The organism is Lysinibacillus pakistanensis, assembly GCF_030123245.1.
Classification (GTDB): Bacteria; Bacillota; Bacilli; order Bacillales_A; family Planococcaceae; genus Lysinibacillus; species Lysinibacillus pakistanensis.
Genome location: NZ_CP126101.1, coordinates 5,078,581 through 5,136,251 on the forward strand (window position 1 = coordinate 5,078,581; position 57,671 = coordinate 5,136,251).

Consider the following 57,671-nt stretch of genomic DNA (forward strand, 5'->3'; position numbering starts at 1 on the left):
GATCAATTTTACCTAATAGCTTTTTAATTGCTTCTGCACCCATAGATGCCTCGAATGTGTTACCGAATTTTTCGCGATATGCACGATATTCTTTTTCAGAAAGTAGTTGTTTGCTTTCTAAGTTAGTTGCACCAGGCTCAATAACAACATACGATGCAAAGTAAATTACCTCTTCTAATGCACGTGGGGACATATCTAAAATAAGACCCATACGGCTAGGAATACCTTTGAAGTACCAGATATGAGAAACTGGTGCCGCTAATTCGATGTGGCCCATACGTTCACGGCGTACTTTAGCACGTGTTACCTCAACACCACAACGATCACAAACTACGCCTTTATAGCGTACACGTTTGTACTTACCACAATGACATTCCCAGTCCTTTGTTGGACCGAAAATACGCTCACAGAATAAACCATCTTTTTCTGGTTTTAATGTACGATAGTTAATTGTTTCTGGTTTTTTTACTTCACCGTATGACCAAGAGCGAATCTTGTCAGGAGAAGCTAAACCAATTTTCATATATTCAAATTCATTAACGTCTATCAAGGAGCCTACCTCCCTCTAGTATAGGTCTTTATAAAGACTCTTTTACGCAGCTCGATAATCGTTTGCAAGATTCATGTCTCTTTGGCAAAAGATTAAAATAGAATAAATTATTGAAAAGAAAAGCCGGACAGGGCGTTAAATCCTGCCCGGCTAATTTGAAAAATAAGTTTGACCTATTCACAACTGTGAATTTGGTTTCCATTATTCAAAAGACTCTACTGGCTCTTCTTCTGTATCTGGCTGTGGAGCAATGTTAAGTGCGTCAGCTGGTTGAAGATCATCTTCCTCGTCTAAATCACGAAGCTCTACTTCTTCATCGTTGACTGTTAACATTTTTACATCCATACCAAGAGATTGAAGTTCTTTAATCAATACTTTGAATGATTCAGGAACACCTGGCTCTGGCACACTTTCACCCTTAACGATTGCTTCGTATGTCTTCACACGACCAACAACATCATCGGATTTAACTGTTAAGATTTCTTGAAGTGTGTAAGCAGCACCGTATGCTTCAAGTGCCCATACTTCCATCTCACCAAAGCGTTGTCCACCGAACTGTGCTTTACCACCAAGTGGTTGTTGCGTAACGAGTGAATAAGGACCTGTTGAACGTGCGTGAAGTTTATCATCAACCATGTGAGCAAGTTTAATCATATACATGATACCTACTGATACACGGTTATCGAACGGTTCCCCTGAACGTCCATCATACAGGATTGTTTTACCATCACGGTTCATGCCAGCTTCTTCCATTGTTTCCCAAACATCTTCCTCATTGGCACCATCAAATACTGGCGTTGCCATGTGAACACCTAGATAACGAGAAGCCATACCTAAGTGAAGCTCTAAAACTTGTCCGATATTCATACGAGATGGTACACCAAGTGGATTTAACATAATATCGACAGGCGTTCCGTCTGGCATGAATGGCATATCCTCTTCTGGTAAGATACGAGAGATAACCCCTTTGTTACCGTGACGTCCGGCCATTTTATCCCCAACACGTATTTTACGTTTTTGAACAATGTAAGCACGAACTAATTGGTTAACACCTGGTGGTAATTCATCGCCATCTTCACGATTAAATACCTTCACGTCAAGAATAATACCGCCTGCACCATGTGGCACACGTAATGAAGTATCACGAACTTCACGCGCTTTCTCACCGAAGATTGCATGTAATAAGCGTTCTTCTGCTGTTAATTCTGTAACCCCTTTAGGCGTTACTTTACCAACAAGAATATCACCATCACGTACCTCAGCACCGATGCGAATGATTCCACGTTCGTCTAAGTTACGAAGCGCATCTTCCCCAACGTTTGGAATATCACGTGTGATTTCTTCTGGCCCTAATTTTGTATCACGAGACTCTGATTCATATTCTTCAATATGAACAGATGTATAAACATCGTCTTTTACAAGGCGTTCGCTCATGATAACAGCATCCTCATAGTTAAAGCCATTCCATGTCATAAACGCAACAAGTACGTTACGACCAAGAGCAAGCTCACCTTTTTCCATCGATGGACCATCTGCTAAAATATCACGAGGTTTCACACGTTCGCCAACTTTTACAAGTGGACGTTGGTTGTATGAAGTACCTTGGTTTGAACGAATAAATTTTTGTAATTTATATTTTGTTAAGTCACCTTTAACTTCTTTACCGTCAATGACTTCGATTCGGCGTACATGGATAGATCGAGCTTCGACATGTTCAACGATACCGTCATATTTCGCTACGACAGCCGCACCTGAATCACGGGCATCAACATGCTCCATACCAGTACCAACAAATGGCGCCTCTGGATTTAACAGAGGTACAGCTTGACGTTGCATGTTGGCACCCATAAGTGCACGGTTCGAGTCATCATTCTCTAAGAACGGGATACATGCAGTCGCAGCTGAAACTACCTGTTTAGGAGATACGTCCATGTAGTCCATTTGTGATTTATTGAATACTGTATTATCTCCACGGAAACGTCCTACTACTTCGTCATTCGCAAAAGTACCATCAGGATTTAATGGTGAATTCGCTTGTGCTACATAGTAGTTATCTTCCTCATCAGCTGTTAAGTAATCAATTTGATCTGTCACTTTACCTGTTTCATGGTCAATACGACGATAAGGTGTTTCAATGAATCCAAATTTATTTACTTTAGCAAATGAAGATAATGAGTTGATTAAACCAATGTTTGGTCCCTCTGGCGTTTCAATTGGACACATACGACCATAGTGAGAATAGTGAACGTCACGTACTTCGAAACCTGCGCGCTCACGTGTTAAACCACCAGGCCCTAATGCTGAAAGACGGCGTTTATGTGTTAACTCTGCTAATGGGTTTGTTTGGTCCATAAATTGTGATAATTGAGAGCTACCGAAGAACTCTTTAATAGACGCAATTACTGGACGAATATTAATTAATTGCTGTGGCACAATAGCAGCTGTATCGTTAATGGACATACGTTCTCGTACTACACGCTCCATACGAGATAAACCGATTCGGAATTGATTTTGTAATAGCTCGCCAACTGAACGCAGACGACGGTTACCTAAGTGGTCAATATCGTCTGTAGCCCCTACATGATACAGTAAGTTAAAGAAATAACTTACAGAGGCTAATACATCAGCAGGCGTGATATTTTTCACTTCCTCATCAATATACGCATTACCAATAATATTGATTTCTTTTTGTGCTTCGTCTTTTGGTGCATAGATTTTAATAGATTGGATAGTTACATCATCTTCAAGCACTCCACCAACTTGTGATAAAGTACGGTAACCAATACCTTTAGATGAATCCTCAAGGAAAGGCAAGATTTTATCTAACGTACGACGATCAAGAACTGTACCCTTCTCTACTAAAATTTCGCCTGTTTCTGGGTCTACAAGCGTTTCAGCAATCGTTTGGTTAAATAAACGATTTTTGATATGAAGCTTTTTATTCATTTTATAGCGACCAACATTCGCTAAATCATAGCGTTTTGCATCAAAGAAGCGAGAGTATAATAAGCTCTTCGCACTTTCAACCGTTGGTGGCTCACCTGGACGTAAACGTTCATAGATTTCTAAAAGTGCTTTTTCAGTACTTTCAGAGTTATCCTTTTCTAACGTATTACGTAAATACTCGTTATCACCAATAATATCGATAATTTCTTGGTCTGAACCAAAGCCTAATGCACGAAGCAACACTGTTACTGGTAGCTTACGAGTACGATCTATACGTACATACACTACATCCTTTGCATCAGTTTCATATTCTAACCACGCACCGCGGTTCGGAATAACTGTAGCTCCAAAACCTTTTTTACCGTTTTTATCAGTTTTATCATGGAAATACACACTTGGTGAACGAACTAATTGTGAAACGATAACACGTTCAGCACCATTGATAATGAACGTACCTGTTTCAGTCATTAATGGGAAATCACCCATGAATACATCTTGCTCTTTCACTTCGTCTGTTTCTTTGTTGTAAAGACGTACCTTCACACGTAATGGAGCTGCGTAAGTAACATCTCGCTCTTTACACTCATCGACATCATACTTAGGATCACCTAATGAATAATCGATGAATTCTAATGAAAGATTGCCTGTAAAGTCCTCGATCGGCGAAATGTCACGGAACATTTCACGTAAACCTTCTTCAAGGAACCACTCGTAAGACGCCGTTTGAATCTCAATCAGATTTGGAAGCTCAAGCACCTCTTTAATACGCGCAAAGCTTCTACGCTGGCGGTGTTGTCCATACTGAACTAGTTGACCTGTCAACTCATTCACCCCTCAATAAAGCGATATTAGGTCTTTGCAAAATCATACAAATAGTGTATGATTTCGAAAGACAAAAAGAAAACGAGTCTTCAAAAAGATCTCATTTTCGGTTAACTAAACTTATCTTGGCAAGTATACCCATATTAAAACAAACATATACAAAAAGGGCACACGACCTCAAAATAATATTTTTGCATTGTATCATATTATCATAGCCGATTTGTCAAGTCAATATTTTATACATATTTCATTTATTTTTTTGCACGTACGATCCAGTAACCTTTTTTCTTTTCCACAACTTCGACTTCAGAAAATTTTTCTTCTAAGTAACTGACCGTTGATGGTGCACCTTGCTTTTTTTGAATTACTACCCACAGCTCGCCAGATGACACTAACTTATCATAAGCTCCATCGTAAAAACGGAAAATTGTTTCTTTTCCGGCGCGAATTGGAGGATTGGTTAAAATAGCTGCGGCTTTTACATCCTTGTCAACCATCGATAGTCCGTCACTCACAAATATCCGTACATTTTGAACTCCGTTTACTTGCGCATTTTTTTGCGAGAGTGCAACCGCACGTTCATTTATATCCATCATGAAAACAGTACGATCTGGATTTGTTTTGGCAATCGATAATCCGATTGGTCCATACCCACACCCCACATCAAAAATTGCACCATCAATATCAGGCATCTGAAAAGCATCTATTAACACACGGGATCCAAAATCTACTTCGCTTTTACTAAAAACACCCGCATCCGTCTCAAATGAAAACGAATGCCCCAATAATTTGAATGTCCAGTGACGAGGTTTACTCTCAGCTTGAGGCTTATTTGTATAATAGTGATCTGCCATTTTCACGCCTCCTCAGAATGAAGAAAAAAGCTCGCCAAAATGACGAGCTTTCCTTTTGTTAAAAAGTAACGCGAGATTACTTAACTTCTACAGATGCGCCAACTTCTTCAAGTTTAGCTTTGATTTCTTCAGCTTCATCTTTAGATACGCCTTCTTTAAGAGCTTTAGGAGCGTTATCTACTACTTCTTTAGCTTCTTTAAGACCTAAACCAGTGATTTCACGAACCACTTTGATTACTTTAATTTTTTCTGCACCAGCAGATGCTAATACTACGTCGAACTCTGTTTTTTCTTCAGCAGCGCCAGCAGCACCACCAGCAACTACTGCTACAGGAGCAGCAGCTGTTACACCGAATTCTTCTTCGATAGCTTTTACTAAATCGTTTAATTCAAGAACTGTCATAGCTTTGATAGCTTCTAAGATTTGCTCTTTATTCATTATAATTTCCTCCTAATTGGATAATGTTTTATTGTTTGCGATCAGGCCGCAGAAGTTATAGTGCGTATGAAATTACGCGCCTTGTTCTTCTTTTTGTTCTGCAACAGCTTTTGTTGCAAGTGCGAAGTTACGCACTGGAGCTTGAAGTACAGATAAAAGCATAGAAAGTAGACCTTCGCGTGATGGAAGTTCTGCAAGTGCTTTAACATCTTCAACTGAAGAAACAGTTCCTTCAATAATACCTGCTTTAATTTCTAAAGCTTCATTTTTCTTAGCGAACTCATTGATGATTTTAGCAGGCGCTACAACATCCTCATTTGAGAACGCAATTGCGTTAGGACCAACTAATACGTCATTGATTCCTCCAAGACCAGCAGCTTCAGTAGCACGACGAGTTAATGTATTTTTGTATACTTTGAACTCAACGCCAGCTTCACGAAGTTGTTTACGAAGCTCTGTCACTTGTGCAACATTAAGACCACGGTAATCCACAACTACTACAGAAGCAGCGTTTTGGAACTTTTCAGTAATCTCTTGAACTTGTACTTGTTTGTTTTCGATTGCTTTGCTCATTATGACACCTCCTATTAGAATGGGTCATTTATACCGACAAAAGAAAAGCCTCTGGGTCAAATAGACACAGAGGCTGAAAGTCATCATCTTTAAATAAGAATCTGAATTCCGATGTCCTCGGTAGGAACATTAAGTGACAAGTCACTCCTACTGTCTACGGTACAAATGGATAATTCACAACAGCAACCATAATATCATATATAATTACTGTTGTCAATATATATATAAATTATTTTACTACTACATTAGAAGCGTCAATTTTAACAGCTGGACCCATTGTAGTTGTAACGTTTACAGATTTCATATAAGTACCTTTAGCTGCTGCTGGTTTTGCTTTTTGCACTACATCAAAAACAGTTAAGAAGTTTTCTACTAATTTTTCTGCTGAGAAAGAAACTTTACCGATAGGAGCGTGAATGATACCAGCTTTATCTGCACGGTATTCTACTTTACCAGCTTTGATTTCTTCGATAGCTTTTGTTACATCAAAAGTAACTGTACCAGTTTTAGGGTTTGGCATTAAGCCTTTAGGTCCTAAAACACGACCAAGTTTACCAACTTCACCCATCATGTCAGGAGTTGCTACGATTACATCGAAATCAAACCAACCTTGTTGGATTTTTTGGATGTACTCTGCATCACCTACATAGTCAGCGCCAGCTGCTTCAGCTTCTTTAAGTTTTTCACCTTTCGCGAATACTAATACGCGTTGAGTTTTACCAGTACCGTTTGGAAGCACTACTGCACCGCGGATTTGTTGGTCGTTTTTACGAGTATCAATACCTAAACGGAAAGCAACTTCTACAGTAGCGTCGAAGTTTACTGTGCTAGTTTTTTGAGCAAGTTCAATTGCCTCTTGAGCGCTGTAAAGCGTGTTACGATCGATTAATTTTGCTGCATCTTGCAGTTTTTTACCTTTTTTAGCCATTATATAATTCCTCCTTGATTGTGGTTGTAGCGGATTTTACCTCCCACGAATAAAGGTTGCGCGTTCACAAAGAAACTTCGCAACCTTCCAAAAAACAAAACATCAAGTAACAGGGATTAGTCTTCGATAACAATTCCCATGCTTCGTGCAGTACCTTCAACCATTAACATAGCAGCTTCTACTGAAGCAGCGTTAAGGTCTGGCATTTTAGTTTCAGCGATTTCGCGAACTTTATCACGTTTAACCGTTGCCACTTTTTTACGGTTTGGTTCACCAGATCCAGATTGGATACCAGCTGCTACTTTAAGTAGAACTGCTGCAGGTGGAGTTTTTGTAATGAAAGTGAAAGAACGGTCTTCAAATACTGAAATTTCAACTGGAATAATAAGACCAGCTTGATCAGCCGTACGCGCATTGAATTCTTTACAGAACCCCATGATATTCACACCTGCTTGACCTAATGCAGGACCAACCGGTGGAGCTGGATTTGCTTTACCAGCAGGGATTTGAAGTTTTACAACTTTAATAACTTTTTTAGCCACGAGACACACCTCCTTAAGTCCGTGATGTGGTAATTGGGTTGCCCCTCCCACTCAATATCTGTCTGTCAGCTAAATGCCGATAACATTAAAATTATCATCGCAGACGCCAAACCAAAGTATGACAGTCTGACCTATGAAATGATACCACTTTTAGTTTTTTTAAGCAAGTAGTAATTTACAAAATCTGCGAAACATACATCTAAGCATTTATTTTACAATGCAGTTTCTCACATTTATATTTTCTGTATTTGTTCAAAGTTAAGTTCCATAATTGTTTCGCGACCAAACATATCAACAGACACTTTCACTTTTCCTTTTTCAGTGTCAATTTCTTCTACACGTCCTTGGAAGTGTGCAAAAGGCCCTTCCAATACTTCGACAGCCTCTCCCACTGAAATATCCACTTCTACAACTTTGTCAGACATACCCATTTGTTGTAGCAGGCGATCTGCTTCTTCTGGTAATAAAGGTGTTGGTTTTGCACCCCCACCTGATGAACCGATAAAGCCTGTTACACCTGGTGTGTTACGTACAACATACCAAGAGTCATCTGTCATAATTAGTTCTACTAATACATAACCAGGGAAGACTTTACGCATCATTGTACGTTTTTTTCCATCCTTCATTTCTGTTTCCTCGTGTTCAGGCACGATTACACGGAAAATCTTATCTTGCATCCCCATTGTTTCAACACGTTTTTCTAGGTTTGCTTTTACACGATTTTCATACCCTGAATACGTATGAACAACATACCAATTTTTCTCCATAATTACTAGGACTCCTCGTCCGTCCCTCCCTTACAAATAAAAGTGAAAATGAATCGCGATATGCTCAACGCATCCCTTACCCTTTTCACAAAGATCTCATGTAGACATAGTTTTACCTACTAAGAAAGCCCGATGCTATGTACAGAAACTAGCATAGTCATCTATCGCTACTAATATACTTATCAAAATGAGAATATCTTACTGCCATTTACTTCACTCAAATCACTCATTCATTAAGATGGAATTTTCTGCTGAATGAAGATAAAACAAACGAAAAAACCCGTTATTGCAAAGGACGGGCATTTTCAGAAGTATTAACATGCTATTTACTAAATTATAACTCTAAGTACCAGCGGAATAATGATGAAATACCTAAGTCTACTAACACAAAAAATAAAGCCATAATTACAACAGTTGAAATTACAACGACTGTATATTTCGTCAGTTCTTTACTTTTTGGCCAGCTTGTTTTGCGCATTTCCGACATTACATTGCTGAAAAAGTCTTTAATCTTGCCCATTCTAGCCTAACCTCCGAATCAATCATATCTGTCTATTTACAAATTACTTTATAGCGTTTGTTTATGCACTGTATGTTCATTGCAATGCGAGCAAAATTTCTTTAATTCGAGGCGTACAGTTGAGCCTTCTTTTGCTGGGAACGTGTAATTTCTCGACCCGCATTTTTCACAATTTAACACGACTTTTTTTGCCATATAATCACCTTTTCGGCACTTTGTCTTTTAAAGACTAACACCTAAAATTGTCAATGTCAATAAAGGTATGCAATCGTTAGGACATTTCCTCAAGGACTAAATGCCTCTCTAATTTACGCTTTACTCTTTGCAGTGCATTGTCAATCGACTTCACATGGCGATTTAATTTGGTCGAAATCTCATGATAAGATTGTCCATCTAAGTATAAGGCTAGTACTTGTAACTCTAGTTCACTTAAAATCTCACTCATCTTTTCTTCTAGATAGCCGAACTCTTCTCTATGAATCATCAATTCTTCCGGATCATCCATAATAGCGCCTGTTAACACATCCATTAACGTACGATCTGATTCTTCATCAAAAATTGGCTTGTCCAAGGATACATAAGAATTAAGTGGAATATGCTTTTGTCTAGTTGCAGTTTTAATAGCTGTAATAATTTGCCTTGTAATACACAGCTCAGCAAATGCTCTAAAAGAAGCTAGCTTGTCTCCTTTAAAGTCTCGTATCGCTTTATACAAGCCAATCATACCTTCTTGCACAATGTCTTCCTTATCTGCTCCAATTAAAAAATAAGATCTTGCCTTCGCTCTTACTAACAAACGGTATTTGGTAATTAAATAATCTAACGCATCTGTATTACCTTGATGCACCATTTCAATAAGTTCTTCATCATTGAATCGTTCAAAATCTTGTGTCACTTGTACAATGCTATTTTTAAACATGGTATCACCTCAGCCACAACAGATAATTAGGAACAGTATAACGGAATTGGAAAATATGCGTCAATCAATCATTTCAAGCCACGTCTCCATTTTTCAAAAGCTAACGCAACATCTGGCTTTAATTCTATACGAGAAGGCGGTTTGCTATCTTGTTTCCGCTTCACCTCATGTGAAATTTTTTGTTGGATTATACCCATATCAATCTCGAGCTCTCTTGCGGATTTTCGTAAAGCGCCATTACCAAAAATAACGCTTTGCTCCGCCATATCAGAAGTTGCTACATAGATTTGAACATTTCTAGCTTTTAGTTCATGTGTCATTTTTTCAATACGTTCATCTGCTGTTTCGTTTTTCCGTGTATAAATGATTTCGACATCATTTTCTAAATAAGATTGCTCCACACCTGGTACAAGATGTGCGTCAAAAACGATAATGACACGCCATCCCATTGCAGCCTTATATTCGGCCATTAACTCAATCAATCTTCTACGTGCATCTTCAAATTTCGCGTCACGTAATGGCCGCAGCTCTTTCCAAGCTCCAATCATATTATAGCCGTCAACAAGCAAAATGTTTTTCATGCCTACTCAATCGCTTCTTGACGTTTACGGTACACTTCGTACATTAAGAGTGCAGCAGCTACTGATGCATTTAGTGATGTGACATGCCCTACCATTGGTAAATGGTACAAAAAGTCACATTTCTCTTTTAGTAGACGGCCCATTCCTTTGCCCTCACTACCAATAATAATTGCAAGTGGTAATGTAGCATCCATTTTTCGATAGTCTGCAGAACCCTTTGCATCTGTACCAGCTATCCATACACCTCGTTCTTTAAGTTCATCCACTGTATGAGCAAGATTATTCACACGTACTACAGGTACATGCTCAATAGCTCCTGTTGAAGCCTTTGCCACTACTGCGGTTAAACTTACTGAACGACGCTTAGGTATTATGATTCCATGTGCTCCTATCGCATCTGCAGTTCGCATAATAGAACCTAGATTATGAGGATCCTCCAGCTCATCTAATATTAAGAAAAATGGATCCTCCTGTTTTTTCGCTGCTGCGGCAAATAAATCCTCTAACTCTGCATATTTATATGCTGCAACAGAGGCAACAATTCCTTGATGATTTGCATTTGATAATTGATCGACCTTTTTTTTCGGAACAAATTGAACAATGACACCACGTTCTCGTGCTAAATCAAGTAATTCATTTACACCTGATTTTTTCACACCTTCTGCAATCCATACTTTATTCATATCACGGCCTGAACGAAGTGCTTCTAACACTGGGTTTTTACCGGCAATTATTTCACCATTTTGCTCTACCATTATTGCGACACTCCTTTCGATTCCTCGATTATTTGAATAGCGTATGCAATGATTTCATAAACGCGTTCTAGTTCATTTAACAAATACAAACTTCCAAGCACTGCCTCAAAACCTGAGCTATTTCGATAAGTCTGCACATCTGTATTTTTTGGCACAGAGCCGGATTTGGCATTGCGCCCACGACGGAACACAGCCAATTCCTCCTCTGTTAAAAAGCTTTCCTCTATCATTCGATGAACAATCCTAGATTGCGCTTTTGCTGACACATAATGCGTCGCTTCCCTATGAAGCGTGTTTGGTTTGACACGGCCAGCACGTAATAAATGCTCTCGTACCTTTTGTTCTAAAACAGCATCTCCCATATAAGCTAACGCTAGCGCATTCAATTGTTTAACATCTTCTTTACGGAGTTTATCCAAGTTACTTACCCTCGTTTCCATCTAGTTCCTTGTCGCGTATCCTCTAAAATGATACCTTGCGCTTGCAAATGGTCACGAATTTCATCTGAACGAGCAAAATCACGGTTTTTACGTGCCTCTACACGCTCTTGTAAAAGGGCTTCTATTTCTTCATCCAATAGCTCTTCCTCTTTAGCAAATTCAATACCTAAGACGTCACCTAACGCCTCAAAAGTTTCCATAAAATGCGATAATACTTTCTCATTAGTGTTTGTTTCATTTAAATAAATATTAGCAATGCGAGCTAATTCAAACAATACTGAAATACCATTAGCTGTATTAAAATCATCGTCCATCGCTTCTTCAAAATGAGCTTTTTGTTCCTCAATTTTTTCAAGCCACTGTTCCGAGTGATCGCCTAAGCTAGCAGTAGCTGTTAAACGATGTTTGATATTATTGTAAGCAGTTAGGATTCGTTCTAATCCCGTTGCGGCTGCATCCACTAAATCTTTTGAAAAGTTGATTGGGTGACGATAATGCACAGAAAGCATAAAGAATCTTAAAATTTGAGGATCAATTTGTTTGCGGATATCATTGACAAGTATAAAATTCCCTAGAGATTTAGACATCTTTTCATTGTCAATATTAATATACCCATTGTGCATCCAATAACGCGCAAATGTTTTATCATTATGAGCTTCAGATTGTGCAATTTCATTTTCATGATGCGGGAATGTTAAATCTTGCCCACCAGCATGAATATCAATGGTATCTCCTAGATGCTCCCGCGCCATTACAGAGCATTCAATATGCCAACCAGGACGACCTTTTCCCCATGGACTCTCCCAGAAAATTTCACCCGGTTTAGCAGCTTTCCATAAAGCAAAATCTAATGCATCATCTTTCTTCTCACCAGCTTCAATACGAGCACCGATTTTTAAATCATCCACTGATTGATGCGATAATTTACCATACCCATTAAATTTACGCGTCCGATAGTAAACATCACCAGCAGATTCATAGGCATAACCCTTATCCATTAACACTTGAATGAATTCAATGATATCGTCCATATGCTCTGTAACACGTGGATGCACATCAGCTTTTTTACAGCCTAATGCTGTAACATCTTCAAAGTACGCGTTAATAAAGCGCTCTGTTAATTCATGAACTTCTTCACCAAGCTCGTTAGCTGCTTTTATAATTTTGTCATCTACATCTGTGAAATTTGAGACAAACTTCACATCATACCCTTTATACTGAAAATAACGGCGTACTGTATCATAAACAATTACAGGTCGTGAATTTCCAATATGAATATAGTTATAAACTGTAGGACCACAAACGTACATTTTCACTTTGCCTTCTTCTAGCGGTACGAAAGGTTCCTTTTGTCGTGTTAATGAGTTAAAGATTTGAATACTCATTGTGTTTCTCTCTCCTTTTGTAAGCGTTCGATCTTCTGTTGCAATGTAGCAATCTGCTTCTCGAAAACTTGACAACGTTCTTCTACTGGGTCAGGTATATTTTGATGGTCTAGTTTTTTCTCTAGACGAATTCCATCCTTAATCACTATTTTACCAGGTATACCGACAACTGTAGCATTTGGTGGCACTTCTTTTAAAACAACTGAGCCTGCGCCTATTTTGCTATTCTCACCAATTGTAATAGAGCCTAATACTTTTGCGCCAGTTGCTACAAGTACATTATCCTCTAATGTCGGATGGCGTTTTCCTTTTTCTTTACCTGTACCGCCTAAAGTTACACCTTGATATAAGGTTACATTATCACCAATTTCACATGTTTCACCGATCACAACGCCCATCCCATGATCAATAAAGAAACGTCGACCAATCTTCGCCCCAGGATGAATTTCAATTCCAGTAAAGAAGCGACTAATTTGTGAAATGGTACGAGCTATAAAATAAAAACGCTTTTTAAAGAACCAGTGAGCAACTCGATGTGCCCAAGTAGCGTGCAGTCCCGAATATGTTAGCACAACTTCAAGCACACTGCGCGCAGCTGGATCATTTTCAAAAATGGTTTCTACATCTTCCTTCATTCTTTTAAACACAAAAAACTCCCCCTTTTCTTTTTGATCTGCCTTGATCCTTTGAAATTTTCACAATAATCAACTGCATCCTTGGACTTTGAAATACTGTGCTGACGTTGATTGCTCTACAGAGTTGCTAGTAGAAGAACGAATTTTATATAAATAAAAAACGTCCCCATCATTCCCAAAAGGAATGACAGAGACGCTAAATTTAAAATGCGCGGTTCCACTCTGATTGAAGGCAAAGCCCTCCACTCTGGACGTCCTGTAACGGGAACGAATCGATAAAGCCTACTATTTGTTCAGCCTTATGCTCAAAGGTGCATTTCAGTTTTGCCTAGGCTCAGACCACTTTCAGCCGGTGATGGTCCTCTCTTTAGAGCATGCGCCACTTACTTCTCCTTATCAACGCTTTCTCAATGTAAATTCATTTTACAACGAACTAATAAATTGTCAATAAAATTCTATTTATTGTGCAAATTTTTCTACGCGGTCAATTGCTTTTTCTTTACCAATTAAACAAATCGCATTCGGAAGCTCTGGGCCATGTGTTTCACCAGTAGTGACAACACGGATTGGCATAAATAAATTTTTACCTTTATGACCTGTCGCTTTTTGCACGGCTTTAATAGCTGCTTTTACTGCATCTGGTGTAAATTCTTCTAACTCTTCAAGCTGTTTCTTAAATGCTGCCATGACCTCAGGTACTTGCTCACCTGCTAAAACAGCTTTTGCTTCTTCATCATATTCAATATGATCGTTAAAGAATAGGCTAGATAAATCTACTATTTCAGCACCAAAGCTCATTTGGTCATGATACAGTGCAATTAAATCTGTTGCCCATGCATGTTGTTCTGAAGTCAGCTCTTCTGGTAATAAGCCTGCTTTTTGTAAGTGTGGTAAAGATAATGCCACTACTTCTTCTAAAGGTAACTTTTTAATGTATTGGTTATTCATCCATGTAAGTTTTTGCTTATCAAACATAGACGGTGATTTTGATAGGCGTTTCTCATCAAAGATTTTAATAAATTCTTCCTTGGAGAAAATTTCTTCTTCCCCTTCTGGAGACCAGCCAAGTAATGCAAAGAAATTGAACATTGCCTCAGGAAGGTAGCCTAAATCTTTATATTGCGTTACGAATTGAATAATGGATTCATCGCGTTTTGATAATTTTTTGCGATTTTCATTAATGATTAATGTCATATGACCAAAGCGTGGATACTCCCAGCCAAATGCATCAAAAATCATCATTTGTTTTGGTGTGTTAGATAAATGCTCTTCACCACGGAAAACATGGGAGATTTCCATAAAGTGGTCATCAAGCACTACAGCATAGTTATAAGTTGGAATACCATTTGCTTTAACAATTACCCAGTCACCAATATCTTTTGATTCAAATGTAACTTGTCCACGCACTAAGTCCTCAAATTCATATGTTACATTTTCAGGTACGCGCATACGAATTGTATAGGATTCACCAGCAGCCTCTTTAGCAGCAACTTCCTCTGCTGATAAATGACGACAAGTCCCATCATACGTTGGAGCAGCTACTCCTCGTGCCTTTTGCTCTTCACGAGATGCTTCTAATTTCTCAGAAGAACAGAAACATTTATAGGCTACACCCTGCTCTAAAAGCTTTTCAGCATGCTCTTTATAAATATCAAGACGCTCCATTTGACGATAAGGCGCGTATGGTCCACCGATATCGATGGATTCATCGTATTCAATACCTAACCATTTTAGGTTATCCAGCTGAGATGCTTCTCCGCCCTCTACATTACGCTCAATATCTGTATCCTCAATACGTACGATGAATTTACCATTATGATGTTTTGCATATAAATAATTGAATAACGCTGTACGCGCTCCACCGATATGTAAGTAACCAGTAGGGGATGGCGCGTAACGAACACGAACTTCTTTCGCCATAATTAAAAGCCTCCTAAATTTTCGATCAAAAATTGACTTTGTTCATTTTACCACTCTGCTACAGGAAATAAAAGCGCTGATAGCCTGCTTTTACTTCTTAATCAATAGAATTGTTGCCATTGCGGCAATCCCTTCCTCACGACCAGTAAAACCTAATCGTTCAGTTGTTGTTGCCTTGACATTAACTTGTGATGGCGCTGCGTTCAACAATTCAGCAATACGATTTTGCATTTGCTCAATATACGGGGCCATTTTTGGTCGCTGTGCCATAATTGTACAATCAACATTACCTAGAACATACCCTTTATCCTCAACAATTTTCCAGATACGCTCTAATAATTTTGCTGAGTCTGCATCCTTAAATGCGGGGTCTGTGTCTGGAAAATGCCGACCGATATCTCCTTCTCCAATAGCCCCTAATGCTGCATCTGTGACAGTATGTAATAAAACATCTGCATCAGAATGCCCTACTAGCCCTTTTTCATGAGGAATTGTTATACCACCAATAATTAATGGACGTCCTTCTTCAAATGCATGTACGTCAAATCCTTGTCCAACTCGAAACATACCATACTACTACGTTCTTGCCGTAGCAGCATTCACCTACCTTTATGATTTTCTATTTATAGACAGTTTACCATATTTCCTAGGAAATGAGTGATTTCACAAAGCCATCAGATATTTAACTCTCACTACTCGCACATTCTTTGTTATCCTTACCTTAATCTAAAAAGATAAGGCGGTGCAGAAATGAATATCAATACTTTTGAAAGTCAGTTTAGCAAAGTAATAGTACAGCGTGGGTATGATTATTACGTGAATCATCACGTCATTGATATTATGCAAATTGACAATAGCAATTGGCAGGCAGAGGTTGAGGGAACTGAACCTTATACTGTAAATATTGTTATCAAAGCAAACGGAGATATTACAGATGCAACTTGTGATTGTCCTTACGATGATGATTGCAAACATATAGTAGCTGTACTATACGCTATTCAGGAGCAATTTAACAATTCTCCTATACCATTATCTAAATCATCTAAAGTACAAAAATCTACGTTACAGCAATTACTAGCAGCACAAACAAAGGAGAATTTAATAAATTTAATTTTAACAGTTGGGAAGAACTCACCTAATTTTCTGCAAGAATTAGAAATACGACTAATAGAGCCAATAGATATATTAAAGGCCTCCAAAAAAATGATTACTCAGCATCTAAAAGCCGGTCAGGAGGGGCGAAGCGGCTTTATCCCACGTCATCGGGCATTAAAAGCACTTAAAGGTGTCCAAGCTACCCTTCAACACGCTGAGGAGCACATCGACATGGAGGATAATCTTACAGCTATTGAGCTTAGTTTTCTGTGCCTCCAATATACATTAGAGGCACTACAATATGGGGATGACTCTGATGGCTATTTTGGCGATGCTATTCGTGAAAGTCTTGAATTAATAAGTCAGGCAATTGAAGAAGGGGTAAATCTTTGGTCAAAAAAGCAGTATAAATCTGTATTTGACCTAGTTATTCGAAAAGCAATGTTACCCGTATTAGGAGACTGGGTAGATTGTCGAATTCATTTGCTTCATGCCTGTATCCCTCTTTGTGAAGATGATGCAATTGAGGAGCAGTTTAAAGCCCTTATTCATTCACTTGAAAGTACATCAGATGATTGGCATGCACAATATCTAAATAAAGAGCTGAAGCTGATTGAACTTCACTTATTACAACACAAATACAGTAGCAATGAGGTAGAAGCATTTTTGGAGGGGCATATTGAGGACTACCATATGCGTGAACAAGTTATTCTATCTGCCATAAATCGCGGCGATTATGAAAAAGTATTACAATTAACAGCAGATGGGTTAGAGCAAGATCAAAAGCTTTCAGGAATCGTTAGCCTTTGGAGACGCTATGCCTTTAAGGCTCATCAGCATTTAGGACATACAGAGGATATGCGTCAGTTGGCTTTACAACTATTACTTGATGGGGAGTATGAATTTTATAAGAAATACAAAGCTCTACACTCCGTTGAACAATGGCCAGAAGTTTTAGAAGAATTATTAAATAATCTTACAAAATCTTATTTATACGAAAGGGTTATTGTTGAAGAACAGCAAACAAAACGTATTTTAGACTATTGCAAAGAATATCCAAAACGAATAGAAGACTATTATTCATTTATTAAAGAGCAATACTATGAAGAAGTCTGTGCACTATTCATTGAGGCTATCACTACAGATGCGCAATACGCCACTAATCGAAAAAAATATAAAGGCGTCTGTCGTTCTATCAATATCATGCGTAAGGCTGGTTATATGGTAGAAGCAGAACAGTTGATTGTTGATTTACTGCAAACTTATCCAAAACGTCCAGCTTTAATCGAGGAATTAACAACTATTATGAAATAGTGAATCCCGCCTCAAAAATACTAGCAAATTAAAATACCGTAGAGAAGTATCATTATCGATTTCTCTACGGTATTTTTCATAGCGGCTCTAATCGCCACCTATTCAACTATTTTGCATCCAAGGCACGTTTACGCAAGATCGCTTCTCCGAAAACTAGATCCTCTTTTGTCGTCATCTTTACATTTTCATAGCTACTCTCTACAATATGCACGGCATGTCCAAGACGTTCCACAAGCATGGCTTCATCAGTACCAAGAAAACCAATCTTCTCTGCGACATCCTCCGCCTCTACGATTAAATCAAACTGAAAAGCTTGCGGAGTTTGAATCATCCATAAGCTATCACGATCAATCGTCTCCTCAATCACACCATCACGTACCTTTTTCATCGTATCCTTTGCACGGACACCAGCGATTGCAGCACCATATTTATGAGCACTTTGCACAAGATTCGCAATAATATCATGAGAGATAAAGGGACGAGCAGCATCATGTACAAGCACAATATCGACCTGCTCCATCTCCTTCATACACGAATGAACTGAATGCTGTCGTTCAGCACCGCCATCAGGTAAGCCCTTCACCTTTAAAATCCTATACTTCTCTAACATAGCTTGAATATAGGAACGCTCCTCTGGTTTTACTGCAAGCCAAATCCCTGTACATTTTGAATCCTGTTCAAAAACCTCCAGGGTGTGTATGAGAATGGGTTTTCCTAATAAATTTAAAAATAACTTATTTTGCCCAGCTCCCATTCGCTTACCGCTACCCGCTGCAGGTAATACTACCTCGTATTGCACATTTTCCACTTCCTAGTCATCCTTTGGTTTAGCAAAAATCATACGGCCCGCTGATGTTTGCAGTACACTTGTTACCGTAACCGTTATTGCCTGTCCGATATAACTGCGTCCACCTTCAACCACAATCATTGTGCCATCGTCTAAATAAGCCACTCCTTGATTATGCTCTTTACCATCTTTAATAACCATCACTTGCATATCCTCACCAGGGATAACAACAGGCTTCACAGCATTAGCTAAATCATTGATGTTTAAGACTCTTACGTGGTGTAACTCGCATACTTTATTAAGATTGAAGTCATTCGTAACAATCTGTGTATCATTGCTCATTTTCTTTGCAAGACGCACTAATTTTAAGTCAACTTCCTGCACATCCTCAAAATCCTCTTCGGATATTTCCACCTTTGTCATTCGCTCATCTTGCAATTTTTTTAAAATATCTAAACCACGACGACCTCTTGTACGTTTTAAAGTATCAGAAGAATCTGCAATATGCTGAAGCTCTGTAAGAACAAATTGAGGAACCACTAATATACCTTCAATAAATCCTGTTTGAGAAATATCCGCAATACGCCCATCAATAATAACACTTGTATCCAGCAGCTTATAGCTCCCTTTTACTTCTTGGGCATCTACACCATCTATTAGTTTTTTCTTTGTATTGCTCCCACGTAATGTAAAGAGTTGGATTAATTCATCGCGCTTCTTAAAGCCTACACGGAACCCTAAATAGCCAAGTACAAAGGACATGATAATTGGTAAAATCTCCGAAACGAATCCTAGCTGGACACTTTCTATGGCAAAGCCTAAGAAGTAAGCTACAATCAGTCCGATGATAAGTCCAAGCGTACCAAATAATAAGTCGCCAACAGGTACCTTAAATAGCACCTCTTCCATCCAGCTAATGAGTCGCACAAAATAATCCGAAAACGCAAACGATAGTGTAAACAATAAAATTGCCCCTAAAGCTACTGATACATAGGGATTATCAAGCCAAGGATTAGAAGATAAATGAAGCAATTCGTATAATGGCGGTAAGAAAACAAAGCCTAACGCTCCCCCAATCAGTAAAAAGGCAATTTGAACAAATTTTTTCATAAGCTGTCACCTCCCATTCTTAACTATAATTATACATAGTTTACTGTAGAAAATCTTTCATGAGCCTAACAACCCCTGTTTCTTTTTAACGCCAGCAGCAACTCGATACAAAGGTGGAAATAAAGAGGTAATATTGCTAGCTATAACTTTGTTAAAAGAGTCATCTTATTAGGGTGTTATGTAGGACGCTTAAACCCCTTTTTTAGTTCCGATTTTTATGCCTAGCACCTAAAAAAATATTGAAAGAGAAAAATGCATGTCAGAACCTTGTCCAACATGCACACTCCCTTTATAGCTCTCTAAAGCAAGCATTCAGTGCATCTTTTATGGTTTCTACTCCAACAATCTCAATACCTTGTGGAAAATCCCAGCCGCCAATATTTGAAGCCGGAACGAATATCCGTTTAAACCCTAGCTTTGCCGCCTCTATTACACGTTGTTCAATACGGGAAACACGACGCACCTCTCCCGTCAACCCTACTTCTCCAACAAAACAATCTGTAGCTCTAACTGCTTGATCCTTAAAGCTGGAGACAATGCTTGTCAACACTGCTAAATCAATGGCTGGTTCATCTAGCTTTACACCGCCAGCAACTTTAATATATGCATCCTGTGCCTGTAGCATGAGGCCCATTCTCTTTTCTAGAACAGCCATTAACAACTGCACACGGTTTTGATCAACGCCTGTTGCCATACGCTTTGGATAGTTAAAGCTTGTAGGTGTTACGAGTGATTGTATTTCAACAAGAATTGGTCGTGTACCCTCCATAGAAACCACAATGGTTGACCCTGCTGCCCCCTGTGAACGCTCCTGTAAAAAGAGCTCAGATGGATTTAATACTTCCTTTAAGCCCCCCTGAAGCATTTCAAATATAGCAATCTCATTTGTTGAGCCAAAACGGTTCTTTTGACTACGCAGAATACGGTGATTATGGTGTCGCTCGCCCTCAAAATACAGCACAGTATCTACCATATGCTCCAAAATACGTGGACCTGCAATTTGCCCCTCTTTTGTTACATGTCCAACTAAAAATATAGCGATTCCCTTCGTTTTAGCAATTCTCATCAACTCTGCCGTACACTCTCGCACCTGCGATACACTGCCAGGAGCACTTGTTACCTCAGGATGAAACACAGTTTGAATGGAATCGACAATAACAAATTTCGGTTGCACATCCTCAATAGTTTGATTCAGAAACTCTAAATTTGTTTCTGAATAGATATAAAGCTCCTGTGAAACCACCCCTAAACGCTCTGCACGTAGCTTTGTTTGGCGGATTGATTCCTCACCAGAAATGTAGAGCACACGATGTCCCTTATTTGAAAGTAAAGCAGACACCTGTAATAATAGCGTCGACTTCCCAATACCAGGGTCACCTCCTATAAGTACAAGAGAGCCCGGTACGATTCCCCCACCTAGCACTCGGTTAAGCTCACCCATTTCTGTTGTAATTCGAGACTCCTCAGCAGCCTCGATCTGCATAATAGGAAGAGCTTTTTGCGTAACTGTCGCAGAATGCTGAAAGGCTCCACGAGGTCCCTTTGCTACGACCTCTACTTCTTCGACCATCTTATTCCATTCACCACAGCCCGGACATCTTCCCATCCATTTTGCAGATTCATAGCCACAGGCTGTACATACAAATTTCGTTTTTTTCTTTGCCAAATCACATTCACCTCGAATATTTGTTCTTATTATCAATTGTACATAAAAAAGGACAGCTTGGCACTATAGCCTGCTGTCCTTTTGAGATGAAGCGTAGCTGTTAGAAATTAGTTAGATGCAGAAATGCCTTCTTTTTTCTTTACCACAAAGTCATCATTCACATAATCAATAATCACTTGATTGCCCTTCTCTACATTGCCTTTCAGTAATTCTTCTGATAAGCGGTCTTCCACTTGTTTTTGTAGTGCACGGCGTAGCGGGCGGGCGCCGTATTGAGGATCATAGCCCTCTTGTGCAATTTTCTCAAGCGCAGCATCTGTTAACTCTAACGAAATATCTTGTTCTTTTAGACGTTTTGTTAAAGCATTTGCCATCATGGAAACAATTTCTTTTAAGTGTTCTTTTTCTAATGAGTGGAACACAATCATCTCATCAATACGGTTTAAGAACTCTGGTCGGAATGCTTTTTTCAATTCCTCAAGCATTGTTCCCTTCATGTCTTTATGTTTAGATTCCGTACCACCAACATTGAAGCCTAAGTTTTTCTGGTATTTTAAAGCATCTGCCCCAACGTTTGATGTCATAATAACAACCGTGTTACGGAAGTCCACTACACGACCTTTAGAATCTGTCAAACGACCATCTTCAAGCACTTGTAGTAGAATATTGAAAACATCTGGATGAGCTTTTTCAATCTCATCTAGTAATACAACTGAATATGGTTTACGACGAACCTTTTCTGTTAACTGGCCGCCATCATCAAAGCCTACATAGCCTGGAGGTGAACCAACTAAGCGCGAAGTGGAATGTTTCTCCATATATTCAGACATATCAACTCGAATCATCGCATCCTCATCACCAAACATCACTTCAGCTAGTGCTCTTGCAAGCTCTGTTTTACCAACCCCTGTTGGCCCTAAGAAAATAAATGAGCCAATTGGTCGTTTTGGATCTTTTAAGCCTGCTCTTGCACGGCGAATAGCACGAGAAATGGCCTCTACTGCCTCCCCTTGACCTACCACTCGTTTGTGTAGCTCTTCCTCTAATTGTAATAGCTTAGAGGACTCTTCAGAGGCAATTTTTGATACAGGGATTCCAGTCCACATAGATACGACTGCTGCTACATCATCCACTGTAACTTTTGATTCAGATTTCCCTTGCTCTTCCTTCCAATTCTTTCTTGTCGTTTCAATTTCATCTTTTAGCTTTTGTTCGGTATCTCTTAAAGAGGCTGCCTTTTCAAACTCTTGACCAGAGACTGCAGCATTCTTTTCAGAGCGTACATTTTCGAGCTTATCTTCAAGCGCTTTTAAATTTGGTGGAACTGCAAATGAACGTAAGCGTACTTTTGAGCCCGCTTCATCAATTAAGTCAATCGCTTTATCTGGTAAGAAACGGTCAGAAATATAGCGGTCACCCATTTTTGCGGCAGCCTCAATCGCTTCATCTGTAATTTTCACACGGTGATGTGCTTCATAGCGATCACGTAAGCCCTGGATAATTTGAATCGCTTCTTCAACTGTTGGCTCATCAACTTGTATTGGTTGGAAACGACGCTCTAAAGCCGCATCCTTTTCAATATATTTACGATATTCATCTAATGTTGTTGCACCGATACATTGAAGCTCACCACGTGCTAGAGAAGGTTTTAGAATATTTGATGCATCAATTGCCCCCTCTGCACCACCTGCGCCGATTAATGTATGCAATTCATCAATAAATAAAATAACATTTCCTGCTTGGCGAATCTCATCCATCACCTTTTTCAAGCGATCCTCAAATTCACCACGGTATTTTGTACCTGCTACAACTGTTCCCATGTCAAGTGTCATGACGCGTTTATCACGAAGAATCTCTGGCACTTCATTATTAATAATTTGCTGTGCTAGACCTTCAGCAATAGCTGTTTTACCTACCCCTGGCTCACCAATTAATACAGGGTTGTTTTTTGTACGACGAGATAATACCTCAATAACACGCGTAATTTCTTTGCTTCGACCAATCACAGGGTCTAAAGAGCCTTCTCGAGCAATTTGTGTTAAGTCTCGCGCAAGGCTATCTAATGTAGGGGTATTGGCAGCCTGGGCAGCTTGTTGACCAGATTGAGCATTATCATTATTGCCTAGTAGTAATAGCACTTGCTGACGTGCTTTATTTAAGCCGACACCAGCGTTATTTAATACACGAGCAGCCACACCTTCACCTTCACGAATAAGCGCTAATAGCAAATGCTCCGTACCGATATATGAATGACCTAATTTGCGTGATTCATCAACTGATAGCTCAATGACTTTTTTCGCTCTAGGTGTATAGTGGACAATCGGACCCACATCCTCTTTCCCTTTTCCAACTAACTCTTCAATACCTGCTTCAATTGTTTGAGGACTAATATCGATGGCTTCTAATGCTTTCGCAGCTATACCGCCGCCTTCACGAATAAGCCCTAATAGAATATGCTCTGTTCCTATTGATTCGTGTTTCCAACGAATTGCCTCTTCCTGTGCAAGCTGTAATACTTTTTGTGCGCGTTGTGTAAAACGATTAAACATCATATGAATCCTCTCCTTTTTTTCCTATAATAGGCTTACTCATATTTTCACGAAATAATGCCTCACGAAGCATTTTCGCTCGTACGCGATCGCGCTCAGCAGGTGGTAAAACCTCTCCTGCATAGTGTTGTAAAAATCCTGGTTGCATACAGACAACACACTCGTTTAAAGTTGTCGCCTTAATGCCTTCTATCAACTGTAAATCTACCCCTAAACGAACATTGGACAAGCAGGTAGCTGCCTCTTCGCTCGTTAAAATTCGAGCATGCGTTAAAGTACCTAATGCACGGTATACTCGGTCTTCTAGAGCAAGCTCTGCTTTTTCGATTAGCTTACCTCTTGCATGTCGCTCCTTTTGAATAATTTTTTCGGCGACGCTTTGAATGTCAGCCAAAATATCCTCCTCTGTTTTACCCAGTGTTATCTGATTTGACACTTGGTAAACATTCCCTAAGTTTTCGCTACCTTCCCCATATATCCCTCTTACCGTCATTCCTAGCCTTGTCATGGCATTAATAATTTGACTCATTTGACCTGTTAATGTAAGGGCAGGTAGGTGCATCATAACGGAAGCTCGTAAACCAGTACCGATATTTGTTGGGCAACTTGTAAGATATCCAAAAGTATCACGAAATGCATAAGGTAAAGATTTTTCTAGGGCTCGATCAATTTTATTGGCCTGCTCATATGCCCTTTGCAGCTGAAAACTCGCTGTCATACATTGAATGCGTAAATGGTCCTCTTCATTCACCATAATGCTAATTGATTCATCATCAGATAATAGCATGGAGCCAACCTGTTCTTTTTTGGCAAGCTGAGGGCTAATTAAATGCTTTTCTACAAGAATTTGACGCTGTAAGGATGTTAAATCCTTGACGGCAAAATACGAGTAATGATCTTGTAGTTTCGGGCTATCCTGAACAGCGTGTGTTACAGCCTGCTCTACCTGTAATGCCTCATTCTCTGTAAAGGACAGAGGAAAACGATAGCCATCTAAATTTCGTGCAAGACGGATACGTGTACTAATGACTATATCTGAATAATCGTCCTCCACGCTCATCCATGCTGGTGTAGCTCGTTCTAAAAACGATTCAATCATCACGACACATCACCACCTTCAAATTGTAGCTGTTTTTCCAATTCCTTCACTTCATCCCGCAGTTTCGCGGCCTCCTCAAACTGTTCCTCATCTATAGCTACTTTCATAAGTTTACGGATATCTTCTATTTGTTTTTTAATGACGTAAATATTGCTATGAGCGCCGGGCATCTTACCTAGATGTTGAGGTCCTGCTTGTATTCGATTAAAGAGCTTTGGTAGGTGCTCGCTAAAGCTGTCATAGCAGCTAGGGCAACCGAATTTTCCTTCTTTTAAAAATCTTTTATACGTAAAGCCACATTGTGGACAAGTTTGTGGTTGTGGCTGCGCCTGTTGTTTTTCATCCACTTTTTGTTGTTGCCATGTCGGTGAGCCAAACCAATTAGATAATAGCTGTTGAATAGATACAGGCTCTTGTTTAAATTCTGCATGAAATGGATGGAACTGCGAGGCGCAGACGTCACAGTAATGATGCTCTACCTTTTGTCCATTTTGAACTTGTGTTACAGTTACCGTCGCATTACGCTGCTTGCAATGTTCGCAAATCATTTCCATCACCTCTCTATTTTTGCTGTTCATATTTGATTGTTGTTAGCATCGCTCTTAATATTCTTGCTCGAATGGTATCCCGTAACGGGAGTGGCAAATCCAGAGTTGAGCGATCAATTGCCGCTAACATTAACTTCGCTTCTCTCTTTGAAATTACCTGCTCATCGATAAGCCGATAAACTAAATCTTCTGCCATTGTTTGCGATGCCCCTCCCTCTATCTGCCTGAGGACATCGTCGATCAAATCGATTTGTGAATTCGCGCGGACACGTAAAATTCGTATGTATCCACCACCACCACGTTTGCTTTCAACAAGATAACCTCGTTCGGCAGTAAATCTAGTATTGATCACATAATTTATTTGTGAGGGCACACATTGGAATTTATCAGCAATTTCACTGCGCTTAATTTCAATATGCCCTTCTCCACCTAATTCAAGTACTTGCTTCAAGTAGCCTTCTATGATGTCTGATATATTACGCATTAGGAATACACCTCGCTTACTTCACTGACTTTGACTATCTTTGACTTTCTTTGAGTATATTATACAAAACGCTTGAAAATAATTGCAATGATTTCGCCTATAGAAAAATTAATAGCAACTATTTTTTCATTCAAACGCTTGAAAAATCGCTATTCATGCTAGCTATCTTAACGTTCGTATGTCTAATGTACCCTTTTTCGTGATGAAAAAAACGCAAGCACATGCAATTAGCATATACTTGCGTCATCAATTTCGCCTTGGCGTTATTGCGTCAGGATTTTGAATAGTGCCAAGGCCTGCACGAGGTCCGACACGATATCGGTCATTTCGGTAATGCCACAGGACGTGGCGATGCAGGTCAGTTAGCCGTTTTCACAGGATGCGAAGGTTTTAGGCTAACATCCTTTTATTTATTCCTTTGAAAATCAGTGACATCCGCTGGGTGCTTTGGGCCAACAGATGTTTTTTTGTGGAAAATCAAGATAAAAATTATATCCAGCGACCAACAATTGGGTAATGCCATGGTTCATCAGATAAAGCCTTTACAATTCCAATAATCGGTACGACAAACAACATAATACCGAAAATAATTAGGAATGGTAAACCAACGAGTACAAAACTTAGTGCCACAGAAATTGCAATTAAAACACCCATTACAATTTGGAACAGTAGTGCTTGAATGGAAATAGCTTTTACTTCCTCATCAGAACTAATTAAGAAAAATAAAATTGGTACTAACCATGGCGCAAAAAACGGACTTGCGTGTATGATTACCTTAGACCATTTAGCTTCCAATTATATCAACCCTTCTTTTTTAAATTTTCCTTTGTTTTATGTACTACTATTTACGGAACTATACCCTGAATAGTTTCATTGTATGTTGCATTTTAAAAAAATTCTTTGGGAAAGGCATGTGAGACACTATGGAATTTAATAACACGCTAGCAAACGAATACGAAAAGGGTATTCGTCGAACATTACCTAGTTACGATGCCATGCTACGTTTAACACAAACCTTTTATCAATCCACACTACCTGAGAAAGCTGAATTGCTAGTAGTTGGCTCTGGAAGCGGCAATGAAATTTTACAACTTGCAGAGCATAAGCCAACTTGGTCATTTGTGGGCATCGATCCCTCTGAGGCCATGTTACATGTAGCGGAGGAGCGTTTAAAATCTTTGCCTAATCAAATTTCTTTATACCAAGGAACCATGCTGGATACGAAGTTACCCTCTGGAGAGTTTGATGCAGCTAGCTGTATTTTAGTGCTGCATTTTATCAATGGGACTCAAGAAAAGCTTGCAACATTGAAAGAAATAGCAAATAATTTAAAGCCTGGTGCACCATTTGTTCTTGTTTCAAAATATGGGCAGCCTGGCTCTTTAGAAACCGAATTACAATTTGATTTATGGCGGGCCTATTGGCTGCAGCACACAAAGCTATCTCCCTTAGAGGTAGCTGATATGGAAAAATCCATACGCTCCCTTTCTTTTATGCCTGAGGAGGATATTTTAACACTACTTCAAGAGGCAGGATTTACAAGACCATCCAGATTTTTTGCCACTACATTATTTGGTGGATGGATATGCTATAAAGAAGTCTAAAAATTAATTTCACGTAATTGTAGCTGCCGCTTTGCTTTCGCTACAGAAGACATTTGCAGTTGCCACTATGCTTTCGATACAAAAAACATCTGCTGAATGAAGATAAATGTATTACTCTATGAGGACGATTATTCCTAGAAAGTTAAAATCAACAGAATTGGGGTGAACGCTGTGATACGCACAATCGGGATTACGAAGGATCAACAACTCATAAAGGGTTTTCCTATCGAGGATATAAACAAGAATCATTTTGAATGGTATTGGGTCGATTTTGATTGCCCTACTACTGAAGAAGAGCTGCTATTGGATACGTTTTTTCATTTTCATCCACTTGCTATAGAAGACTGCTTATTGCGTTTACAGCGACCAAAGCTCGATTTTTATGATGATTTCCACTTCTTTGTTATTCATAGAGTGAATGAAGAATTAGCAGCAGAGGAAGTTAATATTTTTGTTTCCAATAAATTCATTGTAACCTTTCATAAAAATACTGCTCCCGAAATCGATAGAGTGCAGAATATGCTAGAAAAACAACCGAAAAATTGGGAACGTGGTACAGTGTATTTAACCTATCAGGTAATTGATAAAATCGTTGACAATTACTTCCCACTTGTCTATAAAATTGAGGATCATTTGAATGCTCTAGAAGATGAACTAAACTATCAAAGTAATCTAAATGCCATGAAAATCGTATTCGAATTTCGTAGTGACTTGCTTGATTTACGGCGCACTATTCTACCAATGCGCGATTTATTATACCGTATTCTTAATTCATATCGATTCTCACTAAATAAATCAGAACGAGCCTATTTCGGAGATATTTATGATCATTTGCTAAAGCTGACAGAAATGGTGGAATCCAACCGTGAGCTGACGGCCGATATGCGCGACAGCTATATGGCAATGAGCTCCAGTCGTATGAATGGCATTATGATGACCTTAACCATCGTGTCAACAATCTTTATCCCATTAACCTTTATTGCAGGTGTATATGGGATGAACTTTGACAATATGCCTGAGCTACATGGTAAATACAGCTACTTTATCGTCTTAGGTATTATGATTCTTATTGTGATCTTTATGCTGGCGGTCTTTAAATGGAAAGGCTGGTTCAAATTATTTAAACCTTAAAAATATAGAATAGGCATCTTAGAAGGTTATCTAGGATGCCTGCTCTACATTAATAGGGTCCACGATCATCAATTTTGTTTTCCCCTTGCTGTGGGAATAAAAAGTATGCAAGTACACCAGAAACTAATGTTGCACAAATGGTAATTAACAACTGCTCCACGTCTGGCACTTCAGCATAATAGTTACGTAGCATATAAACCGAACCGATTGCGACAATTACCATCACGGGTATGACAAACTTGAAACGTTTCTTCTCCATTTAAATAATACCTCCTCACTCTTTTTACGCTCAATTATTACTTTCTAAACAGTTCGTATTTTACAGGTTTCCCATATTAAATACAAACCACCTGGGACTCTTTCAATCGTCTATTTCATGACATTTAAACAATAGTCATTAAAAAAATAATAGAAATAAATGAAAATTTTAACCAAATATACGACAAAAAATAGTAGAATAGATTAAATACCATATATTTTGCAAACTTACAAACGTAGCAATTCCAACATAAGGATAAATAGTTTAAGTTTACTTTAAATTTATATACTTAAAATGGATTTAAGAATGGAGCAAACAACAATGAGTTGGTTTACAAAAAAGAACGATTCAAGCTACTCAATTACAATAGCACCTGAAAACTATAAAAAAAATGTACAGTTGGATATCTCTAACCATCCAAAACTTCAAAAACAATTACAACTTTTAAATTTAACGGTTGAGGATTTAGCCATTATTAAACAGTTGCAGCCTTTAGCAAAGGATTTAATCCCTGAAATGGTTGATCAATTCTATGCAGCCATTAGCTTAAGTCCAGATTTATTAGATATTATTAATAGAACTTCACAGATTGATCGTTTAAAGGTTACTTTACATAAGCACCTTAGTGATATTTTTGAAAGCCGTATCAACGACTCCTATATTGACGAACGAAAGGCAATTGCAGAAACCCACGTTCGAATCGGTCTTCAATCAAAATGGTATATCGCCTCATTTCAGTCTTTAACTTCAACATTTACAAGCTTTGCTAACAAATTAGATATTTCAAAGCATGATGCGATTCTTGCTATCAATGCCTTCTGTAAAATTATTAACTTTGAGCAACAGCTTGTCATTGAAGCCTACGAAAAAGAGGAAGAACGTATACGCACGGCAGCAGATGAAACAAAGCATGCACTTGTGACAACTATTCAAAGCACAGCTGAGGAGCTGAACGCTATTAGTGATGAAACAGCGGCGTCCCTATTAGTTATCTCCTCTCAAACAGATGATATTGCGGTAGCCACTAAGCAAGGTTTAAGCTTTGTTGCTGATACGAAGGAAAAATCTAGACGTGGCCAACAACAGTTACAAGAGCAAAACGATTTAATACAAGTTATTTTACAAAGTGTAAATGGTCTTGAGGTCACAATGAATCAGTTACGCACCTCCTCTCAAAAGATTTCCGAGATTGTTGGACTAGTAACAGGTATTGCAGATCAAACAAATCTATTAGCATTGAATGCATCTATTGAGGCAGCTCGCGCTGGGGAGCATGGTAAAGGCTTTGCTGTTGTAGCAGAGGAAGTACGAAAGCTTGCTGAAGAAACAAAAAATGCTGTACAAAATGTTTCCCATCTCATTAAAGAAACGGAAAGTAATATTACAACCATGTCGAATTCTGTTATTAATGTGGATCAAAAAATTCAACATAGTGTAGACACGCAAAATAGCTTATCCAAATCATTTAATGATATTGCTGAAGCTGTCTCTGGTATTCAGCAGCAATATGTCAATACATCAAGAGATATTTCTGCCATTTCAAATTTAATTACTGAGCTCTCTCAAGGTGCCACTCTTGTTTCCTCTTCTTCTGACTCGCTTATTAATGTGGTGAATGAATTAAACATGTGAAAACGTAAAAAGGGAAATTGACAGGTTGTCAATCTCCCTTTTCTTTAATGTGGTAATGAACGTTTTTGTTTACGATGCTCTCGTCGAGCTGGTCCTGTTTCAAAAAGACGTTTTTCTTCATCTGTCTCAGGGTAGATTGCCGGAACCGGCTTAGGCTTCCCATCATCATCTACTGCAACCATCGTTACAAATGATTCGGTTGTTAATTTCTCCTCACCCGTTTCAATGTTTCTGGAAGTAACCCGAACATAGACCTCCATTGAAGAACGGCCCGTCGATGAAACAATACTTTCAATTTCTAAAATATCTCCTACATGGGCGGCTGATAAAAAGTCAACAGAATCAATAGAAGCTGTCACTACATGCCCTTTAGCATGCTTCATTGCAGTAACAGCAGCAATTTCATCAATATAGGCTAACACTCTTCCACCGAAAATGGAGTTGTGGTTATTGGTATCTGGCGGTAACACGAGACGCGTTTGAACAGTACGTGACTGGCTCATTGGCATAGCGTTGTTTGTCATAATTTTTGCAACTTCCCTTCATGAATGTTCTTTCGTCATCGTAACGCAGAAAAGAAGTTGATGCAAATTAGAATGATTTTTTCATCGTGATAAATTTCATGTCTGTCATTTCCTCTATAGCCCATTTAATCCCTTCACGACCATAGCCACTCATTTTTACGCCGCCATAAGGCATATTATCCACTCTAAATGTCGGAATATCATTTATAATAACTGCTCCTGCCTGTAATTCATCTGCTGCATAAAGTGCATCTGACAATACATTCGTGTATATTCCTGCATTTAAGCCAAGTTCCGACTCATTTACTAGTCGAATAGCGTCGTTTAATGTTTCATATGAAACAATTGAGACGATTGGTGCGAAAGTTTCCTGACAAACAACTTTCATATCAGGAGTAACGTTTGTCATAACAGTCGGCGTTAATGTTCTTTCTGTGAATGTTCCCCCTGTTGCGACTACCGCACCTTGTTCTTTTGCTTCCTCAATCCATTGGCGAATGCGTTCCACCTCATTTGGATGAATCATTGCACTCACATCTGTATTTCTATCTAATGGATCTCCTACCACTAATTTTTCTGTTTCTGCTACAAATGCCTTTGTAAACTCATCGATGATCGAAGAATGCACATAAATTCGTTGTAATGAAATGCAAACTTGTCCAGCAAAATTAAAGGCACCTCCAACACAACGAGCTATAATTTTATCAATTGGTGTCGAAGGTTCGACAATAACCGCAGCATTAGAACCAAGCTCTAACGTTACTTTCCGCAAACCAACCTTCTCTTTAATACCCAAGCCAACCTTACCGCTTCCTGTGAAAGTCACCTTTTTCACAAGCGGATGTGTAACGAGTGTATCACTAAGCTCTCCACCACTACCTGTCAATATTTGAAGAGCTCCGTCAGGCAAACCTGCTTCTTGAAAAATTTCTGCCATTATGATTGCACTTAATGGTGTTTGAGTTGCTGGCTTTAATACAACTGTATTTCCTACTGCAAAGGCAGGTCCTAGTTTATGTGCTACTAAATTAAACGGGAAGTTAAATGGCGTAATGGCGGATATAACCCCAATTGGTTCACGCTTTGTCCAGCCAATACGATCGCCTGCTCCAGGTGCAGCGTCCATTGGGACTGTTTCACCCTTAGCCTGCTTTGCCCCCTCTGCCGCAAATTGATAGGTTGCTATTGTGCGGTCTATTTCCATTAGACCTGCTGATATAGGTTTACCTGCCTCTAAGGCTAAAATTTCTGCAAATTCTTCTCTGCGCTGTCGCATGATATGGACAACTTTATATAATATTTCTGCTCGTTCGTAAGCTGTTGTCTTTTTAAATGTTTGGAATGTCTCCTCTGCACCTTATATCGCCCGTTCAACATCTGCAATTGACGCTTTAGCAACCTTTGCAATAACCTCACCGCTATATGGTGAACTTAGCTCATATGTTTCCTGTGCATTCTGCCACTGACCATTAATCCAAAGTTTTGTTTCCTTCATCCTTCAATTGCACCTCCATAAAATCATATTCATCTTTATTTTATCACGAAGAGCTTGAACTAGATGCTACAGTAGCTGCAGTAACCGCTGCTAACATTGCTGCCTGTTGTGCTTGAATTAATAATTCAATAGACGACATGATTGTCATGGATAAAGATTGTTGCACCTTTGCTATATCATAAATAGCAATTTGGATAGCCATAAATAATACAAATTCACGATGCCATTTCAAAAGTTTCATGCCCTTTAATTCATGATATAAATCTATAATTTGTTGAAGGTGAACATTATTTACCTCAAGAATGGCTAAAAAACCAAGCAATGGGTAATGCATCGTTTTAACTTTAACATCCTGTTTTTTTAATGTATCGCGAATCGTCACAACACTTGATACCAGCTTATTATCGTATTGAGGAGATAAGAAAGTCAGTACCTGTGATAACCATTGTAGTTCATTACCAGCATTAAAATTGTAGGTACGTAATTCTTTATAATAACGGTTCATCGTTTCCGCCCGTACTTCAACATCATCCATTGAGCTACTCAATAAAACAGCATATGGGATATCTTCATAGGACGTTAAAAATCGATGATGCTTGCGAATTGCATCAAATAAAGCCCGCGCTGACTGTGCATGTGCACGTTTTCCGCTTTCCTCTTCAGTTAAAAACTGAGCTCCTATAAAGGTATAATTACCACTTCTAAATTTGGCTTCCTTCATTATAGCAACGTTTGTTAGCAAACTTTTCACAGCATGCTCTATATCCTCTTGCTCCATCAAGTTTGCAGCAATACTGTACCCAACTGTTGTTCTTAAAGGGGACATCCATGATGATTGCTTCTTCATTTCTTGTAAAACTTCTTTATATTTAACAGAATCAAAGCTCTTTCCTGACGCCACATATTTGCTAGCGATTGCTAAGATGATTTTACGGTCAACTGTCCAGCCTGCAGCCTTCGAAACCGCTTCCACTGTTTGAGTAAATTGATTTTCAATCATAACATAATCCATATTCAATACACTCCTTTTTTCCATTATATACGTAAAATCCAATTGAAAGGATTCAGGTAACGGATCACCCAATCTCCACTTATCTTCTACATTCAAAAAAATATCTTCGGTTTGTAACAATTAACATAAAAAGTAAGCTTAATGTAATGTATGTTACCCGATTTTATATGGTTTAATGGAAATAATAAATACGAATGGAGGTAATTATATTGAAAAACATAACCAGTAGAAAAAAATCTTTATTCACAGTAACTCTACAAGACCGAATACAGCAATTTTTACTGTTACGTAACTCTCCAAGAAATATAGCCCTACATACACTTTTTCAAAAAAATTAACATAGAAAAAACAGCGGCACTGCACTTTTGCCGCTGTTCATACATCTTTTTTTACTTATCCTACAAGGAGCAATTTTTAGTACAATAAAGATTTAAATTAATCCCAATTCCTTTAATTCCTCTGTGGAAAAGGCCCTTGATCTTGTTAAAAATCGCTTTCCCTCAACACCCTCTAGGGAAAACATGCCACCTCTACCATCAACCACGTCTAAAATTATTTGTGTATGCTTCCAGTAATCATATTGATTTTTATGCATATAGAAGGGAGCTCCACCAATTTCTCCAAGACAAATATCCTGATCACCTAAGATAAGGTCGCCCTCTGGGTAACACATCGGTGAAGATCCATCACAGCAACCACCCGATTGGTGAAACATAACAGGTCCATGCTTTTCTTGCAATAATTCGATTAGTGCCAGCGCTTCTTCTGTTGCTAAAACACGCTCGACCACGCTCATGCACCTCCCTACTGATTAGAAGAAACCTAGTTTGTTTTCACTGTAGCTAACTAATAAGTTCTTCGTTTGTTGGTAATGAGATAACATCATCTTATGATTTTCTCGACCAATACCTGACATTTTGTAGCCCCCGAATGCAGCATGTGCAGGATAAGCATGATAACAGTTTGTCCAAACACGTCCTGCTTGAATACCACGACCAAATCGATAAGCTGTATTCATATCACGTGTCCATACACCTGCACCTAAACCATACAATGTGTCATTCGCAATTTCTAATGCTTCCTCTTTTGTTTTAAACGTTGTGACAGCAACAACTGGACCGAAAATTTCTTCTTGGAAAATGCGCATTTTATTATTCCCTTTGAAGACAGTTGGTTTAATGTAGTAGCCCTTTTCAAAGCCTGAACCTACATTGTTCTTCTCTCCTCCAATTAGACATTCAGCGCCTTCCTGCTTACCAATATCTAAGTAAGAAAGGATTTTTTCCATTTGCTCGCTTGAAGCCTGAGCACCCATCATTGTATTTGGATCAAGTGGATTTCCTACTTTAATGGCTTCTACACGCTGTAAGACACGCTCCATAAATTTATCGTAAATAGATTCCTGGATTAATGCGCGAGAAGGACATGTACATACTTCCCCCTGGTTTAGTGCGAATAGTACAAAGCCCTCTACTGCTTTATCTAAAAAGGCATCATCTTCATCCATAATATCCTCAAAGAAAATATTTGGTGACTTACCGCCTAATTCTAATGTAACTGGAATAAGGTTTTGTGAAGCATATTGCATAATTAGGCGACCTGTTGTTGTTTCACCCGTAAAGGCAATTTTACCAATTCGTGGATTAGATGCTAGCGGCTTTCCTGCCTCTAGACCAAAGCCATTCACAACATTTAGGACACCTGATGGCAATAAATCTTCTATCAATTCAAGAAGCACCATAATCGAAACTGGTGTTTGCTCTGCAGGTTTTAACACCACACAGTTTCCAGCTGCAAGTGCAGGTGCTAACTTCCAAACAGCCATTAATAGTGGGAAATTCCAAGGAATAATTTGACCAACTACTCCAATTGGCTCATGGAAGTGGTAAGCAACTGTATCATTATCGATTTGGCTTACTGCACCTTCTTGTGCACGTAAAGCACCTGCAAAATAGCGGAAATGATCAATTGCTAGAGGGATATCTGCATTTAATGTCTCACGTACCGCTTTCCCATTATCCCATGTTTCGGCAACGGCTAGCTTTTCTAAATTTTGCTCCATACGGTCCGCTATTTTAAGTAAAATGTTTGCACGTTCTGTTGCGGATGTTTTACCCCACGCATCTTTTGCGGCATGCGCTGCATCAAGTGCAAGTTCAATGTCCTCAGCTGTGGAACGCGCGGCTTGTGTAAAAACTTGTCCAGTAACAGGAGTGATATTATCAAAGTATTGACCTTTCACAGGGGGTGTCCATTCTCCACCAATATAATTATCATATTTCTCTTTGAATTGAACTACCGATCCTTCAGTGTTTGGAAATGCATAAACCATTTTACTTCTCCCCTTTACACAAAATAATGAGAAAATATCTACAAAAACTATTATTATATATCGAAATAACAATAATTTCATAGAAACCCTCTTACTCAATATATTGTCAGAAACGAAAAATAATTTCAACTTTTTTAAAAATTTTACGATTAATTTATTTTTATTAGAAAAGCTTCTAGCATTCACGGTGTAACCAACGATAATGTATACTTAAATTATATAAATGTATAGGAGAACAATATGCGCATTAATAAATATTTAAGTGAAGCTGGCATCGTCTCTCGTCGTGGTGCGGATAAATGGATTGAGGAGGGAAAAGTAACTATTAATGGAGAGGTCGCCACTGTTGGCAGTAAAGTCGAAGCTGGTGATGTTGTTTGTGTTGATGGAAAAGAGGTAAAGAAAGAGGAACAGTTCGTATATATTGCCTTAAACAAGCCAGTTGGAATTACTAGTACAACTGAACGTCATATAAAAGGGAATGTCGTTGATTTTGTCAATCATCCTCTACGAATTTTCCATATTGGACGTCTGGATAAGGAATCAGAGGGACTATTATTATTAACGAATGATGGAGATATAGTAAACAAAATTCTTCGTGCAGAAAACCATCATGAAAAAGAATATATTGTGCAAGTTGATAAACCCATTACGGAGCAATTCATCAAGAAAATGGGGGCTGGTGTAGATATTTTAGATACGACAACCTTGCCATGCCATGTAGAAAAAATATCAGATAAAGTTTTTAAAATCATCTTAGAACAAGGTCTAAATCGTCAAATCCGCCGTATGTGTTCAGCTCTCGGTTATTCCGTTAAGCGTCTACAACGAATTCGTATCATGAATATCAAACTTGGGCATTTAAAGGTTGGGCAATGGCGTGATTTAACGGACAAGGAACGAGCAGAACTATTCAAACTACTTCAATACACACCTAAATAAAGCATGTTAAGGGGAGAGAATTATGCTTTCAATACAAAGCACTGAACTGTTAACAGGAGCACGTATTAGCGGTGACTTTTGGGATTTAGATGAGCTCATCAATGCTATTCACAAAATAACAGGGGATGAAAACAAATATTATGATTATCAAGGTTCTCGTCTTCGTATCTTGAATGTTTGCTACAATTTACGCCAAGCTACTAAGGGGGAGCGTCAACTAGAATTTGTCAGTAATGGCCTTACTAAAAGTATTTTGACACAGCATGAATTAATTTTCCCTAATAAAAACGCCTATTTCTCAACAGAGATACTTTGGCCTGAGCTTATTTTTATGGCCATTGCATTAAATGACTTTATTCAACTGCACAAAGAGTTAATCGATTCTTCTGATTGGAATATTGATGTTGCTGCCATACGTAAATTCCAGGCGGCAGTTGCTGATTGCCTTGAACAAGAACTAAATGAGGAAGAGTATTTAGTATTTTTAAGAATGGTGCATACGAAAAATCCCTTAACATTTCGCTATGCTACACAATATATCGATATACTGAACCTAGAGTATATTCAATTAAGCTGGGAGGAACGGAAAGCGCATTTGGCGGCATTTGCTTTGCGCATAATGTTAGAGGATGATGAATATGTATCCCTTAAATCTCAGCTAATGGAAGCTGCCATTTCTACAAAAAAAGCATTACATGATATTGAAATAAAGACCAATTACCCTGAAAAAATTATGTGGTAAACAGAATGTGCCGTCTCAGCTAATTGTGAGACGGCACTTTTTTATCGAATCGATGGATAAGCCATTTTTCGAATAACACCCTCATGCTGAGGATAATCAGCTAAAAGCTCATCCTGTGTGAATAATTCAAAGTCCTCAAAATCAAAGCCTGGTGCCACCATGCAACCAACTAAACTAAATGTATCTGGTTCCTCTACAGAGGAGCCAAAAATGGTATTTTTCGGCACAACTATTTGTGGTACTTCCCCTGTCTCAACATCTAAGCCTAATTTTCGTGCCTCATATGTACCATCTGGGAAAATCATATGAACTGTCAGAGGACTTCCTGCGTGATAATACCAAAGCTCATCTGATTTCAATCGATGCAAATGAGAGATATCCTGCGAACGTAGTAAGAAATAAATACTAGTATAAATCGGTCTTTGCACATCTCTAACCGCTATATCCTCAGAAGCTCGAAACGAAGATATATAAAATCCTCCCTCCGGATGCTCCGCTAAATTTAGCTTTTCTATAAAATATTGTGCTGAATACTTCATAACCTCACTCCTTTTGTTCACCTTACCAAATTATAAAGGAAGAATGCTACTGCTATCCGTCTCTTTTACGTTTCTATCCTTCACTTATAACATTCTATCCGTTACTTTTGAGTTCCTATCCTTCACCTCTCCGACTTTCCACACGCAAAAAGGCACCTCTACATTGAGATGCCTTCTCTCTTATAAACCGCCTAAATACGCTGCCTTTACTTGTTCACTTTCTTGTAGCTCTTTTGCTGTACCAGAAAGAACAATACGCCCTGTTTCCAATACGTATGCACGATTAGCTACTGACAGTGCCATATTGGCATTTTGCTCAACAAGCAATACTGTAGTACCCTCTTTATTGACCTGTTCAATAATATTAAAAATATTTTTTACCATGAGCGGCGCAAGCCCCATTGAAGGCTCATCCATTAATAACAGCTTGGGTTTTGCCATTAATGCACGCCCCATTGCAAGCATTTGTTGCTCACCGCCAGATAATGTTCCTGATTGCTGTTTACGACGCTCTAGTAAACGTGGGAATAGCTCAAAAACGTGGTCCATATCTTTTTTTATGCCTGCCTTATCATTACGAAGATAAGCCCCGAGCTCCAAGTTTTCTTCTACTGACATATTGGCAAAGACACGACGCCCCTCAGGAACATGCGAAATACCAGATTTCACAATTGACTGAGCTGCCTTCCCTGCAATAGAGAAGCCCTCATATTCAATAATGCCCCCCTTAGGTTTTAGCAAGCCAGACAATGTTTTTAATAATGTACTTTTACCAGCACCGTTCGCACCGATTAATGTGACAATCTCACCCTCGTTTACTTCTAAAGAGAGGCCCTTTAATGCTTGTATATTTCCATAAAATACATCTATATTTTGTACTTTTAGCATTAGCTGATAACCTCCTCACCAAGGTAAGCTTCAATTACCTTTGGATTGTTGCGTATTTCCTCTGGTGTCCCATCAGCGATTAGTTGACCATGATCGAGCACATAGATCCGTTCACAAATGCCCATAACTAAGCTCATATCATGCTCAATAAGAAGAATAGTCAAGCCAAATTCTTTTCGAATAAACGCTATTAACTCCATTAAATCATGTGTTTCCTGTGGGTTCATCCCTGCTGCTGGCTCATCAAGTAATAACAGCTTAGGCTTTGCTGCAAGGGCACGAGCAATTTCTAATCGACGTTGCATTCCGTATGGCAAGTTTTTTGCCAGCTCATCTTTATAAATATCTAGACCAAAGATTTTTAAAAACTCAATGGATTGAAGCTCCATTTCTGCCTCACCTTTAAAATGATTTGGCAAGCGGAAAATGGAGGACCACATTGAATGCTTAGCAAGCGAATGATTTGCTACCTTTACATTATCTAGAACGGACAGCTCTTTAAATAAACGGATATTTTGGAATGTACGGCTTATCCCCTTTTGTGTAACTTGATATGGAGCAAGCCCATTTAGCTTTAAACCATCAAATATAATAGTGCCCTCAGTTGGCGTATAAACACCTGTCAGCATATTAAAGCTTGTCGTTTTCCCGGCACCATTTGGTCCTATAAGACCGACTAACTCTCCCTGATTTAGGTACATATTAACGCCCTGTACAGCCTTTAATCCACCGAATTGAATGCCCATATTTTCAACATTGATAAGAAGGTTTCCAGTCATTATTTTGTACCTCCTTTTTTACCAAACTTAAATAAATCCGTAATTTCCTTTGTTCCCATTAAACCCGTTGGACGGTACAGCATAACAACAATTAATACTAAGCTGTAAATAATCATACGTGTCTCTGGGAAGTTTGCGAGGTATGCTGAAATCACAGTTAGGAAGATCGCAGCAATAACAGAGCCCGAAAGACTTCCTAATCCACCAAGTACAACATAGATTAAAATATCAAATGATTTTAAGAAACCAAAAGTAGTTGGCTGAATAATATAAAAATTATGTGCAAATATTGCCCCTGCAAGTCCAGCGAAGAAAGAACCGATAGCGAAAGCTACTACTTTATAATAAGTAGTATTAATACCCATCGCATCTGCTGCAATTTCATCCTCACGAATAGAAATACATGCGCGTCCATGGCGAGAATTCGTAAAGTTTGAGATTACTAGAATTGTTAAAAAAACACCTATGAATGCATACGTCCAATTGGATAAATATTTAACCTGCATCCCTGCTGCCCCACCTACATAATCCGTATTTAAGAAAATAATACGAATAATTTCTGCAAAACCAAGTGTAGCAATCGCTAAATAGTCACCCTTTAATCGTAATGTTGGAATACCAACAATTAATCCTGCAACTGCTGCAGCTAGTGCCCCTAAGAAGATTGCTAATGGGAATGGCAGCATAAGCTTTGTTGTAATAATAGCAGAGATATATGCCCCTACTGCTAAGAACCCCGCATGTCCGATTGAAAATTGACCTGTAATCCCAATAACAATATGCAAGCTGACCGCAAGCATAATGTTAATACACATTGTTATTAGCATATTTTGATAGTAAATATCAAGTGCACCAGAGGTAATAAGAATTTGTACAACTGCATAGATGACTAGCGCTAATACGGCATAGCCCCAGAAAACTTTAGACTTTTTCATAATACCGCTCACCTACACTTTCTCACGGGCATTTTTACCAAAGATACCCGATGGTCTGAAGATTAAAATTAAAATTAAAATAACGAATGCTGCCGCATCACGCCATAAAGAGAAGCCAAGCGCACTCACTAATGACTCCACTACACCTAATAACATGCCGCCAACCATAGCACCAGGAATAATTCCTATACCGCCAAGAACGGCTGCGATGAACGCCTTAACCCCAGGAATAACCCCCATTAAAGGATCGATTTTCGTATAATATACACCAAAGATAACGCCTGCAGCTCCTGCTAATGCTGAACCAATAGCAAATGTCGCTGAAATAGTATTATCAACATTAATTCCCATTAAACGAGCTGCATCCGCATCATGAGAAACGGCACGCATCGCCTTTCCGATTTTTGTTTTATGCACGATGAATTGTAAAAGAAACATCAGTACAACTGCGACAGATAAAATTAAAATGGATGTACTGCTGATTTGAACGCCGAAAATATCAAATGATTTATTTTTAATGACATCAGGATATGCTTCTGGTTGCGCACCTCTGAAGAAAATCGTCGTATATTCGATTAATAGTGAAACACCAATTGCAGTAATTAATGCAGCAATACGTGTTGCATTTCGTAAACGCTTATATGCAATACGTTCAATGAGAACACCAAATATTGCACAGATTGCCATTGCCAATAATAGTGCTGGGAAAAAACCAAGCTCCCATTTAGCAATTGCGTAAAAGCCAATAAATGCCCCAATCATGAAAACATCGCCGTGGGCAAAGTTAATCAGCTTAATAATCCCGTATACCATCGTATACCCTAACGCTATTAATGCGTAGATACTACCTAGTGAAATACCATTCACAAGCTGCTGTATCCATTCCATGAGCGTTCACTCCTTTTACTTTTTGAAAAATGCAAAAATGGGACGTACTCTACATGGTATTATTGAATGCAGAATAAATTGTGTCCCTCATCAAAAGTTTTTTCCAATTCCTTTTGCTAGAATCTATGTTTTTGCAAACTCTAGATATATCTACTACACATAAAAAAGGAAGGCGTGTTTACCCGCCTCCCCCTACAAACATTAAGGATTAACTTTAGAGTTGAACACTTGTTTACCGTCTTGGAATTCAAGAACTGTTGCTGTTTTAATTGGGTTATGTTGTTCGTCAACTGAGAAAGTACCTGTTACTAAAGAAAGATTTTCTGTTTTTGCTAATGCATTTTTAATTGCTTCCCCATCTGTAGAGCCTGCACGCTCAATAGCATCTGCAATATAATAGATTGAGTCATAGCCAAGTGCATTGAATGCATCAGGTGCTTTATCCTTGTTCGCAGCTTTAAATGCTTTTACGAAGTCTTGAATTTTTTGATCTGGGTCTTCCGCAGAGTAGTGGTTTGTAATATACGTATTATTAAGCGCTTTCTTACCAGCTAGCTCTACTAATGTTGGTGAATCCCAGCCATCAGCGCCCATCAATGGAACATCTATACCCATTTCACGCGCTTGTTTAACAATTAAACCAACTTCTTCATAGTATCCAGGGATAAAGATGAAGTCAGGTTTCGCTCCTTTAATATTCGTTAACTGTGTACGGAAATCAGCGTCTTTAGCTACATACGCTTCTTCTTTTACGACTTTACCACCATTTTTAGTAATTGTTTCTTTAAATGATTTTGCTAGACCTTTAGCATAATCAGATGCATTGTCAGCAAAAATAGCTACATTTTTCGCTTGCAATTCATTAGTGGCAAAGTTTGCAGCTACAATCCCTTGGAATGGATCAATAAAACAAGTACGGAATGCATATTCGTTAACGCTGCCATCTTCATTTACTGTAATATTTGGGGCTGTCCCAGAACCAGTAACAATTGGAACTTTCTTGTCGTTGGCAATTTGCACTGTTGCAACTGTATTACCAGAAGTTGCAGGAGCTAGCATGGCTACTACTTTATCCTGTGTTATTAGTTTAATGGCTGCAGCAGTTGCCTCTGAGTTTTCTGATTTGTTATCAACTTTAATCAGCTCGATTTTTTTCCCATCGATACCACCTTTGTCATTAATCTCTTTAACAGCAAGCTCTGCACCTAATCCAATCGAAGATCCATAAGAAGCTACGTTCCCTGAAAGCTCTAAGTTTGCACCGATTTTTATTGTATCGCCATTAGATGAACCTCCACCTGATGAACCACCTGAGGATGAGCTTCCTCCTGAACTTGAACTATCTCCAGCACCACAACCAGCAAGTACACCAGCAAGTAATGAAGTAGCAACTAAAAGTGAACCGAACTTTTTAAGCTTTTTGTTCTCTTTCATAATTATATTCCCCCTGAAAATTTCTCAAATATTAGATATTTCTGATAATTATAAACAATTAAATGCAATTCCTCAATAGCGAAAATAATTATTTATAACTATCTAAAACTGAATTAAATATTATTCATTTAAGCCTTTTACATTGTAAAACATTCTTTATATTTAGTCTAGAGTGATTTTTCAGTATAATTAGTTATTTAAGAATAATCTATTAATTTTCATTTTATATTTGTATAAACCTATTATTTTAATTTGTTTTTTTATAAAAAAATCTTTTATATGAAGTCCTTTTTTTGAAAATTGAATGATTTAGTTCAAAAGAGTCAACTATTAATATGTTTTTAATTTGGAAATACTCCATTCCAATTACTATACAAAATCTATATTATATGTTTATTTCCGGGAAAATAAATGCTGCATTTACTACCTAACATTTGAGTAACAATACCAATAAACACTAAAAAACTTAGAGTGGATGCTCTAAGCTTTTTTTAACGCAAACACACAGAGGCGCTCGTTTATATTTTTTTCATTTTCTAAATGAACCTCATGGATTAATTCAAATGGTGTTCCATGGAGTAAAAACTGCAAATAATCATATGGTGGGTAGTAAAGAATAATATGAATCTCACGCATGTGTTGCTCATATGATTTCCAAATATTATGAATGACTGTACGGAAAATATGAATAGAGAACGGGTTGAAAAAAAAGAAAACTGTGTCGCTTGGTTGAATTAAATATTCTTCCGCTATTGTATGAATAAAGGAGATGGGTATAGGAGCATTATTTTTTTGAAGATAGCTCTTTTTATTACTCTCTGCTTCTGCATAAAAACCTGCATCCATTTCAATTCCAATTGTCTGGATATGAAATTTATGATGCACATAAATAGGAACTCTTCCTTTTCCACATCCCATATCAATAAACACTGGATTTTCAGGCATTTGATAGCCGGAAAATAATTGTTCTAGGCCCGTATATGGTGTTGGCTCGTAGCGATGATAATGCGCAAGTTTAGGAAAACCATACTGTTCACCAACTGTATTAATATGCAAATACTTATCATATTGTTGTTCATTCATACTAGTTGACTCCTCAAAAAAAGAATGCTTAATTTTAGCACGATAAAAAGCAAAACCATACCCAAAAGTTTTGGATATGGTTATTTTTTAACGACCTCTTCGCTTGAATTTAAGAACACCAAGAAGGGCAGCTATTAACAGGGTAAAACAGACGATTATTGTAATCACTGTATTTTTATCAATGACCGTTGCTTGATTTAACTGTTCATTATTTTGACCAGGCATTCCCATCGGTCCACCATTTTGATCGGGTTTTTGCATTGGACCAGGGCGCTCCCCTTGATTATTGCCATCCTGATTGAAAGGAGGAAGCTGAGAAGGATCAAAATCCTCTGGTAGCTGACTAGGGTCAAAATTCTCATGCATAGGGTTGCCATTCACATCACCATTATCATTAGGATTAGGCATCCCTATATTACCTTGTGATGTTGACGCTTCTACAACAAGCTCGCCAGACAATTGCTTTAAAATAGATGCTGATCGTTGCTTAGCAAATTCCGGGAGACTATTTTCCCCTTCTACGGCCTCTAAAAATTGCTCAGTTGTAGAGAATTTTGTAGGGTCTGCTTCCACATAAGTTGTTAATAACACTGCTAACTTTTTAGTAATGCTTTGGATATATTCTTCTGTTAAGTAATTAGTAGCCACTTCCTCTAAATAGCCTTCATATTTAGCACGATATTCTTCATTTGAGAGTAAGGCATTTAATAGCGGTCTATCCTCTAATGTTACGCCAGATACAGGGGTACTCACACTAAAATTAATAGCACTATCTTCCATAAGATTGCCAGACAACCCCATCTCCATATTGAATCCACCCTGCTTTCGGTCACCGTTTGGCTGCTGTCCTTGTTGTTGAACGCCATTATTTGGAAACTTCATATTGGGTTTCTCCAATTGCTCATTCATCTGTGCATCTCCCAATTTTTTCTTTTCAGCATCGGCTGGAATTTGATTATTGTCACCCATTCTACCGCCAACACCAAAGCCACCAAAGGACATATTAAAATCCCAGGGTATAATCGAAAACACACCATTGTCTTCATACAAATAGTAATTGTGTTTCATATTGCCCTGATAACTATCAAGGCTTACAAGTGCGGTGTTCATAGCAAAATAACGTAACATTTCATCGACATCAATATATTTTTCAATATCACCGCCACTATTGATGGCCTCAATCATTTCAATGAACTTTGATTGATCAACATTGCCTTCATTCGTTTTTAAACCAATCCCCGTGTAATCAGCAATATTATCACTTATATATTTCAAATCACTGCCTGTCCCATCTGGCTTAAACAAAAATCCATCATTAGAGCCGTAGTTATTTGCCAGGAATGTTTCATCTACTGCCTCTACACCTAAAAATAAGCCTCGTTCTTCCCCATTTACAGTGACATACATATAGGAATTGGCAGGTGTAGGTAATCCCATTTGTTCCATCAGTTCATAAGAAATATATTCTCTCATCAATGTCGAATCACTAAAATTATTATTTAAGTTTAATTTTTTCAATCCATATAAGCTTTGCGTATCATCATAGTAATCGAAATCGATTTTTAAGCTATATCGATCCGAGTCACTACTTACAACAGAGTGTAGTGATGAACTTCCTTTCGTACGAATTGCTACTTTCTCTATTCTCTTACCATTGACTGTGATATTGGCTTGCTTTAGCTCCTTATCTGTCGCATTTTCCAGCATGTCTGCCCAATCTTCCTCAGCAATCTCAATATCTACCGTTGTTACTTTATTTTTATTAAACACAATATTCTCATAAGAAAACTCGGTATTTTTGGTTTCAATGCCTATGTTGGGAAGTACAGCATACAATACGACAAAGAGGAGTAGTAGAATTGCCATACAGAGATAGACAACTCTTGCTTTAATCATGATTTTCACCTCTCTTCATAGGTTTCTAAAAGTGCTAACTAAGCTGTGAAATTACCATCGTAACTAAGCATTACTGCTGATTTTACTCCAGGTACTTTTGTAAGATTGTCCATCAATTTGGCATCATTTTGTTTCACACGAATTTCATAGGTTGTTTCAATTTCATCATGTTGCATAATAGATTTTGATTTTAAGGAGAATTTTTTAGATTGTGTAGCTATAATTCTTTCTACTTCATCACAAGCTAGTTCTTCTTCAAATTTCACAATTAATAAATATGGATTTTCCACAGTAATTTTGTTTACAAAGACCAGTAGCACAAGCCCAATTAAAACTGCACCAATAATAACAAGTGGTATAAACCCTGCACCACATAGAATCCCAGAAACGATTGCCCAGAAAAGATAGACTAAATCCATAGGGTCTTTAATGGGTGTTCGGAAACGCACGATTGATAACGCACCAACCATACCTAACGATAACAACACGTTTGAACTGATTCCCATAATAACGAGCGCAGTGGCCATTGTCATAATTAGCAGTGAAATATTAAAAGAATGGGAGTAAATTACACCATTAAAGGTCTTCTTATATACAGCGTAAATAAAAAGTCCAACAAAGAAGGCTACTACTAGGCCAATAACTGAATCTATTAATGAAAAAGATGTTGTTTTTTCTAAAAAGTTAGATTTAAAAATATCACTAAACTTGATTGTATCCATTGTTCATTTCTCCTTTATATTAGCCGTACATTCGACTAAGTTGATATTTTGAATAGGCTTCTGCACGTGTATCTACTGATTGCAGCAAATACTTAATCATATCTGGTAAGTAGTCATCATATTTCACCTCTAAAATAACTAGGTTTGGTTCAAGTACATCCACCATAGGTAATTTGGTATTAAACATATCTGTATTACGGAGACTTGACTGTACCTTACTATCAAAGGTGATTCTAACGTTTCCATAAGCATACATATAAGCCTCTCGCTCATAATCGACGACCGTAACTGGCTTCAGTTGGTTATACTTTACTTCCTGATATAAATCACGAATTAATGGACGTTGATCTTCTTCCATCCAAGATGTTTCCCCACTACGCATTTTTTCATATTCCTTTCGAGAGATAGCACACTTTGTTTTAAAGGTAAGATTATTACGCTTACTTTTCCTTTCCAAATTAATAATGGTTGAGGATTTATCGTAAATTCGTACCCGGTATTTATCACGGTTGATATACCCCTCCTTTTTCTCATTAAGAACCTTATTAGCAAAATTATCGAAGTAAGTGCTGCGAATTAAATATTTACCATCCATCCCTGCATGCTTGTCTAACTGCATCACATGCCGCAGTTTGGATTTTAATAAGGCATAGTCGGGATAAGAAATTGCTTGTTTGATCTCCCTTCGACCGTTTGGATTAAACGAAGTTATAGTAGACATATAAACCACTCCTTATTTTCTCTCGATTTTGTATTCCTCTTGTTTTTCATCTAGCCAAGATGTATATTTTTCATTTATCTGCTCTTCAAGAATAGTGGCATAAACATCAGCTTTGACATCCTCGAGTACTGCCTCTTTTGCAGGTACCTTATCGGTTACTTTAATGATGTGATAGCCTTCAGATGTTTGAACAATATCACTAATGCTATTTTTCTCAAGACCGAATACTACTTCCTCTAATGCCTCGTCCATTTGACCTCGACTAATAGTACCGATGTCACCACCATTTTCACTTGTTGCTGAATCTATTGAATATGCCTTCGCTAGCTCTGAAAAATCCTCACCAGCTTTTAGCTTTTTCAGTACATCCTTTGCCGTTGTCTCATCCTCCAATAAAATTTCACTTGCTACAACCTCTTCTTGCTGTCCATAGCTCTCCTTATTGTTATCAAAATATTGAGCTACTTCCTCATCTGTAATATCTATGCCTGTAGCAATAACATTTTTGGTAAGCTGGTATATGCGAATATTTTCTTTTACACTTTTCTCTGTAAGTCCATTAGCTTCCAAAGCTTCCTGTAAGGCTTCTTCACCACCATATGACTCCATTAATTCTTCATACTCTGATTGAATACTGTCCTCTGATACAGTGACACCTAGCTTTTTTGCCTCAAGCTCAACCATTTTGTTCGTGATTAATGTTTCAAGCACTTCAGTACCGTATTGTTCACGCAACGCATCATCTAATTCCGCTTGTAGAATTTTCTCTCCATCCACCTTTGCTACGTACCCACTGCCTCCAGCACAACCGGCTAGTAGCATGACGAATCCAGCAGATAAGATTAGCGTTCGGAAAAGCCTATTTTTCATAGCATGATTCCGCCCTTTCTTTTAGCTTCTCGTTTACAAAGCCTACTATAAAGGTTTAATGTGTCAGTCAGATGTCAGCTTTACATTTCCTTCAAAAAATCTTTACAAACGAAAAAGCTACCACGCCTTTTATAGCGTAGTAGCTTTTTTCAATGATAGGTCAAAGCATGTTCCTGAAGAATTGCTTTCTATTAGTCGCAAATCGCCACCAATTGACTGAGCCATCATTTTACTAAGTGATAAACCTAAGCCTAGTCCTCGAATGGTGTATTTTTTATTTTCACCTCTAAAAAAGCGTTCAAAAATAAATGCCTGCTCCTCTTGAGGAATACCATGCCCAGTGTCTCGCACAGTAATGGAAACCGAATCATTCTTTTTCAGCAAGCTAATCGTGACGGTTCCCTCCTGCATGGCCTGCCTTGCATTCGTTAATAAATTTGTGATAATTTGCTGCATACGGACAACATCAGCCTGAACATAGACGGGTTGTGCAAGCAATTGTATGTGGATTTTTACTGCCTCTTCTTCCTGCATTACCTCCCACTGTGTAACTGCATCACGTATAAGTGGATTAACATTAACTGTCTCTAGTCTGACCGGAATGGCATCGACAGCGAATTGATTGAAGGCTAGTAAATCGCCCACCATAGTCTTCATTTTTGTCGTTTCAACTAATGCCATTTGAATAAATTCTTTAGCATCCTGACCCGTAACAACGCCATCCCTCACTGCTTGTAACAGTCCACTAATTGATGTGACAGGTGTTTTAAGCTCATGTGTAACACCTGCTAATAGTTCCGTTCTTGTTTTTTCCAATTGCTCTAAACGATTAGCCATTTCCTTAAAGGATGTAACAAGCTCATAAATTTCCTCTTCCTTATTATTTTCAGGCAAATTGACTGTATAATTACCCTCTTGCACTTGCTTCGCGGCTTCGGCTACCTGTTTGATTGGATGTGCCAAACGCCTTGACAGCAAATAAATAGCTCCCCACCCTAATAAGGCAAGAGCTCCTATCAGTAACGCTAATTGACCATATGCTTGATTTACTTTCGTTAAGTTTTCTTTTTTCTCAAGCACAAGCACCCAGCCAACTAGCTTTTGATTACTTTCGACTTTTCGTTTTACAACATATTGAACTGTCTCTTGTCCTTTATTCATTTCGATTATTTTTTTAGTACCTTCTTCACCCTCAAGCAAATGTGCGACATTTTTTGCACTGCCCGGAGGAATTGGTCGATTACTTGTCAAGACATTGCCTTCTACGTCAGCAACATATAAAATAGGATCAATTTCTCTCATGCTAAATCGTTCTCGGTTACCAATAAAACCTGGAATCCCGCCGATAGGTCCATTATTTGACCCTGTAGTATCTGTAAGACGAAATACTGTTTCATCGGCTAAAAATTTCATCATTTCCAATCGATTTTCCAACGTTGTATGACGAATCCATACGGCGGATATAAAAGAGATAATGGCTAGTCCTACAAAGAGCGTCAATAAATAGCGACTTGTCCAGTAGTTGAGCAAAGATATACGTTTATCTTTTTGGAACACTTAGCTGATACCCCAATCCACGTAATGTCTTTATTTCTCCATCTGTCTCATCCCAATCTGTCAATGCCTTTCGCAGTCGCTTCACCGCTAAATCAACTGCTCGATCGCTACCATCATACTCCCAGCCCCAAACCTGCTCAATTAACTGATCCCGTGTAAATGTTTGATTGGGATGCTCAGCCAAAAATAATAGCACCGATAAATCTCTAGGTGTTAAAATGATTTCCTCTCCATTCAGTAGTACCCGATGTGCCTTCGTATCTATTTCAAGCCCGCCAAATTTTTTCTCTACTGCAGAATGATTTCCTTTGGCACGTCTTAGAACAGCCTTTACCCTAGCCACTACCTCGTCTGCTATAAATGGTTTAGCAATATAATCATCTGCCCCTTGATCAAAGCCCTCTAAACGGTAATTTACATCTCCTAATGCCGTTAACATAATGATGGGACAAGAGCTAGTATCTCTTATTTCCTCTAAAACCCTCCAACCATTTTTCTCTGGCAACATAATATCTAGTAGCACTAAATCTGGTTGACACTCTTGAAACACAGTCAGTGCCTGCCCGCCATTAAAACATTGCATCACATCATAGCCAACCTTTTTTAAATAAGCTTTTAACACCTGACTTATTGCAAATTCATCTTCTACAATTAATATTTTTGCCATGTCCTTCACCTCGTGCCTAGCTTGTTCGTGTTATCATTATAACATCGGAATATGTCAGCTAAGTGTCCACAGTCCAATCAGACAAATCCGTTTAAACACACTTTATATCGATGATAAACTTTACATAATTCTTAATATCCTTTAACCTTTTATAGTATAAACATTGCTATTCTATTGACAATGTCTTCCTACGACAATTATCATTGATTGCGAATGATAATCATTGATAATTTCATTCGAATTAATAGGTTATCTTTATCTTAAAAATGATTAGGGGGGTAGAAAACATGATTATTGTGACAAATCGTATTCAGGTTAAACCGGGCTTTGCTGCAAAAATGGCACCGAATTTTACAAAGCCAGGACCGCTACAGCAGTTTGAAGGTTTTCATAAAGTAGAGGTATTAGTGTCAACTGATGACCCAGCTTATGACGAAATGAGCGTCAACATGTACTGGGAATCAAAGGAACATTTCCAAGCTTGGCGTAATAGCGATGCATTCGCAGCTGCCCATCATCGTCCAGAATCGGGCTCAGAGGGAGCAAAACCTGAAAATAGTCCAATGATAGGCAGCAAAATCGTTATAGCAGAATTAGCGTCTTCGATCGAAGCAGCTCGCTAATTTATCATTAAATTATCTTCTGATTCTATCTAAAAAAACCCTGCATATTCGAAAATATGCAGGTTTTTTTTGCTTAATTATTTTATAAAAATAACTAAAAGATACCCTACAATGGATAGGAAAATTGAACCGATAAGTCCTGCAATAAAGGCTTTTACACCTAATTGCTTAAAGGTTTTTATGTCTACGTTTAATCCCAATCCAGCCATAGCCATACCGATTAAAATATAGGCAATATTAACAAATGCCTGTGCTACATAAGGAGGAACTATTCCTAGTGAATTAATCGCGCTCATAGCTAAAAATCCAAGAATAAACCATGGGATGATAGACAGCGAAAATGGCTCTTTTTCCTGCCCTTTCTCCATTTTTCGATAAAAAATACCAATAATAATGGCAACAGGCACGAGTAAAGCCACTCGTGTTAGCTTAACAATAACTGCCATATCTATAGCTTCATTGCCCCCTGCTGATGCTGCTGCAATCACATGGGCAATTTCATGTAAGGTACCTCCTGTAAATACACCATATTCGGTTGGAGCTAAGCCAAATAATGAATAGAACAATGTATAGATTAATGTGAATAACGTGCCAAGTAGTGCAACAATCGCTGCCCCCACCGCTGTTTCTTTTTCATTCGCTTTAATTTGAGGAGCAATAGCCACGACAGCGGCCGCTCCGCAAATAGCAGTCCCACAAGCCGTTAAAATGCCAAGTTTTCGTTCAACATGAAACATCTTTGCTAAACCGTAGACAATCACTAAGGCGAATACTAAATCTAATAATGCAATCAGAAAAACACTCACTCCTGCATGATAAATATCAGCTAAATTCAAGCGCATTCCCAATAAAATAATCCCAAATCTTAATAGCTTTTTACTAGAAAATGATATACCAACCTGCCAAGCATCCTGTACCTTAAAGGCTGCTCTCCAAGCCATTCCTAATAAAATAGCAATGACAAGCTGACCCAATATTGAGAAGAACGGAAATGTTGAAATATATTTCGCTGCTAGGGCTATAAGGAGTGTTAACAATATCCCCTTGATAAATGCTGGAGCTAGGAAGCTTTTTAATCGATTCTGTCCATTCACCATGATGTTCACTTCTTTCATCCTTTTATGAATTTACTTTATAAAAAAGTTAATCATCAGTAAAATATATATATATAATTACGATTATTAATATTTTTAATGATAGGGGTGATCGCATGCAATATGATGCTTTAAAAACATTTATCACATTAGTCGAGGTTAATAACTTTACAAAGACCTCCGAAATACTCCATATTTCGCAGCCAAGTGTCAGCTTACACATTAAAAATTTAGAACAGGAACTGCAAACCACTTTATTTATTCGTTCACCAAAATCTGTGCAAATCACACCGACTGGAGAAATTTTATATAATCGAGCAAAACAAATAATGGCCATTACAGAGCAAGCAAAGGAAGAAATTTTAGCCTATCACCATGAAATTCAAGGTACACTTATTATTGGTGCAAGCTTTACAATCGGTGAATATATCCTGCCTCCCATCATAGCTAGCCTGCAACAGCAGTTTCCTCAGCTGGAGCTTCAAATTATTATTGGTAATACAAAAGAAATCATACAGTATACAAAGTTATTACAGGTTGATATTGGTCTTATTGAGGGGCAGGCACACGATCATGAACTTATTATTAAACCATTTATGCAGGATGAATTATTTATTGTTTGTGCCAGTAATCATCCTCTTACAAAGGAGTCTACCATTACTGTTGAAGACCTGCAGCAGCAGAACTGGGTTGCGCGTGAAGAAGGCTCAGGTACACGCTACTATTTAGACCATTTATTTAGAGCAAATGGGCTTCAGGTACGTTCACTTCTTACAGTTAGCAGTAATCAAGGTGTCAAGGAGAGCGTTATACAGGGTCTTGGACTTTCATTGCTATCGGCAAGTGTAATTCAGCGCGAATTAAAGAGTGGGGATATCAAAATTTTACATTTAGGGGAGCAGCATTTTATGCGAACATTTTCATATCTATACTCACCCACGATGAAAAATAAGCGTAATGCTGACACACTTATGGAAGCTATACTCAAAAAAGCTTAGCGTGCTACTAGTCGCTAAGCTTACTTAATATTCCTTGGATTTAGACGTTTGCGCTCCTGCTTTTGCTCAATAATATCTACAAATTTCGCTGCCGCCCTTGAAAGTGGAACACTCTTTAAATAACACATGCCTATACTACGTGCTGGTATTTGTTCTGTTAATGTTAACTCATATAAAAGTCCTCGTTGCAAATAATCCTTAGAAAATTCCTTTGTTACACAGGCAATGCCTAAATTACTACGTGCGAATTCTAGCACAAGATCATGTGATCCTAGCTCAAACTCAGGTTCTATATGAATCCCTCTCGCAAATAAATAATCTTCTACATATTTTCTAGAATTTGATTTTTTCTCTAAAAAAACAAGGGGAAATTTTAAAAGATCCTCAAAGCTTAATTTTTTTGACATCAATGTTCGATATTTCTCACCACACACAAAAATATCTTGAACCTCTGTACATACGGTTAACTGTAATGTCGCATCCTCTATTGGAAAATTACAAAGTCCTATATCCACCTCACCAGACTTAATAAAATTACAAATTTCAGATGTCGTTCCATTTAACATTTGTAATTTTATGTTGGGATACATGGTATGAAACGCCTCTAAATATGGCATTAAAAAAAAGCGAGAAATCGTATCTCCTACACCAATTTTTAATTGACCAGTTGTTAAATTTTTAAATTCCAGTAGCTTTTCCTCTCCGGCATCTAAAAGACCTAATGCTGAATTCGTATATTCGAATAAAAGACTACCCTCAGTTGTTAGTGTTACCCCTTTAGGTGTGCGATTAAAGAGACGTGTACCCAGTTCCTTTTCTAATTGCATCATGGCTTGGCTAACCGCAGGCTGTGTCATATATAAATCCCTAGCAGCTCTTGAAAAGCTATTATTTTTAGCAACAACACTAAAAACGCGATATAAATCTAACTTCCCTATCATATAAGCACTCCTTATAGCTATTATATGAACTATTAATTTTACTTATATCATTAAAGGGGCGTATAGTAAAATTATATTGATTATTATTTATACAAATTATTTTACCTATTAATGAGGAGAGATTATTTTGGAACGTGTAGTTGGTACAGTTGTAAGAGGTCTTCGTGGTCCAATTATTAACGAAGGCGATGATATTGAACAAATCGTTGTTGATACGGTATTAAATGCCGCTCAGATTGAAGGCTACTCAATTGAAGATCGAGACATTGTCACAGTAACAGAGTCTGTCGTAGCACGCGCACAAGGAAACTATGCATCAATCGACGATATCGCAGCAGATGTTGCTACTAAGTTTGGTGATGATACTGTTGGTGTTATTTTCCCAATTCTTAGCCGTAACCGTTTCGCAAACTGCTTACGTGGTATTGCTAAAGGCGTAAAAAAAGTCGTTCTTATGTTAAGTTATCCATCTGATGAGGTTGGTAATCACCTAGTTGATATCGACGAGCTAGATGTAAAAGGAATTAACCCTTGGACAGATACGTTAAATGAAGCTGAATTCCGCGAGCATTTCGGCTATAAAAAACACACATTTACAGGTGTAGATTATATTGAATACTATAAGGAAATAATCGAAGCTGAGGGTGCTTCTTGTGAAGTTATCTTTTCAAATAATCCAAAAACAATTTTGGACTATACGAAGAGTGTCTTAACTTGTGATATTCATACACGCTTACGCACAAAACGTATTCTAACAGCAAATGGGGCTGAAAAAGTATACAGCCTTGATAATATCTTATCAGCATCTATTAACGGTTCAGGCTTCAATGCAGAATATGGATTACTTGGTTCAAACAAAGCCACTGAAGATAGTGTGAAATTATTCCCACATACTTGCCAGCCAATTGTTGATGGTATCCAAGCTAAGCTTAAAGAGGCTACAGGTAAAACAGTTGAGGTCATGATTTATGGTGATGGTGCATTTAAAGATCCTGTGGGTAAAATCTGGGAATTGGCTGACCCTGTAGTCTCACCAGCCTACACTGCTGGTTTAGATGGAACTCCAAATGAAGTGAAACTTAAATATTTAGCTGATAATGATTTTGCAGACCTTCGTGGTGATGAATTAAAAGCGGCGATTTCTGAGTATATTCAAAATAAAGATGAGGATCTAACTGGTCAAATGGCGGCTCAAGGGACAACACCACGTCGTTTAACGGATTTAATCGGTTCTCTTTCTGACCTAACTTCTGGTTCAGGTGATAAAGGAACACCAATGATTTATATTCAAGGTTATTTTGATAATTATACAAAATAGTATTATTAAAAAAGTGCGAGTGGTTGCTCGCACTTTTTTAATTTACTTTTGAAATACTAAAGATGACACCAACAGATTGATCATACTTTAAATTATAACGAATCGTATTTTTCTCTACTGTTGTTTCATTTTTTTGATATTGATAACTTTCGTCAAATAAACGTAATTCTTTTAAAACAGCCCCAACTTGGCTTTGATTTAAGTTGGGATTTGTCATACCAATTAACAATCCCATAGAAAGTATAATATCCATACCTTCTCCTTTCCCCACCATTACCAACTCATGTACTGCACCTTTTTCATCAATATTTTCAATTAAAGTAATATCCTTATCCAACTTCGATGTAATCGTTTCTTCTTCCTTTTTTATATTTTCTAGTGATTTAGACAAATCTAGTTTTTTTACTTCTTTATTGAATGCCTCTATAAATTCTTCATGGTTATTATAAAGGGGTAACGTTGTTGCCATAACAATAATTATTGGGAAGACAAAATAGGTAGTAGCTATTACGGTAGCTATAGTTCGTTTCATTTTGGTAAGCCTTCCCCGCTTCCACTCTAGAAATATTCCTACAGGAAGAAAAATAATTAGCCAAAGCCACATAAACTTTTGTTAGACTAAAAACTTGAAAAAGTCGATTTGCACCACATTTTTTGTGGCAAATCGACTTTTTCAGTGCCCTCTTCATTTGGGAGTTCATTTTTTAAGGACAAAGCGTACGTGCTATATTTTCAAAATAGCGGACACCATAAATAAGTGCGTCTTCATCAATTCTAAAGCGCGGATGATGTAGTGGGAAAGCTTCTCCAAAATCTACGTTATGTACGCCTATAAATTGCATAGAAGAAGGGACAATCTCTGAAAAATCTGCGAAATCCTCTGTTCCAAACATTGGTGCAGGCAATTCTTTAACCCCTGTCTCTCCGACAATATCACTAGCTACTCTGCGAGATAATGCCGTTAGCTCTTTATCGTTCGTAACCGAGGGACAACCCAGCTCCCATTTAATTTCTACTGTTGCTCCGTGCATGTAAGCAATACTATGAACGATTTTCTCTAAATGTTCACGTGCTTCCACCCGAACTTTAGCATCTAGAGAGCGAATCGTTCCACCAAGCTCAGCTGTGTCAGCAATGATATTTAATGCTGTACCACAGTGAAATTTAGCAACCGTTAAAACAGGGGCATGAATGCTCGGTACTTTTCTAGATACAATTGTTTGCAATGCCATAACAATTTCTGAGCCAATTAATAAAGGATCAATTGAAACCTCAGGTGTAGAGGCGTGACCACCACGTCCATATATCTTAATTTCAAAATCATCTGCTGCTGCAGTAAACTTACCATCTTTTATTGCAAATTGCCCCACTTCATAATCAGGACTTACATGTAGTGCAAAAGCAAAATCTACATTATCTGCAATACCTAAAGATACAAGCTGTGCGGCACCACCTGGAGTAACCTCCTCAGCGTGCTGGAAGACAAATCGAATTTCTCCATTAAAATCTGTCCCACGTTCAGCTAATACTTTAGCCGCCCCCAGTAACATTGCCGGATGTGCATCATGACCACATGCATGCATCACCCCGGAATTTTGTGATTTAAATGAGAGATCAGTCTCTTCCTCAATCGGTAATGCATCAATATCTGCTCGTAATAAAATTGTATGACCATTACCTTCCGTTTTAGTTCCTCTTAAAAATGCACATACACTAGTTTCTGTAAGGCGTTTAACGTCTAAATGTGGGAATGTTTTTAACTGATTATAAATAAATTGTGCCGTTTTATGTTCTTGATATGATAATTCCGGATACAT

The 57,671-nt window shown here is 38.2% G+C and carries 57 protein-coding genes, 1 pseudogene and 2 other annotated features (2 of these 60 only partly in view); of the genes and pseudogenes, 9 read left to right on the forward strand and 49 right to left on the reverse strand.

Going from position 1 to position 57,671, the window contains the following annotated elements; translation table 11 throughout:
* From rpoC to ispF, 18 genes are all read right to left on the reverse strand, one after another.
* Nucleotides 1-550, reverse strand: the 5' portion of a protein-coding gene (rpoC, locus tag QNH24_RS25365; RefSeq protein WP_283870075.1) for a DNA-directed RNA polymerase subunit beta'. Its footprint begins 3,137 nt before the window's first position; 550 of the gene's 3,687 nt are visible here — the first part of the coding sequence; its start codon is at nucleotides 548-550; the stop codon falls past the left edge of the window.
* 201 nt (nucleotides 551-751) lie between these two features.
* Nucleotides 752-4,327: a DNA-directed RNA polymerase subunit beta gene (gene rpoB / locus QNH24_RS25370; protein WP_283870076.1), complete on the reverse strand. Its 3,576-nt coding sequence runs from the start codon at nucleotides 4,325-4,327 to the stop codon at nucleotides 752-754.
* A gap of 242 nt (nucleotides 4,328-4,569) precedes the next feature.
* Nucleotides 4,570-5,172, reverse strand: coding sequence for a class I SAM-dependent methyltransferase (locus QNH24_RS25375; protein WP_283870077.1), 603 nt, complete (start codon nucleotides 5,170-5,172; stop codon nucleotides 4,570-4,572).
* A gap of 76 nt (nucleotides 5,173-5,248) precedes the next feature.
* Nucleotides 5,249-5,611, reverse strand: a complete 363-nt coding sequence (gene rplL / locus QNH24_RS25380; protein ID WP_054771419.1) for a 50S ribosomal protein L7/L12 — start codon at nucleotides 5,609-5,611, stop codon at nucleotides 5,249-5,251.
* 72 nt (nucleotides 5,612-5,683) lie between these two features.
* Nucleotides 5,684-6,184, reverse strand: a complete 501-nt coding sequence (gene rplJ, locus QNH24_RS25385; protein WP_054771418.1) for a 50S ribosomal protein L10 — start codon at nucleotides 6,182-6,184, stop codon at nucleotides 5,684-5,686.
* Nucleotides 6,185-6,216: 32 nt separating this feature from the next.
* Nucleotides 6,217-6,362, reverse strand: a sequence feature (ribosomal protein L10 leader region).
* Between the two features lie 51 nt (nucleotides 6,363-6,413).
* Nucleotides 6,414-7,112, reverse strand: a complete 699-nt coding sequence (rplA, locus tag QNH24_RS25390) for a 50S ribosomal protein L1 (RefSeq protein ID WP_283870078.1) — start codon at nucleotides 7,110-7,112, stop codon at nucleotides 6,414-6,416.
* Between the two features lie 116 nt (nucleotides 7,113-7,228).
* Complete coding sequence (rplK, locus tag QNH24_RS25395; protein ID WP_004233593.1) at nucleotides 7,229-7,654, reverse strand: 50S ribosomal protein L11; 426 nt, start codon at nucleotides 7,652-7,654, stop codon at nucleotides 7,229-7,231.
* A 233-nt stretch (nucleotides 7,655-7,887) separates the two neighbouring features.
* Nucleotides 7,888-8,421: a transcription termination/antitermination protein NusG gene (gene nusG, locus QNH24_RS25400; RefSeq protein ID WP_283870079.1), complete on the reverse strand. Its 534-nt coding sequence runs from the start codon at nucleotides 8,419-8,421 to the stop codon at nucleotides 7,888-7,890.
* A 334-nt stretch (nucleotides 8,422-8,755) separates the two neighbouring features.
* Nucleotides 8,756-8,941, reverse strand: coding sequence for a preprotein translocase subunit SecE (secE, locus tag QNH24_RS25405; RefSeq protein ID WP_054771416.1), 186 nt, complete (start codon nucleotides 8,939-8,941; stop codon nucleotides 8,756-8,758).
* Nucleotides 8,942-8,989: 48 nt separating this feature from the next.
* Nucleotides 8,990-9,136 (reverse strand): 50S ribosomal protein L33, encoded by a 147-nt coding sequence (rpmG, locus tag QNH24_RS25410; protein ID WP_075807303.1) that lies wholly within the window; start codon nucleotides 9,134-9,136, stop codon nucleotides 8,990-8,992.
* A 76-nt stretch (nucleotides 9,137-9,212) separates the two neighbouring features.
* Nucleotides 9,213-9,860 (reverse strand): RNA polymerase sporulation sigma factor SigH, encoded by a 648-nt coding sequence (gene sigH / locus QNH24_RS25415; RefSeq protein ID WP_283870080.1) that lies wholly within the window; start codon nucleotides 9,858-9,860, stop codon nucleotides 9,213-9,215.
* A gap of 68 nt (nucleotides 9,861-9,928) precedes the next feature.
* A complete protein-coding gene (locus QNH24_RS25420) occupies nucleotides 9,929-10,441 on the reverse strand; it encodes an NYN domain-containing protein (RefSeq protein WP_283870081.1) in 513 nt (170 codons plus the stop codon).
* 2 nt (nucleotides 10,442-10,443) lie between these two features.
* Nucleotides 10,444-11,196, reverse strand: a complete 753-nt coding sequence (gene rlmB / locus QNH24_RS25425; protein ID WP_283870082.1) for a 23S rRNA (guanosine(2251)-2'-O)-methyltransferase RlmB — start codon at nucleotides 11,194-11,196, stop codon at nucleotides 10,444-10,446.
* Complete coding sequence (locus QNH24_RS25430; protein WP_054771415.1) at nucleotides 11,196-11,615, reverse strand: Mini-ribonuclease 3; 420 nt, start codon at nucleotides 11,613-11,615, stop codon at nucleotides 11,196-11,198. Before QNH24_RS25430 ends, rlmB begins: the two co-directional genes overlap by 1 nt.
* Before the next feature lie 5 nt (nucleotides 11,616-11,620).
* Nucleotides 11,621-13,021 carry a cysteine--tRNA ligase gene (cysS, locus tag QNH24_RS25435; RefSeq protein WP_283870083.1) on the reverse strand — a complete coding sequence of 467 codons (1,401 nt, stop codon included), beginning with the start codon at nucleotides 13,019-13,021 and terminating at the stop codon, nucleotides 11,621-11,623.
* Nucleotides 13,018-13,668: a serine O-acetyltransferase EpsC gene (gene epsC, locus QNH24_RS25440; RefSeq protein ID WP_283870084.1), complete on the reverse strand. Its 651-nt coding sequence runs from the start codon at nucleotides 13,666-13,668 to the stop codon at nucleotides 13,018-13,020. Before epsC ends, cysS begins: the two co-directional genes overlap by 4 nt.
* A gap of 174 nt (nucleotides 13,669-13,842) precedes the next feature.
* Nucleotides 13,843-14,065 (reverse strand) — a binding site (T-box leader).
* Nucleotides 14,066-14,115: 50 nt separating this feature from the next.
* On the reverse strand, nucleotides 14,116-15,576 hold the full coding sequence (gltX, locus tag QNH24_RS25445) for a glutamate--tRNA ligase (protein ID WP_283870085.1): 1,461 nt from the start codon (nucleotides 15,574-15,576) through the stop codon (nucleotides 14,116-14,118).
* Nucleotides 15,577-15,666: 90 nt separating this feature from the next.
* Entirely contained in the window at nucleotides 15,667-16,143 is a 477-nt protein-coding gene (gene ispF / locus QNH24_RS25450) for a 2-C-methyl-D-erythritol 2,4-cyclodiphosphate synthase (protein ID WP_283870086.1), read from the reverse strand.
* Between the two features lie 183 nt (nucleotides 16,144-16,326).
* Between ispF and QNH24_RS25455 the strand changes: the two genes are divergently transcribed.
* The gene (locus QNH24_RS25455) at nucleotides 16,327-17,985 is read left to right on the forward strand and encodes an SWIM zinc finger family protein (RefSeq protein ID WP_283870087.1); all 1,659 of its coding nucleotides are present in this window, start codon (nucleotides 16,327-16,329) and stop codon (nucleotides 17,983-17,985) included.
* Nucleotides 17,986-18,091: 106 nt separating this feature from the next.
* Here the strand turns inward: QNH24_RS25455 and ispD are convergent, their stop codons facing one another.
* From ispD to QNH24_RS25495, 8 genes are all read right to left on the reverse strand, one after another.
* Nucleotides 18,092-18,784 carry a 2-C-methyl-D-erythritol 4-phosphate cytidylyltransferase gene (gene ispD, locus QNH24_RS25460; protein ID WP_283872947.1) on the reverse strand — a complete coding sequence of 231 codons (693 nt, stop codon included), beginning with the start codon at nucleotides 18,782-18,784 and terminating at the stop codon, nucleotides 18,092-18,094.
* 12 nt (nucleotides 18,785-18,796) lie between these two features.
* Nucleotides 18,797-19,882, reverse strand: a complete 1,086-nt coding sequence (locus QNH24_RS25465; RefSeq protein WP_283870088.1) for a PIN/TRAM domain-containing protein — start codon at nucleotides 19,880-19,882, stop codon at nucleotides 18,797-18,799.
* Nucleotides 19,883-20,171: 289 nt separating this feature from the next.
* A complete protein-coding gene (radA, locus tag QNH24_RS25470) occupies nucleotides 20,172-21,548 on the reverse strand; it encodes a DNA repair protein RadA (protein ID WP_283870089.1) in 1,377 nt (458 codons plus the stop codon).
* A gap of 107 nt (nucleotides 21,549-21,655) precedes the next feature.
* Nucleotides 21,656-24,100 carry an ATP-dependent Clp protease ATP-binding subunit gene (locus QNH24_RS25475; protein WP_283870090.1) on the reverse strand — a complete coding sequence of 815 codons (2,445 nt, stop codon included), beginning with the start codon at nucleotides 24,098-24,100 and terminating at the stop codon, nucleotides 21,656-21,658.
* Nucleotides 24,090-25,199, reverse strand: coding sequence for a protein-arginine kinase McsB (gene mcsB / locus QNH24_RS25480; RefSeq protein ID WP_283870091.1), 1,110 nt, complete (start codon nucleotides 25,197-25,199; stop codon nucleotides 24,090-24,092). Before mcsB ends, QNH24_RS25475 begins: the two co-directional genes overlap by 11 nt.
* Nucleotides 25,196-25,744: a UvrB/UvrC motif-containing protein gene (locus tag QNH24_RS25485; protein WP_283870092.1), complete on the reverse strand. Its 549-nt coding sequence runs from the start codon at nucleotides 25,742-25,744 to the stop codon at nucleotides 25,196-25,198. The genes mcsB and QNH24_RS25485 overlap by 4 nt, the downstream gene beginning before the upstream one ends.
* A 13-nt stretch (nucleotides 25,745-25,757) precedes the next feature.
* On the reverse strand, nucleotides 25,758-26,228 hold the full coding sequence (locus tag QNH24_RS25490; RefSeq protein ID WP_283870093.1) for a CtsR family transcriptional regulator: 471 nt from the start codon (nucleotides 26,226-26,228) through the stop codon (nucleotides 25,758-25,760).
* 489 nt (nucleotides 26,229-26,717) lie between these two features.
* Nucleotides 26,718-27,023, reverse strand: coding sequence for a DUF4870 domain-containing protein (locus tag QNH24_RS25495; protein WP_283870094.1), 306 nt, complete (start codon nucleotides 27,021-27,023; stop codon nucleotides 26,718-26,720).
* 128 nt (nucleotides 27,024-27,151) lie between these two features.
* Here QNH24_RS25495 and QNH24_RS25500 point away from each other — a divergent pair, with 128 nt between their 5' ends.
* Nucleotides 27,152-27,832 carry a class I SAM-dependent methyltransferase gene (locus QNH24_RS25500; protein ID WP_283870095.1) on the forward strand — a complete coding sequence of 227 codons (681 nt, stop codon included), beginning with the start codon at nucleotides 27,152-27,154 and terminating at the stop codon, nucleotides 27,830-27,832.
* 171 nt (nucleotides 27,833-28,003) lie between these two features.
* The gene (gene corA / locus QNH24_RS25505; protein ID WP_283870096.1) at nucleotides 28,004-28,963 is read left to right on the forward strand and encodes a magnesium/cobalt transporter CorA; all 960 of its coding nucleotides are present in this window, start codon (nucleotides 28,004-28,006) and stop codon (nucleotides 28,961-28,963) included.
* 49 nt (nucleotides 28,964-29,012) lie between these two features.
* Here corA and QNH24_RS25510 read toward each other — a convergent pair whose 3' ends face one another.
* Nucleotides 29,013-29,222, reverse strand: coding sequence for a hypothetical protein (locus QNH24_RS25510; RefSeq protein ID WP_054771408.1), 210 nt, complete (start codon nucleotides 29,220-29,222; stop codon nucleotides 29,013-29,015).
* Nucleotides 29,223-29,543: 321 nt separating this feature from the next.
* On the opposite strand from QNH24_RS25510, the gene QNH24_RS25515 reads away from it, so the two are divergent.
* Entirely contained in the window at nucleotides 29,544-30,854 is a 1,311-nt protein-coding gene (locus QNH24_RS25515) for a globin-coupled sensor protein (protein WP_283870097.1), read from the forward strand.
* A 44-nt stretch (nucleotides 30,855-30,898) separates the two neighbouring features.
* Here QNH24_RS25515 and QNH24_RS25520 read toward each other — a convergent pair whose 3' ends face one another.
* From QNH24_RS25520 to adh, 5 genes and pseudogenes are all read right to left on the reverse strand, one after another.
* A complete protein-coding gene (locus tag QNH24_RS25520) occupies nucleotides 30,899-31,378 on the reverse strand; it encodes an acyl-CoA thioesterase (protein ID WP_054771407.1) in 480 nt (159 codons plus the stop codon).
* Nucleotides 31,379-31,445: 67 nt separating this feature from the next.
* A pseudogene (locus tag QNH24_RS25525) lies at nucleotides 31,446-32,873 on the reverse strand (aldehyde dehydrogenase family protein).
* Nucleotides 32,874-32,916: 43 nt separating this feature from the next.
* On the reverse strand, nucleotides 32,917-33,885 hold the full coding sequence (locus QNH24_RS25530; protein ID WP_283870098.1) for a DUF4003 family protein: 969 nt from the start codon (nucleotides 33,883-33,885) through the stop codon (nucleotides 32,917-32,919).
* 430 nt (nucleotides 33,886-34,315) lie between these two features.
* Nucleotides 34,316-34,675 carry a DUF779 domain-containing protein gene (locus QNH24_RS25535; protein WP_054771405.1) on the reverse strand — a complete coding sequence of 120 codons (360 nt, stop codon included), beginning with the start codon at nucleotides 34,673-34,675 and terminating at the stop codon, nucleotides 34,316-34,318.
* A gap of 21 nt (nucleotides 34,676-34,696) precedes the next feature.
* Nucleotides 34,697-36,217 carry an aldehyde dehydrogenase gene (gene adh, locus QNH24_RS25540; RefSeq protein WP_283870099.1) on the reverse strand — a complete coding sequence of 507 codons (1,521 nt, stop codon included), beginning with the start codon at nucleotides 36,215-36,217 and terminating at the stop codon, nucleotides 34,697-34,699.
* A gap of 240 nt (nucleotides 36,218-36,457) precedes the next feature.
* Here adh and rluF point away from each other — a divergent pair, with 240 nt between their 5' ends.
* Nucleotides 36,458-37,159: a 23S rRNA pseudouridine(2604) synthase RluF gene (gene rluF, locus QNH24_RS25545; protein ID WP_283870100.1), complete on the forward strand. Its 702-nt coding sequence runs from the start codon at nucleotides 36,458-36,460 to the stop codon at nucleotides 37,157-37,159.
* A gap of 22 nt (nucleotides 37,160-37,181) precedes the next feature.
* The gene (locus QNH24_RS25550) at nucleotides 37,182-37,901 is read left to right on the forward strand and encodes a DUF6904 family protein (protein ID WP_283870101.1); all 720 of its coding nucleotides are present in this window, start codon (nucleotides 37,182-37,184) and stop codon (nucleotides 37,899-37,901) included.
* 41 nt (nucleotides 37,902-37,942) lie between these two features.
* Here the strand turns inward: QNH24_RS25550 and QNH24_RS25555 are convergent, their stop codons facing one another.
* The 13 genes from QNH24_RS25555 to QNH24_RS25615 all read right to left on the reverse strand — a co-directional run bounded on the left by QNH24_RS25555 (nucleotide 37,943) and on the right by QNH24_RS25615 (nucleotide 50,880).
* Entirely contained in the window at nucleotides 37,943-38,440 is a 498-nt protein-coding gene (locus QNH24_RS25555) for a cupin domain-containing protein (protein WP_054771404.1), read from the reverse strand.
* 180 nt (nucleotides 38,441-38,620) lie between these two features.
* Nucleotides 38,621-39,328 (reverse strand): ABC transporter ATP-binding protein, encoded by a 708-nt coding sequence (locus tag QNH24_RS25560; RefSeq protein WP_283870102.1) that lies wholly within the window; start codon nucleotides 39,326-39,328, stop codon nucleotides 38,621-38,623.
* Entirely contained in the window at nucleotides 39,328-40,107 is a 780-nt protein-coding gene (locus QNH24_RS25565; RefSeq protein WP_283870103.1) for an ABC transporter ATP-binding protein, read from the reverse strand. Before QNH24_RS25565 ends, QNH24_RS25560 begins: the two co-directional genes overlap by 1 nt.
* The gene (locus QNH24_RS25570; protein WP_283870104.1) at nucleotides 40,107-41,042 is read right to left on the reverse strand and encodes a branched-chain amino acid ABC transporter permease; all 936 of its coding nucleotides are present in this window, start codon (nucleotides 41,040-41,042) and stop codon (nucleotides 40,107-40,109) included. Before QNH24_RS25570 ends, QNH24_RS25565 begins: the two co-directional genes overlap by 1 nt.
* 12 nt (nucleotides 41,043-41,054) lie before the next feature.
* Nucleotides 41,055-41,930, reverse strand: a complete 876-nt coding sequence (locus QNH24_RS25575) for a branched-chain amino acid ABC transporter permease (protein WP_054771403.1) — start codon at nucleotides 41,928-41,930, stop codon at nucleotides 41,055-41,057.
* Nucleotides 41,931-42,131: 201 nt separating this feature from the next.
* The gene (locus QNH24_RS25580) at nucleotides 42,132-43,364 is read right to left on the reverse strand and encodes an ABC transporter substrate-binding protein (RefSeq protein ID WP_283870105.1); all 1,233 of its coding nucleotides are present in this window, start codon (nucleotides 43,362-43,364) and stop codon (nucleotides 42,132-42,134) included.
* A gap of 480 nt (nucleotides 43,365-43,844) precedes the next feature.
* Nucleotides 43,845-44,447, reverse strand: a complete 603-nt coding sequence (locus QNH24_RS25585; RefSeq protein WP_283870106.1) for a class I SAM-dependent methyltransferase — start codon at nucleotides 44,445-44,447, stop codon at nucleotides 43,845-43,847.
* A gap of 87 nt (nucleotides 44,448-44,534) precedes the next feature.
* Nucleotides 44,535-46,343, reverse strand: a complete 1,809-nt coding sequence (locus QNH24_RS25590; protein WP_283870107.1) for a CotH kinase family protein — start codon at nucleotides 46,341-46,343, stop codon at nucleotides 44,535-44,537.
* A gap of 38 nt (nucleotides 46,344-46,381) precedes the next feature.
* Entirely contained in the window at nucleotides 46,382-47,065 is a 684-nt protein-coding gene (locus QNH24_RS25595; RefSeq protein WP_283870108.1) for a DUF4956 domain-containing protein, read from the reverse strand.
* Nucleotides 47,066-47,084: 19 nt separating this feature from the next.
* A complete protein-coding gene (locus QNH24_RS25600) occupies nucleotides 47,085-47,786 on the reverse strand; it encodes a polyphosphate polymerase domain-containing protein (RefSeq protein WP_283870109.1) in 702 nt (233 codons plus the stop codon).
* Nucleotides 47,787-47,798: 12 nt separating this feature from the next.
* Nucleotides 47,799-48,656, reverse strand: coding sequence for a peptidylprolyl isomerase (locus tag QNH24_RS25605; RefSeq protein ID WP_283870110.1), 858 nt, complete (start codon nucleotides 48,654-48,656; stop codon nucleotides 47,799-47,801).
* 129 nt (nucleotides 48,657-48,785) lie between these two features.
* Nucleotides 48,786-50,213, reverse strand: a complete 1,428-nt coding sequence (locus QNH24_RS25610) for a sensor histidine kinase (RefSeq protein WP_283870111.1) — start codon at nucleotides 50,211-50,213, stop codon at nucleotides 48,786-48,788.
* Nucleotides 50,197-50,880, reverse strand: coding sequence for a response regulator transcription factor (locus tag QNH24_RS25615; protein ID WP_283870112.1), 684 nt, complete (start codon nucleotides 50,878-50,880; stop codon nucleotides 50,197-50,199). The genes QNH24_RS25610 and QNH24_RS25615 overlap by 17 nt, the downstream gene beginning before the upstream one ends.
* A gap of 287 nt (nucleotides 50,881-51,167) precedes the next feature.
* On the opposite strand from QNH24_RS25615, the gene QNH24_RS25620 reads away from it, so the two are divergent.
* A complete protein-coding gene (locus QNH24_RS25620; protein WP_283870113.1) occupies nucleotides 51,168-51,503 on the forward strand; it encodes a heme oxygenase in 336 nt (111 codons plus the stop codon).
* 77 nt (nucleotides 51,504-51,580) lie between these two features.
* On the opposite strand, the gene QNH24_RS25625 is transcribed toward QNH24_RS25620, so the two are convergent.
* Entirely contained in the window at nucleotides 51,581-52,600 is a 1,020-nt protein-coding gene (locus tag QNH24_RS25625; RefSeq protein ID WP_283872950.1) for a YeiH family protein, read from the reverse strand.
* A 113-nt stretch (nucleotides 52,601-52,713) separates the two neighbouring features.
* On the opposite strand from QNH24_RS25625, the gene QNH24_RS25630 reads away from it, so the two are divergent.
* A complete protein-coding gene (locus tag QNH24_RS25630) occupies nucleotides 52,714-53,595 on the forward strand; it encodes a LysR family transcriptional regulator (protein WP_283870114.1) in 882 nt (293 codons plus the stop codon).
* Between the two features lie 20 nt (nucleotides 53,596-53,615).
* Here the strand turns inward: QNH24_RS25630 and QNH24_RS25635 are convergent, their stop codons facing one another.
* A complete protein-coding gene (locus QNH24_RS25635; protein WP_283870115.1) occupies nucleotides 53,616-54,536 on the reverse strand; it encodes a LysR family transcriptional regulator in 921 nt (306 codons plus the stop codon).
* A gap of 127 nt (nucleotides 54,537-54,663) precedes the next feature.
* On the opposite strand from QNH24_RS25635, the gene QNH24_RS25640 reads away from it, so the two are divergent.
* Entirely contained in the window at nucleotides 54,664-55,854 is a 1,191-nt protein-coding gene (locus QNH24_RS25640; RefSeq protein ID WP_283870116.1) for a coenzyme F420-0:L-glutamate ligase, read from the forward strand.
* Between the two features lie 37 nt (nucleotides 55,855-55,891).
* Here QNH24_RS25640 and QNH24_RS25645 read toward each other — a convergent pair whose 3' ends face one another.
* Both QNH24_RS25645 and QNH24_RS25650 read right to left on the reverse strand, forming a co-directional pair.
* Nucleotides 55,892-56,386: a hypothetical protein gene (locus QNH24_RS25645; protein WP_283870117.1), complete on the reverse strand. Its 495-nt coding sequence runs from the start codon at nucleotides 56,384-56,386 to the stop codon at nucleotides 55,892-55,894.
* A gap of 172 nt (nucleotides 56,387-56,558) precedes the next feature.
* Nucleotides 56,559-57,671, reverse strand: the 3' portion of a protein-coding gene (locus tag QNH24_RS25650; protein WP_283870118.1) for a M20 metallopeptidase family protein. The gene runs 57 nt beyond the window's last position; the window shows 1,113 of its 1,170 coding nt (coding positions 58-1,170); the start codon falls outside the window, past its right edge — the gene reads right to left on this strand; its stop codon occupies nucleotides 56,559-56,561.

Coding starts and splice junctions, on each gene's coding strand:
- QNH24_RS25375 (WP_283870077.1), bottom strand. CDS start 5,172: ATGGCAGATCACTATTATACAAATAAGCCTCAAGCTGAGAGTAAACCT.
- rplL (WP_054771419.1), bottom strand. CDS start 5,611: ATGAATAAAGAGCAAATCTTAGAAGCTATCAAAGCTATGACAGTTCTT.
- rplJ (WP_054771418.1), bottom strand. CDS start 6,184: ATGAGCAAAGCAATCGAAAACAAACAAGTACAAGTTCAAGAGATTACT.
- rplA (WP_283870078.1), bottom strand. CDS start 7,112: ATGGCTAAAAAAGGTAAAAAACTGCAAGATGCAGCAAAATTAATCGAT.
- nusG (WP_283870079.1), bottom strand. CDS start 8,421: ATGGAGAAAAATTGGTATGTTGTTCATACGTATTCAGGGTATGAAAAT.
- secE (WP_054771416.1), bottom strand. CDS start 8,941: ATGGGCAAGATTAAAGACTTTTTCAGCAATGTAATGTCGGAAATGCGC.
- rpmG (WP_075807303.1), bottom strand. CDS start 9,136: ATGGCAAAAAAAGTCGTGTTAAATTGTGAAAAATGCGGGTCGAGAAAT.
- sigH (WP_283870080.1), bottom strand. CDS start 9,860: ATGTTTAAAAATAGCATTGTACAAGTGACACAAGATTTTGAACGATTC.
- QNH24_RS25420 (WP_283870081.1), bottom strand. CDS start 10,441: ATGAAAAACATTTTGCTTGTTGACGGCTATAATATGATTGGAGCTTGG.
- rlmB (WP_283870082.1), bottom strand. CDS start 11,196: ATGGTAGAGCAAAATGGTGAAATAATTGCCGGTAAAAACCCAGTGTTA.
- cysS (WP_283870083.1), bottom strand. CDS start 13,021: ATGAGTATTCAAATCTTTAACTCATTAACACGACAAAAGGAACCTTTC.
- gltX (WP_283870085.1), bottom strand. CDS start 15,576: ATGGCGAAAGAAGTTCGTGTTCGTTACGCGCCATCCCCTACTGGTTAC.
- ispF (WP_283870086.1), bottom strand. CDS start 16,143: ATGTTTCGAGTTGGACAAGGATTTGACGTACATGCATTTGAAGAAGGA.
- QNH24_RS25455 (WP_283870087.1), top strand. CDS start 16,327: ATGAATATCAATACTTTTGAAAGTCAGTTTAGCAAAGTAATAGTACAG.
- QNH24_RS25465 (WP_283870088.1), bottom strand. CDS start 19,882: ATGAAAAAATTTGTTCAAATTGCCTTTTTACTGATTGGGGGAGCGTTA.
- QNH24_RS25475 (WP_283870090.1), bottom strand. CDS start 24,100: ATGATGTTTAATCGTTTTACACAACGCGCACAAAAAGTATTACAGCTT.
- QNH24_RS25485 (WP_283870092.1), bottom strand. CDS start 25,744: ATGATTTGCGAACATTGCAAGCAGCGTAATGCGACGGTAACTGTAACA.
- QNH24_RS25490 (WP_283870093.1), bottom strand. CDS start 26,228: ATGCGTAATATATCAGACATCATAGAAGGCTACTTGAAGCAAGTACTT.
- QNH24_RS25500 (WP_283870095.1), top strand. CDS start 27,152: ATGGAATTTAATAACACGCTAGCAAACGAATACGAAAAGGGTATTCGT.
- QNH24_RS25510 (WP_054771408.1), bottom strand. CDS start 29,222: ATGGAGAAGAAACGTTTCAAGTTTGTCATACCCGTGATGGTAATTGTC.
- QNH24_RS25515 (WP_283870097.1), top strand. CDS start 29,544: ATGAGTTGGTTTACAAAAAAGAACGATTCAAGCTACTCAATTACAATA.
- QNH24_RS25520 (WP_054771407.1), bottom strand. CDS start 31,378: ATGACAAACAACGCTATGCCAATGAGCCAGTCACGTACTGTTCAAACG.
- QNH24_RS25530 (WP_283870098.1), bottom strand. CDS start 33,885: ATGGATTATGTTATGATTGAAAATCAATTTACTCAAACAGTGGAAGCG.
- adh (WP_283870099.1), bottom strand. CDS start 36,217: ATGGTTTATGCATTTCCAAACACTGAAGGATCGGTAGTTCAATTCAAA.
- rluF (WP_283870100.1), top strand. CDS start 36,458: ATGCGCATTAATAAATATTTAAGTGAAGCTGGCATCGTCTCTCGTCGT.
- QNH24_RS25550 (WP_283870101.1), top strand. CDS start 37,182: ATGCTTTCAATACAAAGCACTGAACTGTTAACAGGAGCACGTATTAGC.
- QNH24_RS25555 (WP_054771404.1), bottom strand. CDS start 38,440: ATGAAGTATTCAGCACAATATTTTATAGAAAAGCTAAATTTAGCGGAG.
- QNH24_RS25560 (WP_283870102.1), bottom strand. CDS start 39,328: ATGCTAAAAGTACAAAATATAGATGTATTTTATGGAAATATACAAGCA.
- QNH24_RS25565 (WP_283870103.1), bottom strand. CDS start 40,107: ATGACTGGAAACCTTCTTATCAATGTTGAAAATATGGGCATTCAATTC.
- QNH24_RS25570 (WP_283870104.1), bottom strand. CDS start 41,042: ATGAAAAAGTCTAAAGTTTTCTGGGGCTATGCCGTATTAGCGCTAGTC.
- QNH24_RS25575 (WP_054771403.1), bottom strand. CDS start 41,930: ATGGAATGGATACAGCAGCTTGTGAATGGTATTTCACTAGGTAGTATC.
- QNH24_RS25580 (WP_283870105.1), bottom strand. CDS start 43,364: ATGAAAGAGAACAAAAAGCTTAAAAAGTTCGGTTCACTTTTAGTTGCT.
- QNH24_RS25585 (WP_283870106.1), bottom strand. CDS start 44,447: ATGAATGAACAACAATATGATAAGTATTTGCATATTAATACAGTTGGT.
- QNH24_RS25590 (WP_283870107.1), bottom strand. CDS start 46,343: ATGATTAAAGCAAGAGTTGTCTATCTCTGTATGGCAATTCTACTACTC.
- QNH24_RS25595 (WP_283870108.1), bottom strand. CDS start 47,065: ATGGATACAATCAAGTTTAGTGATATTTTTAAATCTAACTTTTTAGAA.
- QNH24_RS25600 (WP_283870109.1), bottom strand. CDS start 47,786: ATGTCTACTATAACTTCGTTTAATCCAAACGGTCGAAGGGAGATCAAA.
- QNH24_RS25605 (WP_283870110.1), bottom strand. CDS start 48,656: ATGAAAAATAGGCTTTTCCGAACGCTAATCTTATCTGCTGGATTCGTC.
- QNH24_RS25615 (WP_283870112.1), bottom strand. CDS start 50,880: ATGGCAAAAATATTAATTGTAGAAGATGAATTTGCAATAAGTCAGGTG.
- QNH24_RS25620 (WP_283870113.1), top strand. CDS start 51,168: ATGATTATTGTGACAAATCGTATTCAGGTTAAACCGGGCTTTGCTGCA.
- QNH24_RS25625 (WP_283872950.1), bottom strand. CDS start 52,600: ATGGTGAATGGACAGAATCGATTAAAAAGCTTCCTAGCTCCAGCATTT.
- QNH24_RS25630 (WP_283870114.1), top strand. CDS start 52,714: ATGCAATATGATGCTTTAAAAACATTTATCACATTAGTCGAGGTTAAT.
- QNH24_RS25635 (WP_283870115.1), bottom strand. CDS start 54,536: ATGATAGGGAAGTTAGATTTATATCGCGTTTTTAGTGTTGTTGCTAAA.
- QNH24_RS25645 (WP_283870117.1), bottom strand. CDS start 56,386: ATGAAACGAACTATAGCTACCGTAATAGCTACTACCTATTTTGTCTTC.